Genomic DNA, 57,671 nt, shown 5'->3' with positions numbered 1-57,671 from the left:
GCGCTGTCGATGTATTGAAAACATTTGGTGTACAAGACCAAATTATTGGTTTACCTAAAGGTGAGAAAAATGCGGCATTACCTGAATTTCTTTCAGAATTTAAAGATGAGAAATACATCAATACGGGTAATTTAATGCAAATTAATTTTGATAAAGTAGCTAAAGCAAAACCAGAAGTGATTTATATTTCTGGAAGAACAGCAACAGTGAAAAATATAGATGAATTGAAAAAAGCTGCGCCAAACGCCAAAATTGTTTATGTTGGTGCTAGCGAGAAAAATTATATTAATGATATGAAATCAGTAACAACAAAATTAGGTAAAATTTATGGTAAAGAAGATAAAGCAAAATCTTTAAATGATGCACTGGATAAAAAAATAGCAGATACAAAAGCAAAAGTTGAAAAAATAGATAAGAAAACGATGTACTTGTTAGTTAATGAAGGTGAGTTATCAACTTTCGGTCCAGGTGGTAGATTTGGTGATTTAATTTATAATACACTAGGCTTTAAACCGACTGATACGCATGTTAAAGCTAGCCCACACGGTCAAAATATTAATAATGAGTATATTACAACTAAAAATCCTGACATTATTCTAGCGATGGATAGAGAACAAGTTGTGAGTGGTAAATCAAGCGCGAAACAAACGTTATCTAATGATGTAATTAAAGGTGTGAATGCCGTTAAACATGGTAATGTTTATGAACTCGATCCTAAACTATGGTACTTTAGCGCAGGATCAACGTCTACGACAATCAAACAAATTGATGAATTAAATCACATTATTGAAAAATTAAATAAATAAGAAACAAAAAATGGCTTAGTAACCATCTGTCAATCGTTACTAAGCCATTATTATTATAATTCAAAATATAAATGATAGTGAAATTTACAACGACTATTAAAATGTGCCTTACATTTCGGACATAGCTCTGTCATCATATAGTCTTGAATAGACATCTCATGTTTACATACACCACACATAATCGCTTTTACATTGAATTCTTGTTCTGACCATCGTTTAATGGGGTGTGACGCATGTTCCTCATGACATTGATAACACGGGTAATATGTATTACAACATTTAAATTTAATAGCGATTACATCTAAAAATGTATGATAGTGTATACATCGTGTTTCATTATCTACAAGAGAACCATAGACCTTTGGCATCATTCATCGTCTCCTATCAACGTACCATGTTGTTATTCTTCAGGATGTTCTCCGATAATACGAACCTCACGATGAAGTTCAACATCAAATTTTTCTTTTACTACTTTTTGAACATGATGAATTAAATCTTCATAATCTGTAGCTGTTCCATTGTCTACATTAACCATAAATCCGGCATGTTTTTTTGAAACTTCTACACCACCAATTCGGTGGCCTTGTAAGTTTGAATCTTGTATTAATTTGCCTGCGAAATGACCAGGTGGACGTTGGAATACACTTCCGCATGATGGGTACTCAAGCGGTTGTTTAGATTCACGACGTTCAGTTAAGTCATCCATCTTAGCTTGAATATCGTCTAGTTGACCTGGTTCAAGTGTAAATGCAGCTTCAAGTACGACTAAATGTTGTTTTTGAACAATACTATTTCTGTAATCTAATTCTAATTCTTTATTAGTCAATTGAATTAAATCACCTTGTTCATTAACGCAAAGCGCGTAATCGATGCAATCTTTGATTTCGCCACCATATGCACCAGCATTCATATAAACGGCGCCTCCAACCGAACCAGGAATACCACAAGCAAACTCTAATCCTGTTAACACGTGGTCTCTAGCAGCACGTGACACATCAATAATTGCCGCACCGCTTCCTGCAATAATAGCATCGTCAGATACATTGATGTGATTTAATGACAATAAGCTAATTACAATGCCACGAATGCCACCTTCACGAATAATAATATTTGATCCATTTCCAAGATAAGTAACAGGGATAGCCTTCTCTTTGGCATAGCGTACAATAGCTTGCACGTCTTCATTTTTCGTCGGTGATAAATAAAAATCAGCATTACCACCAGTCTCAGTGTATGTATAGCGTTTGAGTGGTTCATTAACTTTAATAATGTCTTCAGATATTAAGGACTTTAAATCTTGTAAGATGTCTTCTTGCTTTAACATAAGTACATCCTTTCTTCTCTTCTATAATCTACCTTTTATTATAGCAATTTTGTAGATGATTTGCGAAGACGACAACGTTTTATAACGTTTGATAGATGTCTTCGAAGTATTTCTGTTTTTGATTTTCATAGGGTCTTATATAATTAATATGTTGAATGATAGAATGTTTTTTTTCTGAAAAATGATGCGCAATATCTGGCAATGTTGCAAGTGCATTGTCAACATCAATGTACTGTTTGAATAACAGGGTATCCATTTGAATGATATGTAGGCGAATGGTTTGTTTCAAATCAATCATATTATTAAACTTTGCCATCATCACTTTCTTCTTATAAGGATGATGGAGACGATAAAAGCCTAAATAATTCAATCGTTTCTCGTCTAAAGCTGTGATATCATGTAAGTTATTTACACCCACTAAAACATCTAGAATAGGTTCAGTTGCATAATTAAAATGACGTGTACCTCCGATATGTTGTGTGAATTTTACAGGAGAATCTAGCAAGTTGAATAGTGATGCTTTCGTAGTTTGATATAATGTATCATACTCGCTTTGTGCGTCATCTTGAATAAAAGGTTGAACGGTTGCGTACATACGTATCTCCTTTAAATGGTAAGTTTTGTCAAATTCTGAAATACTATAACACAAATCATTTTCAATATAAATAGCTTTAGGTATAATACGTGGTGATAGGAGTGCATTTATGAAGAAATTAGCAATACTTTCTATAATGTTGATATGTGGCGTATTACTCTCATCGTGTGGTAATCAAAAGCGTGCAGATTTAAATGATTTCCAAACACAACTAAATAAGGTTGAAGATGAGAAGAAAGACGTCAAAACAGTAATGGATAAAATTCATTTGAAACAATTAGACCAATTAAGCAAGACGGACACCACTGATAAGAATAAAAGAGAATTTAAAGCGTTGCAGAAGGATATAAACAAGCACTTAATTCCTGAATTTAAGAAATATGAAAAATCGGCTAAACAATTACCTGCTGAACATCATGATGTTAAAGAATTAAAAGACAAGTATTTGCAAAATGTGAAACAAGAAAAACAATCCATCTATGACATTAAAGCCTTTGTAGACTTATGTAATAGATCAATCAAGGCGAATGAGGATATATTGGATTATACTAAACTATTTGAAAGCAATCGCTCACAGGTAGAAACACAAATTCAAAAAGCAACGAACCAAGAAGATGCAAATCAATTAACATCTAAAATTGAAAATAACAATCAGAAGTTGAAAGAAGCAGCACAAAAATATTTAGAGCGTGATGATATGACTTCTAATAAAGCAATAGATGATCATATTAAGCCATTGATTGAGAAGCAAATAACAGAATTGAATCAAACGAATATTACTGATCCAAAAGTTAACAGTGCGCGTAAAAATGCTATTGAAATGTATTATAATTTATTGAATTATTATGATACGCGAGAAACAACCATCGAGATAGAGAAAAAACTTTCTAAAATTGATGTAGAAAAGTTACCGAAAACGGGTAAAGAATTAAGTAAGGATAATAGTGGATTTTACGAAGAATTGAAAAAGTTAAAAAAGCAATAAGTAGACACAGTTATTAAAATTAAAATTTTTGGTTAACAATGGACAATGAAATGTGTATAATTGAACCCATTGAGTAGTTTATAATGATTATAAAATGCAATATGGACATAAATAATTTTAGAGGTGAATAGAATGGCTATAAAGCTGAGTTCGATTGACCAGTTTGAACAAGTACTTAAAGACAATAAATATGTATTTGTATTAAAACATAGTGATACTTGTCCAATCTCAGCAGATGCATACGATCAATTTAACAAGTTTTTATATGAAAGAGATATGGATGGCTATTACTTAGTCGTTCAAGAAGAAAGAAAACTTTCTGACTATATCGCTGAAAAGACCCATGTGAAACATGAATCTCCACAAGCATTCTATTTTATTGATGGAGAAGCAAAGTGGAACGCGAGTCATAGTGATATTAACGTATCTTCATTAGCGCAAGCTGAAGAATAATAGATTACGAATTAAGAAAGTAAAGATTAAATTCAAATAACAATCATCGTTTAAGGCTATATTTTAAAAGGACAGTAGCCGGCGACTCTGAGAAGATGGCCATATCAGGCTTCTCTTAGTGCGCAACATCCTTACAGGGGGACATGAATTCAAAGTGAATTCTGCGTCACCCCTGTTTTTTATTTATGTTATTATAACTGCTATTATTATGAAAAGTAGAGACAACCCATGTATAATGTGAAAGTGAAGTCGAATATATAACATCTAAATCAATATATAAATAAAGAAAATGGCATGAGGTGATTAACAGATGAAAGTATTAGTAGCAATGGATGAATTTAACGGTATCATTTCGAGTTATCAAGCAAATCGTTTCGTTGAAGAAGCGGTTGCCAGTCAAATTGAAGATGCTGATATTGTACAAGTGCCATTATTTAATGGTCGCCATGAACTTATGGATTCGGTATTCTTGTGGCAATCAGGTACAAAATATAGAGTGAATGTCCATGATGCAGATATGAATGAAGTTGAAACAATCTATGGTCAAACTGAACAAGGATTAACTATAATTGAAGGTAATTTGTTTGTTAAAGGTCAAAAGCCAATCGAACAACGCTCAAGTTATGGCTTAGGAGAGGTTATTCTAGATGCATTGAATAACGGCGCTGCGAACATTGTTATCTCACTAGGCGGTATCGATAGTTTCGACGGTGGTATCGGTATGATGCAAGCCTTAGGTGCGAAATTCTATAATGATGAAGGAGAACTTTTGGATGCGCGCGAAGGGGCTCAAATTATCAAATTTATTCGACGTATTGACTTTTATGAGATACCTCAAAATTTTAAAGATGCACATATTCAGGTGATGTCTGACTTTTCTAGTAAATTATATGGTAAACATAGTGAAATTATGAAGACGCATGAAGGTTATGGAATGACACGAGAAAAGGCCGCTGAAATCGATAATTTAATTTGGTACTTTAGTGAGTTGGTTAAAAATGAAATGAAAATTGCCATGGGTCCAATCGAAAGAGGGGGCGCTGGCGGTGGTATTGCAGCATTATTAAGTGGATTGTATGATGCTGAGATATTAACAAGTCATGAATTAGTCAATCAAATCACGCATTTAGATGATCTCGTATCTCAAGCTGATTTAATTATCTTTGGTGAAGGTGTAAAAGAGGAAGACCACTTACTTGAAACAACGACTTTAACAATTGCGGAGTTAGCACATAAACATCATAAACCAGCAATTGCTATTTGCGCGACGGACGACAAATTTAATGTCTTTGATCAATATCATGTTACAGCAATGTTTAATACATTTATTGAGATGCCAGAAAGCTACACAGACTTTAAAATGGGCATACAAATCAGACATTTCACTGTTCAGGCACTTAGATTATTAAAAACGACATTGAACCATGGATAAATGAATAAATGCTAACAAAAGGGAACCACAATGACCCATACGGTCATCATGGTTCCCTAATTTGTGATATCTATTTATGATGATGTGTGACTTCTTGTGCAATACCGATAATGACTTGTACTGCTTTTTCCATTACATCGATTGATGCATATTCAAAAGGTCCATGGAAATTACCGCAACCTGTAAAAATGTTAGGTGTTGGTAAACCTTTATAGGATAATTGTGATCCGTCAGTACCACCGCGAATAGGTGCTGTATTAGGTTCAATATTTAAATCTTTGAACACTTTTTTAGGTATATCAATAATATATGGGTGTGGTTTAATCTTTTCAGCCATATTATAATATTGATCCTCGATTGTCACCTCGACTGGGAAATCTTCGTAATGAATATTAATATCGTCGCGAATTTCTAATAATTTCTTTTTACGCAATTCAAAGGCATCTCTATCATGATCACGAATAATATATTGCAATGTCGCTTTTTCAACATTACCTTCAAATTTCATTAAATGATAGAAACCTTCATAACCTTCTGTACGTTCTGGAACCTCACTTGCAGGTAAAAGACTATGGAATTGGTGGCCTAATGATATTGCATTGACCATGATGTTTTTAGCTGACCCTGGATGTACATTGACGCCATGTGTCGTAATTTTTGCCTCTGCAGCGTTAAAACTCTCGAATTGTAACTCACCGAATTCACTGCCATCCATTGTATAAGCGAAGTCTGCATCAAAGCGTTCAACATCAAAGTGATGCGGACCACGCCCAATTTCTTCATCAGGTGTGAATGCTATGCGAATACGGCCATGTTGAATTTCAGGATGCTCGATTAAATAGTTAATTGCTTCCATAATTTCCACAACACCAGCTTTATCATCTGCGCCTAACAATGATGTGCCGTCAGTAATCATGAGTGTATGGCCCTTAAGTTTTTTTAATTCTGGAAAAGTTTCTTGGCTCAATACACGACCCGTATCGCCAAGTTTGATTGCACTACCGTCGTAGGCTTCTACAATCTGAGGATTCACATTGCTAGCATTAAAGTCAGGTGACGTATCAACATGTGCTAGGAATCCAACAGTAGGAACGTCGGAAGAAATGTTACTTTCTAGCGTCGCAAATAAATAGCCATTGTCATCAAGGTCTGTTTCTAGACCAAAGGCTTCAAGTTCTTGTTGTAATAAATGTAATAAATCCCATTGTTTGTCAGTTGAAGGTGTGGTTGACGATTCTGGGTTAGATTGTGTATCGATTTTGACGTAACGTGATAATCTGTCTATAATCTGTGCTTTCATAGCAAGACATCCCCTTAGATTCTATTATTCATATTGTATGATTTTCTATATGTTTTACCTTTAATTTTATCATAATACTGCTTGATGCGTGTGTAAATATAGTAGAGGATTTCAGCTACTAAAATTCCGAACGCGATAGAACCAGAAATAAGTGTTACCTCTAAAAAAGTGTTTACTGCCTGTGTATAATCATTTGACACTAAATAACGTGTTGCTTCATATGCGGTACCCCCAGGTACAAGCGGAATGATACCTGGCACTATAAAAATAATCACAGGACGTTTGTAACGACGACTCATAACATGACTTAATAATCCGAGTATTAAACTTCCAAGAAATGCGGCGCCAACTTTTCCTAAATCCATATCTACAGTGAATTGATATATGGTCCATGCAACAGCGCCTACAAATCCACATGCTGCGAGTAGTCGCTTCGGTGCATTGAAGATAATTGAGAAGAGCACTGTAGAAATGAAACTAATTGTGAAATGGAATAAATAAAATAACATTTATACACAGCCTTTCTTAAATAATTAATAAAACGATGGCTACACCAGCACCGATGGCAAATGAAGTTAATGCAGCTTCAACGCCTCTAGACATTCCGGCTAACAATTCACCAGCCATTAAATCTCGAATCGCATTACAGATTAATATTCCGGGTACAAGTGGCATTACACTAGAAATGGTAATGATATTCTGATTCGTTGCAATACCGAGCTTAGTAAAGGTGGCTGCAATTGTGATAACGACCGCTGAGGCAACGAATTCTGAAAAGAATTTAATTTGAATAAATCGTTGTACTAAGCTAAACGTTAAAAAAGCGGCCCCACCAGCTATAACAGCAATCCAGCAATCTGAAGCTACACCACCAAACATGAATAAGAAGAATCCACAGGCAATTGCAGCTGCAAAAAAGTTTAATAGAAATGAGTATTGTAACGATGCACGACGTAAATGAATCAATTCAGATTTTGCTTCATCAATGGTTAATTCATTTCTAGAAATTTTTCTAGATAAACTGTTTGTTAGTGCAATTTTCTCTAAATCCGTTGTACGTTCACGAATTCTAATTAGTCTTGTATTCGTGCGGTCATTAAGTGAAAAGATAATGGCTGTTGACGTTACAAAACTATATGTATCATTTAAACCGTAACTATGTGCAATACGGTTCATTGTATCTTCTACACGATACGTTTCTGCACCAGCTTCAAGAAGGATTCTACCAGCTATTAAAACTACATCAATCACCTTATTTTCATCGATAATAGTGATTGAATCTGACATAAACGGCACCTCCAGTACTTTAGATAATTAAATTTAATTTCATAGACAATTTGAAGTGTACAACTTGCACACGCAACTTGCAATAGTACGCTTCGTATTCCTACCACATCTAATCCCTGTTAACATGAAAAATAACGCAACATTAAGATAGATATCATAAAAAAGTCAACATAATGAGATAACCTATATGAATCCTACTTTGATTATCTAATATGTTGACTGCTTTTAGTTTTATAATTTAATGATTGGATTAAACATTACTTGATTACGACCTTCATTTTTAGCAACGTGGACCATGTCATCGGCATCTTTAAAGACTTTGCGTTGCGATTTATGATCATCTTGCGTTAAGTAACCTACACCAATAGAGACAGATAATTTAATAACTTCCTTGTTAGGTAAGTGGAATGAAGACTTTTCAACACCAGTTCGTATATTTTCAGCTAATTTAACGCTTTGATCCAATGAATAATCACGGATAACAACTGAAAATTCTTCACCACCATTACGGAAAATCTGGAATTGTTTAGGAACATAATTCTTTAATAGCTGTGACATTTGTTTGAGCACAGCATCTCCAGATTGATGTGAGTACGTATCATTAACATCTTTAAAACCATCGATATCAATTAATAATAAGGCAAGACTTTCTTTTTTCTCTTCGGCGATTTGTGATACATGATTTAAATGTCTATCAAATTCTTTCACATTTCCTAAACCAGTAAGATAGTCATACTTATCTTCATTTTCGTAGCGTGTAACTAATGAAAAGAAGTGCCACATATCAACAAATGTAATTGCTGAAGCAATGGTTAAAACGAATGAAATAGGAACTAAAAATGCGATTTCAGTAAGGTCATATAGTGGGCTGAAGATGGATAAAATAAGTAAAATAATGACACTAATCAAATTTAAAACAACTAAAGCCACAATATCATTTTGTTTCAAGAATGGGCCAACCATACTGACGATGATACCTATTACGATTAGTACTACGCCATAAAGAAGTGAGTTTCCAAATGCAAATACTTCAACTAGGGCAACAATGACTGCTGAAACTAAGGTATAACCCATATTCGTAAAACGACCTAGAAATAATAATGGGACAAACGTTAAATGAACTAAATATTCTTGATGGAATGGAATTGGGTAAGCTGCAAGTAGTAGGGCAACAATAGTCATCAACACCGTGACATAGCCTTTAGAAAAGACCATGATTTTATTTTCGGAATATTGTAGCCGATGGAATAAATATATTCCCGCTACCATAACTGCAATATTGTAAATGATAGATTCAATCATATTGGAATCGACTCCTTTAATTTAACCATTAGTTATTGTAAGTGAAAACTTACCATTTGTCATTAAGTTGTATCAGATATAACAAACAAATTAGATAGAATATATATACTTTCGTATTCAAATGAATAATGAAATGATATGATATAAGTTATAATATCTTTACAAAAAATTTACATTCAATTGAAAATTAAGGATAAACATAGAGAAATAGGGTAAAATAGTTGGAGTTTACTGAACATTATGATGATGTGTCAGTAATTTACAACTATAGTCCAATACAAAAATGAATTAAAAGTTGTTTAAATAGAATGAATAGATAACTAGCAAATATGACAAATTAAAAAGAGATTTATTGAAGGTGAACTGATGTATACTTTACTACTTATTGCTGTGACATTGGTAATCAGTTTAATATTAACACCTATTATTATAAAGGTCTCTATTAAATTCGATTTAGTAGATAGGCCAAATTTCAGAAAAGTACATACAAAGCCAGTCTCAGTATTGGGTGGTACTGTTATACTACTTTCTTTCTTAATAGGAATTTGGCTTGGCCATCCTATTGAAAGAGAAGTTAAGCCCTTAGTTTTAGGGGCTATTGTAATGTATTTAGTAGGATTAATTGATGATATTTATGATTTAAAGCCTATTTTAAAGTTAATTGGACAAATTGTCGCCGCTTCAATCGTTGCATTTTATGGTATTACGATTGATTTCATATCTTTTCCGATGGGGCCAACAATTCATTTTGGAATATTGAGTATCCCCATTACAATTATTTGGATTGTGGCGATTACGAATGCCATTAATTTAATTGATGGATTAGACGGATTAGCTTCAGGCGTATCCGCAATTGGTCTTTTTACGATTGCGTTTATTGCAATTTTACAAGCGAATGTATTCATTATCATGATTTGTAGTGTGTTAATAGGTTCATTATTAGGATTTTTATGCTTTAACTTTCACCCTGCTAAGATCTTTTTAGGTGATAGTGGTGCGCTATTGATTGGGTTTATTATTGGTTTTCTATCGTTGCTTGGCTTTAAAAACATTACATTCATTTCGCTATTTTTCCCAATTGTAATTTTAGCGGTACCATTTATCGATACATTGTTTGCAATGATTCGAAGAATGCGTAATGGCCAACACATTATGCAAGCGGATAAGTCTCATTTGCACCATAAACTTCTAGCATTGGGATACAGCCATAGACAAACGGTATTGTTAATCTATTCAATAGCGATATTATTTAGTTTATCAAGTATTATTTTATACTTGTCACAACCTCTAGGTGTACTCCTAATGTTCATATTAATCGTGATTACAATTGAATTGATTGTTGAATTTACGGGATTGATTGATGATAGTTATCGCCCGATACTCAATTTAATTACAAAGAAGAATGAATCACATCATGTCAATAATGACATTGATGAACATCATAAAAAATAAAACCTTGTTTGTGAGGCTACTTAAATGATTAGGTAGTGTTACACAAACAAGGTTTTTATTAATTTGTAGGTATATCAAAGGGTAACTTTTTAACGTCTGCTTCATGCAATTCAAAATTACCAGCTGTGTGCTTATTCAAAAATGCAATAAAATCATCATATTCCGTTTGTACGACATCAATTTGATAACTGACTTTATCGGTATACGTAGTATCTCTTAAAAAATACGTTGTAGAGGCTAATTCATATTCAAACTTTCCAGTTAAATCATAATTAATGGTCACGGTAGTGGGGATGGCATCGCGCAATTCTACGCGTCCAATATCATAAATTACATCCCTTACGGCACCACTATATGCACGAATAAGGCCACCGCCACCAAGTTTAATGCCTCCGAAGTATCGTGTAACGACAACACAAACATTATGGACGTCTAATTTTTTTAATATTTCTAGCATTGGTACACCAGCAGTCCCACTTGGTTCGCCATCATCATTTGCTTTCTGAATGTTCATTTGATCGCCAACTGTATAAGCTGAACAGTTATGCGTAGCTTCTTTATGTTGTTGTTTAACCTCATTTATAAAAGCTTTCGCTTCATCCTCCGATGAGACAGGTTTTATATGTGCAATGAATCTAGATTTATTAATGACATTTTCAATGATATGTTCCTGTTTGATTGTAATAATAGGATCGTTCAAAGTTGTTCACCTCCAATAAAAAGAACAGATGTTTAACTTTCATTATACACGCTAATTTTTAAATGAATAAATATCTGATTATGAATTTCTTTTTCAATAAAAATAATTTATAATAACTTTGAGTATAATTGAGGAGGACTACTATGAAAATCGCAGTAATGGCAGATTCAACAGGGTATCTACCACAAGACTTTATGGACAAGTATGAGATACCTATCGCACCATTAAGTGTCGCATTTGATGATGGAGAAACGTTTACTGAGAATGATAATGTACCGATTGAACATTTTTATAATAAAATGGCCTCATCTAAGACGTTCCCTACAACAAGCCAACCGGCTATTGGAGAATGGATTGAGAACTATGAGAAATTAAGAGATAAAGGTTACACAGATATTATTGTGATTACTTTATCAAGTGGTATAAGTGGTAGTTATCAATCGGCAACGCAAGCTGGAGAAATGGTAGAAGGTGTCAATGTTCATACGTTTGATACTAAATTAGCAGCGATGATTGAAGGAAGTTATACAATATACGCGAAAGAACTTATTGACAAAGGATTTACGCCAGAAGTAATTATCGAAGAATTAGAAGAAATCCGTGAGCAAACAGGTGCTTACTTTATTGTTGATGATCTTAAGAATCTACAAAAAAGTGGACGTATCACTGGTGCGCAAGCGTGGGTTGGAACATTATTGAAAATGAAACCTGTACTATGTTTTGAAAAGGATGGCAAAATTCATCCATTTGAAAAAGTACGTACAAAAAAACGTGCATTTAATACATTAGAAGATAATATCTTTGAAATTATTCAAGACATCGACGACGTGACTGTCTTTGTAATCAATGGTGACAAAATTGATGAAGGCAAAGACTTTTATAACCATTTAAAAGAGACGTATCCAAACATCAATGTGCAATATTCAGAATTTGGACCAGTTATTGCATCTCATCTAGGGTCAGGTGGATTAGGTTTAGGATACTTCCCAAGAAAAATCGAAATTAATTAATAACAATTCAAGTCTAAAAGTGTTGAGTAAATAAGGATTAAGACAATGAGCATTGATGTGCATTGGTGGTAGCAAGATTACGGCATACCGCCAGAAGCTTAAGATAGAATTCCTTTGTTGAAAGGTATTTCAGAAATGGAAATCAGTAAACAAAGCATGTGGGGGGTTCTATTTTAATTAAACGCGTCATGTCTTATATCCGAATTCTAAATGCTTTTAGGCTTTTTTATATGAAATAAGGAGTGATAGTCAATCAAATCATATGGAAAATTAGTAGGCCCTGACGTTACGTTGACTGATGAAACAGTCATCAAAGTCACGCCTGGTATAATCGCTACAAACAATGGGTATTGCTGTCTTCAATGTGGTAATACTAATATCCATGATATGTGCGAATATGAAACATCTTTTTCAGACAAGCGTATTATATACTGTAGGTATTGCATACAGTTAGGCCGTATGGACAATATTACAGAATTTAGAATTACGCAAAGTGAGCATACGATTTCTGATGGATATTATGAGTTACCCTTTCAACTATCAGAACAACAACAATATGCGTCAAATGCGATTGTACAAGCAATTAATCAGCACCAACCTTTATTATTGTATGCTGTTACTGGCGCTGGGAAGACTGAAATGATGTTTGAAGGCATTCGTGTGGCGCGTCAACGTGGTTATAACATTGCTATAGTATCTCCAAGAGTAGATGTTGTAGTGGAAATTAGTTTACGTATTAAAGCGGCATTTATTTCAGAAAAAATTGACGTCTTACATCAAAGTAGTCAACAGCACTATAATGGTCATTTCATTATTGCAACAGTCCATCAATTGTTTAGATTCAAATCCCATTTCGATGTTATCTTTATCGATGAAGTTGACGCATTTCCCTTATCTATGGATCCGCACTTAATGAATGCAATCCAACTGTCATCCAAACAAAAGCATAGCCACATTTTTATGACGGCAACCCCTCCTAAATCCCTAATCAAGCGTTTATCAACTGCGCAAATCATCACTTTACCAGCACGTTTTCATAAACACCTACTACCCGTGCCTAGGTTCTCATATTTCAAATTGAACGTTAAACATATACAGTTTAAATTAAAGAAAATGTTAATCAATCAAATCAATGCAAACCGCTATACATTAGTATTCTTTAATAATATTGAATTAATGACAGAAACATATAAACGCTATCGCTATTATTTTCCGGATTTAATATGTGTTTCAAGTAAAGATGCGTTACGATTTGATAAAGTTCAGGCACTTCGAAATGGTGAACATACCATTGTTTTTACTACAACAATTTTAGAAAGAGGATTCACTATGGCGACATTAGATGTCATTGTTATCAATGCACATACTTTTGAACAGGCTGCCCTCATACAAATTGCTGGACGTGTGGGACGTAAACAGGAAGCGCCCACTGGAAACGTGGTATTTATGCATGAAAGTGTGAGCATCGCTATGATACAAGCAAAAAGAGAAATTAAAAAAATGAATCGACTAGGTATCCAACGTGGGTGGGTGAATGCCTAAGTGTATACAGTGTGGTGTACATCTAGATGAACCACTAAGTGTATTCAACTTCTATCGTGTACCTCAACGCTTATGTCAGGCATGTCTACAAATGTGGGAGAGCGTACGATTAATTAAAGATGAGCAACGTTGTCCTAAGTGTTTAAATGACAATAACAATAAAGAAGGCAAATGTTTGGATTGTCAATTTTTAGCTAAGAATTTTACATTAATGGATCAACTTTATTGCGATTATCAATATACTGGCATAATGAAAGACATCATACACCAATACAAGCTTATGAGAGATTATTATTTAGCTGAGGTTTTAGCGTCACAACTTCAATTACCACAGACAACGTATGATCTAATTGTTCCTATACCATCACCATTAGCACGTGATAAACTAAGGACTTTTAATCCAGTTGCAACAGTGCTAGAAAAGATGGACGTCAACTATGTAGATATATTAGGGACTGAATTGCGTCCTAAACAATCAAAACTAGGTAAGGTAGAACGAGCAAAAGCGATGAATCCTTTCTTTATAAAAGAGGATATAGATTTAACGGGTAAAGAAATTTTACTCGTTGATGATATTTATACAACAGGATTAACAATTCATCACGCAGGGTGTAAATTATATGACAAAAATGTCAGAAAATTCAAAGTGTTTACGTTTTCAAGATAGGTTAAACGTGGTATTATAATAGTAAGAATTACCAACATAAGAGGTTAAAGGAGAGATAGCTATGATTAGATTTGAAATTCATGGAGATAACCTCACTATTACAGATGCCATCCGCAACTATATTGAGGACAAAATTGGTAAACTTGAACGTTATTTTAATGATGTGCCAAATGCAGTCGCACATGTTAAAGTGAAAACGTATCAAAATTCAACAACTAAAATTGAAGTAACAATTCCATTGAAGAATGTTACATTAAGAGCTGAAGAAAGACACGATGATTTATATGCAGGCATTGATTTAGTGACAAGCAAATTAGAGCGTCAAGTTCGTAAATATAAAACACGTGTTAATCGTAAGCATAAAACGCATGGAGAACCAGAAGCGTTTGTAGCAGAAGTTCAAGAGGCACCACCAGAAACGAATGGTGAGGCTAATGCAGAAGCTACAAATGATAGCGATATTGAAATCATCCGTTCTAAACAATTTAGCTTAAAACCAATGGATTCTGAAGAAGCTGTATTACAAATGGAATTATTAGGTCATGATTTCTACATCTTCACTGATCGTGATACAGATGGTACAAGCATTGTTTATAAACGTAAAGATGGTAAATATGGATTAATTGAAACAACTGAATAATTGGTTTTTACTCAGTTGATTAACTTTAAGTTACTATAAATTCAATAACATTATAAAATTTACAATCTAGGTTTGTAGTCATTGGTTGGTTAAAAATGTGACCATAAAATGAGCTATTTAGCTTTAGTCATTGTGATAAGGGTGGGACAGTGAATTCGATAAGGATTCTGTTCCACTCTTTTTGTAACTTATATTATAGTAATTCGTGGACGCTATTATCATGCTGTGCTAATGTAATGAAGTAATTGGATATTTGAAAAATTAGGCTTAGCGATTCAAAATAGAGGGAATAGAAAGTAAGTTATTTAAGTTGTACGCAATTAAGCATTGTGCTTATATGAGTATTTAAGTATAAATTTAAAAGTATAAATGATATGATAAATTGTTGTAAGCCAAACAGTTTTTAAGCTAAAGGAGCGGACGTAATGGGATTTTTATCAAAAATTGTTGACGGCAATAAAAAAGAAACTAAACGTCTAAGTAAAATAGCCGATGAAGTACTTTCACTAGAGGAAGATATGGCTATCTTAACTGATGAAGAAATTAAAAATAAAACAAAACAATTTCAACAAGAACTACAAGAAATTGAAGATGTAAAAAAACAAAATGACTATTTAGATAAAATTTTACCACAAGCCTATGCCTTAGTAAGAGAAGGGGCAAAACGTGTCTTCAATATGACGCCTTATAAAGTACAAGTAATGGGTGGTATCGCAATTCATAAAGGCGATATTGCCGAAATGAGAACAGGTGAAGGTAAAACATTAACGGCTACGATGCCTACCTATTTAAACGCACTTGCAGGTCGAGGTGTACACGTTATCACAGTTAATGAATACTTATCTAGTGTTCAAAGTGAGGAAATGGCAGAGCTATATGAATTTTTAGGTTTAACAGTTGGATTGAACTTAAACAGTAAGTCAACGGTTGAAAAGCGTGAGGCCTACGCACAAGATATTACGTATAGTACGAATAACGAGCTAGGATTTGACTATCTAAGAGATAATATGGTGAATTATGCCGAAGAGCGCGTAATGAGACCTTTACATTTTGCGATTATTGATGAGGTTGACTCGATCTTAATCGATGAAGCTAGAACACCTTTAATTATTTCTGGTGAAGCGGAAAAATCAACATCACTTTACACGCAAGCTAATGTGTTCGCTAAAATGCTTAAAGCAGAAGATGATTATAAATACGATGAAAAAACAAAAGCAGTTCATTTAACTGAACAAGGTGCAGACAAAGCAGAGCGCATGTTCAAAATAGAAAATTTATATGACGTGCAAAATGTGGAAGTTATTAGTCACATTAATACAGCTTTAAAAGCACACGTAACACTACAACGTGATGTAGATTACATGGTTGTCGATGGAGAAGTACTTATTGTTGACCAATTTACAGGACGTACGATGCCTGGTCGTCGATTCTCAGAAGGTCTTCACCAAGCTATTGAGGCCAAAGAAGGCGTTAAAATTCAAAATGAATCTAAAACAATGGCATCTATTACTTTCCAAAACTATTTCCGTATGTACAATAAGTTAGCGGGTATGACTGGTACTGCGAAAACAGAGGAAGAAGAATTCCGTAATATTTACAATATGACGGTTACTCAAATCCCTACGAATAAACCTGTTCAACGTGACGATAAATCAGATTTAATTTACATTAGCCAAAAAGGCAAATTTGATGCAGTTGTTGAAGATGTTGTTGAAAAACATAAACAGGGTCAACCCGTTCTTTTAGGTACTGTTGCAGTTGAAACAAGTGAATATATCTCTAATTTATTAAAAAAACGTGGCATTAGACATGATGTATTAAACGCCAAAAACCATGAACGTGAAGCTGAAATTGTTGCCAATGCAGGACAAAAAGGTGCTGTAACAATAGCGACAAACATGGCTGGTCGTGGTACCGATATTAAATTAGGTGAAGGTGTAGAAGAAATTGGCGGTTTAGCTGTTATTGGTACTGAACGTCATGAATCTAGACGTATTGATGACCAATTACGTGGTCGTTCTGGCCGTCAAGGTGATAGAGGGGATAGTCGTTTCTATCTATCACTTCAAGATGAATTGATGGTTCGTTTTGGTTCTGAAAGACTTCAAAAAATGATGAACCGATTAGGTATGGATGACTCAACACCTATTGAATCTAAAATGGTATCACGTGCTGTTGAATCAGCTCAAAAACGTGTTGAAGGTAATAACTTTGACGCACGTAAACGTATACTTGAATATGACGAAGTGTTACGTAAACAACGTGAAATTATTTATAACGAAAGAAACAATATTATCGATTCTGAAGATAGCTCACAATTAGTTAATGCTATGTTACGTTCAACATTACAGCGTGGTGTGAACTATCACATTAGTGAAGAAGATGACAATCCGGACTATGCACCATTTATTAACTATGTTAATGATGTCTTTTTACAAGAAGGCGATCTTAAAGAAGAAGAAATTAATGGCAAAGATCCTGAAGATATCTTCGAAGTGGTTTGGGCTAAAATCGAAAATGTTTATGAAAGTCAAAAAGCAAAAATCGGTGGTCAGATGGCAGAATTTGAGCGTATGATATTATTACGTTCAATCGATACGCATTGGACGGATCATATTGATACAATGGACCAATTACGTCAAGGTATCCATTTACGTTCATATGCACAACAAAATCCACTTCGTGATTACCAAAATGAAGGTCATGAACTATTTGACATGATGATGCAAAATATTGAAGAAGATACATCTAAATTCATTCTTAAATCAGTAATTCAAGTTGATGAAGATATAGAACGAGAAAAAACAACTGACTTTGGAAAAGCACAACATGTCTCTGCTGAGGATGGCAAAGAAAAAGCTAAGAAACAGCCAATTGTTAAAGGTGATAAAGTTGGCCGTAACGACCCATGTCCATGTGGTAGTGGTAAGAAATATAAAAATTGCCACGGTAAAGAAGAATAGCTTTAATTTTTAATAATAAGTGGGAGTTGTGGAACTGAATCTACGCTCCTACTTTTTACATATCCATTTAAAAAGTGCAAAGGACAAAGAATAGGAGAGATAAAAATGGAATTATCTGAAATTAAGCGAAATATAGATGAATATCGTCAGAACTTAACGCAAATTAGGGGGTCTCTTTGACTTAGAAAATAAAGAGACAAATATACAAGAATATGAAGAAATGATGACTGAACCTGATTTTTGGGATGATCAAAATAAAGCACAAGACATTATTGATAAAAATAATGCATTAAAATCAGTTGTAAATGGTTACCATGAATTAGATGAAGAAGTTGAAGATATGACTGCAACTTGGGAATTGTTGCAAGAAGAGTTAGATGACGATGTAAAAGATGATTTAGAACAGAATGTACACGACTTCAAAGAGAAAGTTGATCAATTTGAACTACAATTATTATTAGATGGGCCACATGATGCTAATAATGCAATTTTAGAATTACACCCAGGTGCTGGGGGTACTGAATCTCAAGACTGGGCTAGTATGTTACTGCGTATGTATCAGCGTTACGGTGAACAACAAGGGTTCAAAGTTGAAACCGTAGATTATTTACCGGGTGATGAAGCTGGTGTGAAAAGCGTAACGCTATTAATTAAAGGTCACAATGCATACGGTTACTTGAAAGCAGAAAAAGGTGTTCATAGATTAGTTAGAATTTCACCTTTTGATTCATCAGGACGCCGTCATACATCTTTTGCATCATGTGATGTCATTCCAGAATTCAATAATGATGAAATCGAAATTGAAATCAATCCTGATGATATTACTGTAGATACATTTAGAGCGTCTGGTGCTGGGGGTCAGCATATCAATAAAACTGAATCTGCCATCCGAATTACCCATCATCCCACAGGCATTGTAGTCAATAACCAAAACGAACGTTCACAAATAAAAAACCGTGAAGCAGCTATGAAAATGTTGAAAGCTAAATTATACCAATTAAAATTGGAAGAACAAGAACGTGAAATGGCTGAAATACGTGGTGAACAAAAAGAGATTGGATGGGGAAGTCAAATTCGTTCGTATGTATTCCATCCGTATTCTATGGTGAAAGACCATCGAACTAATGAAGAAACTGGTAAAGTTGATGCTGTTATGGATGGAGAAATTCAACCATTTATTGAAGCATACTTAAGACAAGCAATGAATCATAGCGATAATTAATAAAATTGAATGATAGATTAGGGAGCGGGACAAAAATATAATTTTTTCAAAATTTATATCGTTGTTCCGCTCTTAGCTTGCTTAACTTGTAGAATTTCTTGATGAAATACTCAGTACTGGGGTCCCGACCCCAACTTGCTTTGCTTGTAGAATTTCTTAGTGAAATTCTCTTTGTTGGGGCCCCGCCCGCAAGGATGACTAGAACTGAGAAAAGCTTGCTTTAAGCGCATTTTCAGTTCAGTAAGCTACTGCGAATCATCATATTATTTATGTCCCAGGCTCAAATTATTTATAAAACATAAATAGTAGCTAAATAAATGTAAAATGTAATATTAATTATTACTAGAGTACGTCTTTTTACATGTTCTTGAAGTCCTTTTTAACCTTTATATTACAAGCCGATAACATTGAACACACACGAAATGCGGTGTGCTAGAGTATAAATTAAGAATAATATAAAACGACAAAGGAATGACAGCATGATAAATAAGACGCTTACAGTAACATTTACTTCAATTGCGGCTTTAGCAGGCTTAAGTGGTTTAGCTAATGCGCAAGAAACGACACATACAACTTCAACACATACAACATCACACCAAGCAAATGCTTATGATGGCCAAGTGGCACAAGAAACAAACTTAGGGTTAACAGATAAAGATATCGTTAAAGTTAAAGCTGGCGATACGTTATATCAAATTGCTTTATCACATCATTTATCGTTAGAACAACTCTATAGCCTTAATCCAGGTGTAACGGCATTAATTTATCCAGGTGATTTAATAGCGGTAAGTGACAAAGGTGCAGCAAAATTAGAAAATAAAGAGATTAATTATGCACAAACGTATACAGAAACAACAGGCTATAATCAAGCAGATGTAGTAGCTCAATCAGTAAGTGCTAGCACAACAAATGTGTCTAGTTACAATGTTGTACCTACAAGTGCACCTGCGCCTACAACGAATGACACATACCAATCATCAGTAAATTCACCAGTATCATATCAACATATTACAACTGCCAATCAAGGTAACCGTTATAGTTACGGAAATTGTACATACTATGCATTTGATCGTCGCCAACAATTAGGGCGCGCAATTGGAAGTTATTGGGGTAACGCAAATAACTGGGCATACTCAGCGAAAAATGCTGGATTAACAGTAGATAATCGTCCTGAAGTAGGTGCAATTTTCCAAACAACTGCAGGTTATTATGGTCATGTAGGTGTTGTGGAACATGTGAATCAAGATGGTTCGGTATATGTTTCAGAAATGAACTGGAACGGACACTATAACCATGTCACTAATAGAACAATTACCAATACTTCAAGTTATAACTTTATTCACTAATAAATATGTTTAGATACTATTTTTAATATATTCAGTCGTCAGAGTTCAATGGCTATGTGATTTAGCATAGTCATTGAACTCTTTATTTTATAAGTAATGTCATTTCCTAGAAAATAATAGAACGATTAAATGAATGAACGAGGTATAGGAAACCAATTTAATCTTTAATTAAAATACTTATCACAATACATTTCTATGTAACTAGTATATATTGGATAATAAAAGAAAATGAAATAATTGTTATGTATTGAAGTACGCTTAGTGTAAGCGACTATTTTAATAATTGATTTGCGCTTTTTTACGCATAATCGTAATTTCAAAATAAAATAATAAGGTGGAATTAATGGTGAGAAAAGTCATTTTAATTACAGGAGCAACGAGTGGTATTGGTTATAAAACGGCTGAATATCTAGCAGCACAGGGTAATATCGTTTATGGCGCTGGTCGTAGAATAGAAAGCCTTGAAAATTTAAAACAAGTAACCCCTTTAAAATTAGATTTAACAAATGAAGCATCGATGAAAACGGCCATCGATACAATCATCGCAAACGAAGGAAGAATTGATGTTCTCGTAAATAATGCCGGTTATGGTTCATATGGTGCAATCGAAGACGTCACAATTGAAGAAGCGAAACAGCAATTTGAAGTAAATCTATTTGGTTTAGCACGTATTACACAGCTTGTTTTACCACATATGAGAGCGCAACAGTCAGGACATATCATTAACATTTCATCGATGGGTGGACGACTTACAACATATTTTGGCGCTTGGTATCATGCTACGAAATATGCATTAGAAGCTTTTAGCGATGCTTTACGAATGGAAGTCGAAGCATTCGGGATAGAAGTATCTATTATTGAACCAGGTGGGATTAAAACAGATTGGGGTATCATCGCCGCTGATAAATTAGCTGATTCTGCAAAAGGCGGTGCCTATGAAGCTACTGCGATGAAAGTGGCTGAAAGTATGAAGAAGCAATATCATTCTAATTTGCTTTCAAATCCAATGGTCGTTACAAAAGCGATTTCAAAAGCCATAGATAGTAATAAACCGAAACCACGTTATCTAATAGGCTTTGCAGCTAAACCCCTTGTGTTTTTACATGCTATATTGCTAACCAAAGTATTCGATAAAATGATGAAAGCCTCAAATTCAATTTAAAACACCACAATATAACCATTTGATAAATTGTATACATAAGGCACCTCGATCGTTCATTTAAGCGTGAACAATACTGAGGCGTCTTATTTTTATACTATTTTAACCTTCTACAATGTATAAAGAATTGACACTTCTCATAGAAATGTTGATTGATATAATAAATGTAAGTATAATCTTTATTTAATAAAGCATGGAGGTAAGGTAATATGGGTGTTCATCAATACTTTAAAAGACTTTCAGATTTAGAAAAATTAATTCGTTTACCAGGTAAATTTAAATACTTTGAACATAACGTTGCTGCGCACTCTTTCAAAGTCACTAAGATTGCCCAATATTTAGCAACTGTAGAAGAATATCATGGGAATACCATTGATTGGAAAAGTTTATATGAAAAAGCATTGAATCATGATTTTGCGGAAGTGTTTACTGGAGATATCAAAACACCAGTTAAGTATGCTAAAACAGAATTGAAAATGTTATTTTCACAAGTTGAACAAGATATGGTGGACACGTTTATTAATGAAGAAATACCTGAACCTTACAAAGATATTTATCGAAAACGACTTCAAGAGGGTAAAGATGATTCACTAGAAGGTCAAATTTTATCTGTGGCCGACAAGATTGATTTACTATATGAAACGTTCGGAGAAATTCAAAAACGTAATCCTGAAGACTTATTCTTTGAAATTTATGAAAATAGTTTAGAAACAATTATGCAATTTGATCATTTAAGTTCTGTTCAAGACTTTATTGAAAATGTAATACCAGAAATGTTGACAGAGAATTTCATTCCTCGTGCAGAATTGCGAGAAACTACAATGGCGATTTTAAATCGAAGAAATGGGTGAGTTGAATGATTTGGTACGCGCTAGCTGCATTTTTTCCATGTGTACTAGTTGTGTTGTTTAGTGTCATAACACGAAGCAAGTGGGTTGGTGTGATTGTTACACTTATTTTGATAGCAGCTTCTATTTATAAAGGTTTCTTTCATAATGAGTGGATTATTTTTATTGATGTCGTTTCTTTATTAGCTGGATACGTCATCATAGATAATCTTGAATTTCATAAGCATCAAGAATAAACATTATGAAACAGAACTTTTGAATGTAAAAGTCAGTTGATTTATAGTGTAAATACACAATATGTACATTGAAGCGTAAAGACAATAAATATATATAAGTGCGTGGCATCAATAGATGAGATATGAATAAATCACATACATGAGTGGAATACAAAATAGCGATACATTTTTTAAAATACAAACGTAAGCGAACAAACGTTTGTATTTTTCTTTGTATATTTGATAAAATAACCTTAAGTGAGCATATTATTTCAATAATAGGTAATTAATAAGTATATCAATTTATAAGTACGACGTGTGCGTGTCACTGTTAATCTCATTACAATATGATTGTAATATACTATGCAATTTATAAAGATCAAAACTTCGGTTTAGTACATAAATATAAGTAAATAAAACCTTTAAAAAAGTAATAGAAATGAATGTTTAATTCAAGGAGGCGCTTGTCAAAATGGTGGAACATTACCCGTTTAAATTGAATTCTGAGTTTGATCCGCAAGGGGACCAGCCACAAGCAATCGAGAAAATAGTGGAAGGTGTTAAAGAAGGTAAGCGTCATCAAACGCTGTTAGGTGCGACTGGTACAGGTAAAACATTCACGATGAGTAATGTAATTAAAGAAGTGGGTAAACCAACGCTCATCATTGCACATAATAAAACGCTAGCAGGACAACTTTATAGTGAGTTTAAAGAGTTCTTCCCGGAGAATAGGGTGGAGTATTTTGTTAGTTATTATGATTATTATCAACCAGAAGCTTATGTACCTTCAACCGATACATTTATTGAGAAAGATGCCTCAATTAATGATGAAATTGACCAACTACGACATTCTGCAACGAGTGCATTATTTGAACGTGATGATGTCATTATCATTGCCAGTGTAAGTTGTATTTATGGTTTAGGTAACCCAGAAGAATATAAAGATTTAGTAGTAAGTGTTCGAGTTGGTATGGAGATGGACCGAAGTGAACTTCTTCGTAAACTTGTGGATGTACAATATTCTAGAAATGATATTGATTTCCAACGTGGTACATTTAGAGTACGTGGTGATGTTGTCGAAATTTTCCCAGCTTCACGCGAAGAGATGTGTATTCGCGTTGAATTCTTTGGCGATGAGATTGATCGCATTCGAGAAGTCAATTATTTAACAGGGGAAGTCATTCGTGAACGCGAGCATTTCGCTATTTTCCCTGCTTCTCACTTCGTAACACGTGAAGAAAAAATGAAAATCGCAATAGAGCGTATCGAGAAAGAATTAGAAGAACGATTAAAAGAATTAAAAGATGAGAACAAGTTATTAGAAGCACAACGTTTAGAGCAACGCACAAATTATGACTTAGAAATGATGAGAGAAATGGGCTTCTGTTCGGGTATAGAGAATTATTCTGTTCACTTAACATTAAGACCTTTAGGTTCAACGCCTTATACATTGCTAGATTACTTTGGTGATAATTGGTTAGTCATGATAGACGAGTCTCACGTGACATTACCTCAAATTAGAGGCATGTTCAATGGTGACCGCGCACGTAAACAAGTGCTCGTTGATCATGGTTTCCGTTTGCCAAGTGCGATGGATAACCGACCATTAAAATTTGAAGAATTTGAACAAAAAACAAATCAATTAGTATATGTCTCAGCGACACCAGGACCATATGAAATTGAACATACTGATGAGATGGTTGAACAAATTATCCGTCCAACGGGTCTTTTAGATCCTAAGATTGATGTGAGACCAACTAAGAATCAAATTGATGATTTACTTAGTGAAATTCAAGAACGCATTGATAGGGACGAACGTGTCCTAGTCACTACATTAACTAAGAAAATGAGTGAGGACTTAACCACTTATATGAAAGAAGCGGGAATTAAAGTGAATTACCTGCACTCAGAAATTAAAACGTTAGAGCGTATTGAAATCATTCGTGACTTAAGAATGGGAACATATGATGTTGTTGTAGGTATTAACTTACTAAGGGAAGGTATCGATATACCTGAAGTTTCATTAGTAGTCATTTTAGATGCGGATAAAGAAGGTTTCCTACGTTCAAACCGTTCATTAATTCAAACCATTGGTCGTGCGGCGCGTAATGAGAAAGGTGAAGTTATCATGTATGCTGATAAAATCACCGACTCAATGCAATATGCACTTGATGAAACACAAAGACGTCGTAATATACAAATGGCACATAATGAAAAATATGGTATCACGCCAAAAACAATTAACAAAAAGATTCATGATGTTATTAGTGCTACCGTAGATAATGATGAAACAAATGACAAACAACAAACTGAACTACCTAAGAAAATGACTAAAAAAGAAAGACAAAAAACGATTGAGAATATAGAAAAAGAAATGAAAAAAGCAGCTAAAGATTTAGACTTCGAAAGAGCAACGGAATTAAGAGATATGTTATTTGAATTAAAAGCAGAAGGGTGACAGTTAAATGAAGGGACCAAGTATTGTAGTAAAAGGCGCACGCGCACATAATTTAAAAAATGTAGATATAGAACTTCCTAAAAATAAACTTATTGTTATGACAGGCTTATCAGGATCAGGTAAATCATCTTTAGCTTTTGACACGATTTATGCTGAAGGTCAAAGACGATACGTCGAATCATTAAGTGCATATGCGCGCCAATTTTTGGGTCAAATGGATAAACCAGATGTGGATACCATCGAAGGATTATCTCCAGCAATTTCAATTGATCAAAAAACAACAAGTAAAAACCCTCGCTCTACTGTAGCGACTGTAACTGAAATTTATGATTATATACGTTTACTTTACGCACGAATAGGCAAGCCATATTGTCCAAATCATAATATTGAAATTGAATCACAAACCGTTCAACAAATGGTTGACCGTATACTTGAGCTTGAGGAACGTACTAAAATTCAAATTTTAGCACCCATTGTATCTCATAGAAAGGGTAGCCATGAGAAACTTATCGCAGATATTGGTAAAAAGGGCTATGTACGTCTGAGAGTCGATGGCGAAATTGTTGATGTTAATGAAGTGCCAGAATTAGATAAAAATAAAAATCATACTATCGAGGTAGTTGTAGATAGATTAGTCGTAAAATCAGGCATTGAAACACGTTTAGCAGATTCAATAGAAACAGGTTTAGAATTAGCGGAAGGTAATATTACTGTCGATGTGATCGATGGCGAAGATCTTAAATTCTCTGAAAATCACGCTTGTCCAATTTGCGGATTCTCTATCGGTGAATTAGAACCTAGAATGTTTAGTTTTAATAGTCCGTTTGGCGCATGTCCAACTTGTGACGGTCTAGGCCAAAAACTGACTGTCGATCTTGATTTAGTGGTACCAGACCCTAACAAAACTTTGAATGAAGGTGCTATTGAACCTTGGGAACCAACAAGTTCTGATTTTTATCCAACATTATTAAAACGCGTATGCGACGTTTATAAAATAAATATGGATAAACCTTATAAAAAATTAACTGACAGACAGAAAAATATATTAATGCATGGTTCAGGAGATAAAGAAATTGATTTTTCTTTCCACAGTCGAAATGGAGGTACACGTCATCGAAGAATGAAGTTCGAAGGTGTTGTTGCCAACATTGACCGTCGCTATCATGAATCACCATCGGAATATACACGTGAAATGATGAGTAAATATATGACAGAATTGCCATGTGAAACATGTCATGGTAAACGCCTAAGCAAAGAAGCACTATCTGTTTACGTTGGTGGATATAACATTGGTGAAGTAGTGGAATATTCTATTAAAAATGCATTAAATTATTACGAAAATATTGAACTATCCGAACAAGATAGTGCAATTGCAAATCAAATATTAAAAGAAATTATTTCAAGATTATCATTTTTAAATAATGTTGGATTAGAGTATTTAACACTTAATCGTGCATCAGGTACACTTTCTGGTGGTGAAGCACAACGAATTCGATTAGCCACACAAATAGGTTCACGCTTAACAGGTGTGCTATATGTGCTTGATGAGCCGTCTATTGGTCTACATCAACGTGATAATGACCGATTAATAAGTACACTGAAAGAAATGCGTGATTTAGGTAACACACTTATAGTTGTTGAACACGATGATGACACGATGCGTGCTGCGGACTACCTTGTAGATGTCGGTCCTGGTGCGGGGAATCACGGTGGAGAAATTGTTTCTAGTGGTACACCAAGCAAAGTGATGAAAGACAAAAAATCTTTAACAGGTCAATATTTAAGCGGTAAGAAACGTATTGATGTCCCTGAACATCGTCGAGAAGTGACAGATCGCAAAATCAGTATTAAAGGTGCAAGAAGTAACAATTTAAAAGGTGTGGACGTTGATATTCCGTTATCTGTAATGACCGTTGTGACTGGTGTATCAGGTTCCGGTAAAAGTTCATTAGTAAACGAAGTATTATATAAATCTTTAGCTCAAAAAATAAATAAATCTAAAGTTAAGCCAGGTGCATATGATAGCATTGAAGGCATTGACCAGTTAGATAAAATAATAGATATTGACCAATCACCAATTGGTAGAACACCACGTTCTAACCCAGCTACTTATACTGGCGTATTTGATGATATTCGCGATGTATTCGCTCAAACTAACGAAGCTAAAATTCGTGGTTATCAAAAAGGACGCTTCAGTTTTAATGTTAAAGGTGGACGTTGTGAAGCTTGTAAAGGCGATGGCATTATCAAAATTGAGATGCACTTTTTACCTGATGTGTATGTCCCTTGTGAAGTGTGTGATGGTAAACGTTACAACCGTGAAACATTAGAAGTAACATATAAAGGTAAAAATATTGCCGAAGTACTTGAAATGACGGTGGAAGAAGCTGCATATTTCTTTGAAAATATCCCGAAAATACACCGTAAATTACAAACACTTGTAGATGTTGGCTTAGGTTATATCACGCTCGGCCAACAAGCTACAACTTTATCAGGTGGGGAAGCACAACGTGTTAAATTAGCATCAGAATTGCACAAACGTTCAACTGGACGTTCTATCTACATTCTAGATGAGCCGACGACGGGTCTACACGTTGATGATATTAGCCGATTGCTAAAAGTATTGAATCGACTAGTTGAAAATGGCGATACAGTTGTCATCATAGAACATAATTTAGATGTCATCAAAACAGCAGATCACATTATCGATTTAGGACCTGAAGGTGGCGATGGTGGGGGTACACTTGTTGCCACAGGTACGCCTGAAGAGATTGCTAATGTATCATCGTCATACACAGGTAAATATTTAAAAACAGTACTCGAACGCGATAAAGTTGAATAACTAAACCTAGCGTCAGGAAACTATAAAGACGAAGAATGATTAGTAATGCACAAGGTGGCTTAGTTATTAAATTTTAACTACAAAATCTACAAGATGAGTAGGCTTGGGAATGGGGCATTAAATCATAAAACTTACAAATTAAGTTTTCCTGACACTCGAGACCCATATAGAGTCCGGGACAAAAATAATATAATGAAGNNACTGAACTGAGAAGGCGCTTAATTCAAGTTTTTCTCAGTTCTAGTCACCCTTGCGGGGGTGGGACGACGAATTTATTAAGAATTCTCTCCCACTCCCTTTTGAGTGTGTTGTAAAATGTGAACGAAACAAATATCTTAGGAATTCTTCTTTTTTATATTAATCTTGTCTTTATTTTTGATATGATAATAGATGAATGAATTCAAGTGAAAATTTTGAGGTGAACTCATGTTAACGACAGAGAAATTAGTCAAATTACTTAAATTAGAATTATTTACAGGTGAAAAAGGATTACATAAACCGATTAAAAATACAGATATATCAAGACCGGGTTTGGAAATGGCTGGCTATTTTTCACATTATGCTGCAGATCGTATCCAACTATTAGGAACAACGGAATTATCGTTTTATAATTTATTACCTGATGAGGAACGTCACGGACGAATGAGAAAATTATGTCGTCCCGAAACACCTGCAATCATAGTGACTAGAGGATTAGAACCGCCACAAGAGTTGATAGAAGCAGCTCAAGAAATGGATACACCACTGATCGTATCTAAAGATGCAACGACAAGTTTGATGAGTCGATTAACAACGTTCTTAGAACACGAATTAGCTAAGACGACATCATTACATGGTGTATTGGTCGATGTTTACGGTGTTGGTGTATTAATCACCGGAGATTCTGGTATAGGTAAAAGTGAGACGGCACTTGAATTAGTGAAACGAGGACACCGACTTGTAGCAGACGATAATGTCGAAATTCGTGAAATAACAAAAGATGAATTAATAGGCACACCACCCAAATTGATTGAACACTTACTCGAAATTAGAGGCCTTGGTATCATCAATGTTATGACATTGTTTGGTGCAGGCTCTATACTTACACAGAAACAAATTCGTTTGAACATCAACCTTGAAAATTGGGATAAAGATAAATTGTATGACCGAGTTGGATTAAATGAAGAAACATTACAAATTCTTGATACAGAAATCACTAAAAAAACGATTCCTGTACGTCCAGGACGAAACGTGGCAGTTATTATAGAAGTTGCAGCAATGAACTATCGCCTGAATATAATGGGCATTAATACTGCAGAAGAGTTTAACCAACGATTAAATGAAGAAATCCTAAAAAAAGGTCATCAAAGCAAGGAGAGCTAGATCATGCTTTTAAATTTGAATTATATTGACCCTACTGCATTTAATTTAGGACCACTCTCAATAAAATGGTACGGTATCATTATTGCTGTAGGTATTCTCATTGGATATTTTATAGCTCAAGAAAGTTTGAAATATGTTGGACTACATAAAGATACGCTTGTTGATGTCATCTTTTATAGTGCCATTTTTGGATTCATCACTGCTCGAATTTATTTTGTGATTTTTCAATGGCCATATTACATGCAAAACCCTATTGAAATTCCAATGATATGGCATGGTGGTATAGCAATACATGGTGGTCTTCTAGGCGGATTTATTACCGGTATAATTGTATGCAAAGTAAAAAATCTTAATCCGTTCCAAATAGGTGACATTGTGGCACCAAGTATTATATTAGCTCAAGGTATTGGGCGTTGGGGAAACTTTATGAATCATGAAGCTCATGGTGGCCCAGTTCAAAGAACATTTCTTGAAAACTTACATATTCCAGAGTTCATTATCCGTAATATGTATATAGAAGGTGTGTACTACCATCCCACATTTTTATACGAATCAATATGGGATGTATTAGGCTTTATCATCTTAATTACATTTAGAAAGCATTTACGTGTGGGTGAAACATTCACATTATATTTAATTTGGTATTCCATTGGACGTTTCTTCGTAGAGGGTCTAAGAACTGATAGTTTGATGTTAACAAGTAACATTAGAGTAGCCCAACTTGTTTCAGTCATTTTGATTGTGATTGGATTAGCGCTAATGATTTATCGTCGTATTAAACATCAACCACCATTATATAAAGAGGCAGGCCCATTATCATGGCCTAGTCCTAAGGGTAAAGTAAAATAATGAGACGATTAACGAAAGATGGTCATCATAAGATTAATCCATTATGGCGAATTTATCGTTTTGTACGTTTCCCGAGAGTTCTTAGGAATACTATGATTATTGAAATTTGTCGCTTTATACCGAATTTAAGTTGGAAAAGATGGCTATACATCCATTTATTGAACATGTCCATTGGCCATAATACAGCTATAGCCTATAAGGTCATGCCAGACTTGTTTTATCCCCAACTCATAACCATTGGCAATAATACAGTAATTGGTTATAATACAACAATATTAACGCATGAGGTATTAGTAGATGAATATCGCTATGGTCCAGTTAGAATAGGTGATCAAACTTTAATTGGTGCGAATTCGACAATATTACCAGGTGTAAATATAGGTAATCATGTGGTTGTGAAAGCCGGCACAATTGTGTCGAAAGATATACCAGATGATGCCGTTGCATATGGCAATCCTATGCACATTCATTATAAATAAAGAGAGGTGACAAAGAATGGCGCAAAACAATGATAAAATTATTTCAATGAAATTTGATGAACCATTTTATCGTAAAATGGCGAATCAAAAATATAAAACACAAGATTTCAATAAAGCAGCAGAATACTATAAAAAAGTGCTTGATTTGTCACCGCAAGATTTTGATATAAAGTTAAAGTATGCCCATTGCTTAAATAAACTTCATTTAGGTAGACGAGCAGAGCATTTGTTTTATGACAGTATTATTGAAGGGCAAAATGTAGCAGATAGCTATTATGAGCTTAGTCAATTAAACATCGACCTTAATGAGCCAAACAAGGCCTTCTTGTTTGGTATTAATTATGTGATTTTAACAGATGATAAAGATTTCAGAGAAGAATTAGAAAAGACCTTCGAAGTGTCATATATGAGTGAAGAAAAAATTCAACTCGAAGCACAGCTTTTTGCTACACAACTATTATTCCAATATTTATTTTCTCAAGGACGATTGCAAGATGCACGTACGTATATATTGAATCAAGATGATGTTATTCAAGAGCATAGAGTGATTCGCAACTTACTAGCCATGTGCTATTTATATTTAAGTGAATATGATATTGCTAAAGACATGTTTGAAGCATTGCTATCTGAAGATAATTCAGATGTACACGCGTTATGTCACTATACATTGCTACTTTACAATACCAATGAAAAAGACAAATATCATAAATATCTTAAAATATTAAGTAAAGTTATGCCTATGAACGATGATGAAAGTTTTAAATTAGGTATCGTACTAAGTTATTTAAAACAATATGAAGCGTCTCAACAAATATTATTACCTCTATATAAGAAGGGGAAATTCGCTTCAATTCAAATGTTTAACGCATTGAGTTTTAATTATTATTACCTTGGAAATAAAGAACAGAGTCAATTCTTTTGGGATAAATTACTTCAAATATCTAAAGTAGATGTTGGTTATGCACCTTGGGTACTAGAAGAGAGTAAACAAGCTTTTGATCAAAAGATACTACCATTGTTATTAGATGATGATAGTCATTATAGACTTTATGGTGTCTTTTTATTAAATCAATTAAATGGTAAAGAAATATTAATGACGCAAGAGATTTGGTCTATTTTAGAAAAAATGAATGACTATGAGAAACTTTACCTTACGTATTTAGTTCAAGGTTTACATTTAAACAAATTAGATTTCATTCATAAAGGTTTAGTGCGTTTGTATGAAATGGATGAAATACACAAGGATACGGAATTATTTATAAGTTGGATTGATAAAGGCGAAGGATTAATTGCGAATGAAGTTGATTTAAGCGAAGTTGATAGATATGTAGCTGCACATGCATATTTATATCATCGTTATTATCATAGTCATGTAACTAAAAAGAAAATCATGACATTGTTTAATGTATCGCGTTACAAGTTAGATAGTGCGATTAATCAATTATTGAGCATATAAATTTAAAGATTTCAAATAATAATATATAATGCGCATGATATTAAAAACGTAGGAGGCATAGAAATGACAGAAGTAAATTATGATGTTGCAATTATCGGCGCAGGACCTGCTGGTATGACTGCAGCAGTTTATGCATCACGTGCAAATTTAAGCACAGTAATGATTGAACGAGGCATGCCTGGTGGCCAAATGGCTAACACAGAAGAAGTAGAGAACTTCCCAGGATTTGAAATGATTACAGGTCCGGATTTATCTACCAAAATGTTTGAACACGCTAAAAAATTTGGTGCCGAATATCAATATGGAGATATCAAATCTATTGAAGATAAAGGTGACTATAAAGAAATTAACCTAGGTAATAAAGAAATAACAGCACGTGCTGTGATTATTTCAACAGGTGCCGAATACAAAAAAATTGGTGTCCCTGGAGAACAAGAACTAGGTGGACGTGGTGTAAGTTATTGTGCAGTGTGTGATGGCGCCTTCTTTAAAAATAAAAACTTATTTGTAATAGGTGGCGGTGATTCTGCAGTTGAAGAAGGAGCATTCCTAACTAAATTCGCGGACAAAGTTACCATTGTACACAGAAGAGATGAATTAAGAGCGCAGAAAATCTTACAAGATCGTGCGTTCAAAAACGACAAAATTGATTTTATTTGGAGCCACACATTAAAATCTATTAACGAAAAAGATGGTAAAGTAGGCTCTGTAACACTTGTTTCAACTAAAGATGCCTCAGAACAAACGTTAGATGCAGATGGTGTATTCATTTATATTGGTATGAAACCATTAACAGCACCATTTGTTAATTTAGGAATTACAAACGACATGGGCTATATTGTAACGGAAGACAATATGAGTACAACAGTACCAGGTATTTTTGCTGCTGGAGATGTAAGAGATAAAGGCTTACGACAAATTGTAACAGCAACTGGTGATGGTAGTATAGCAGCTCAGAGCGCTATTGATTACATTGAAGAATTAAAAGATAAAGAAGAAGCATAATTAAGTAAGGCTAGAACGTGTCATCACATTTGATTGTGATTTAAACATGGGTTCTAGCCTTTTTTAATGGGTGCGCAAACTACTAACTACTTATATCGCATTAATCGTTACGATAAGTCGTTCATATGATATTATGAAGGTAAATTAACTATAGTCGTGAACGTATATTTACGTTAAAAAGATAAACTAGGCGGTGTCAAAATGACGAACCATAATGAAAATGAAATGAGTAAAAGTGAACTATTAGTAGTAACAGGTCTATCAGGTGCTGGTAAATCCGTAGTTATCCAATGTTTAGAAGATATTGGTTACTTCTGTGTTGATAACTTACCTCCGATATTACTTCCCAAATTTGTTGAATTAATGGAACAAGGAAATCCTTCTTTGCAAAAAGTAGCAATCGCGATTGATTTAAGAGGGAAAGAATTATTCAAGTCGTTAGTGGAAGAAATTGATGCAATTAAAAGTAGAAATGATGTTATTGTAGATGTCATGTTTTTAGAAGCGGAAACGGAAAAGTTAATCTCGAGATATAAAGAATCTAGACGTGCACATCCTTTGAATGAAAATGGTCAAATGTCATTAATAGATTCAATTTTAGAAGAAAAGCAATTGCTTAGTAATATTCGCTCAATTGCTAATTACATCGTAGATACAACACAAATGAAGACGAAAGAGCTTAAAACAAAGGTTAAAGAAAAATTCCAAGATGACAATTTTAAATCATTTAGTATTAATGTTTCAAGTTTCGGATTTAAACATGGCATACAAAAAGATGCAGATTTAGTGTTCGATGTTCGTTTCCTTCCAAATCCTTATTATGTTGAAGACTTAAGACCGATGACGGGAGAAGACGAACCCGTTTATCATTATGTTATGAAATGGAAAGAAACTGAAATATTTTTCGAAAAATTAATGGATTTATTGAAATTTATGATACCTGGTTACAAAAAAGAGGGTAAATCTCAATTAGTGATTGCAATAGGTTGTACAGGAGGTCAACACCGATCTGTTGCGTTAGCTAAACGTATTAGTGAAGAATTAACAGACATATTTGATTATAATGTTTATGTTCATCATAGAGATGCACATATCGAAAGTGGCGTGAAAAAATGAAACAATTAAAGATTGTACTTATAGGCGGTGGAACAGGTCTATCAGTATTAGCAAGGGGATTAAGAGAGTACCCCATCGATATTACAGCCATCGTTACTGTAGCGGATGACGGTGGTAGTACTGGTAAAATCCGTAGTGAAATGGATATACCGGCACCAGGCGATATTAGAAATGTTATTGCAGCATTAAGTGATGCAGAACCAGTCATAGAAGAGTTATTTCAATATCGTTTCAAAGAAAATCAAATTGAAGGACATTCACTTGGCAATTTATTATTAGCTGCTTTAACCAATATTAAGAATGACTTTGGTCATGCGGTAAAAGAATTAAGTAAAATATTAAATATTAAAGGCAAAGTGATTCCATCTACGAACACGAATGTGATGTTAAATGCAGTGTTAGAAGATGGAGAAATTGTACGCGGTGAATCTCAAATACCAAAGAAAAACAAACGTATTGAGCGTGTCTTTTTAGAGCCTGAAAATGTTGAGCCTATGGAAGAAGCGATTGACGCACTAGAAGATGCAGATTTAATCGTACTCGGACCTGGTTCGTTATATACTAGTGTGATTTCAAACTTATGTGTTAAAGGTATGTCGGATGCTATCTTACGCTCAAATGCGCCTAAATTATATATATCTAATGTTATGACTCAACCTGGAGAAACATCGGATTACGATGTTATGGATCATATTCAAGCGATACATAATCATGCTGGCAGTGACTTTATCGATTATGTCATTTGTAGTAATGATAAATACGATGATAATGTTTTAAAACGTTATAAAGAGCGTAATGCCAAACCAGTTGTTATGGATGAACATAAAATAACGGATCATAATATTAAGATCATTACGTCATCGAATTTAGTTGAAATCTTAGATGACCATTTAGTGCGTCATAATACGAAAGTGTTAGCGAAATTAATCTATGATTTAGCCCTTGAATTGACAAGTACGATTCAATTTAGACCGGAAAAATAACACTTCTAATCGGCAGTATAACTATGGTATGATAAAGAGCATATGTGTAATCATGTATGCGTAGAATAACGTGTAACAATATAGGATGTTAATTACATGTATATATAAATTTGATTAGAGGGGGAAATGTGATGAGTTTTGCGTCAGATATGAAAAATGAATTAACACGCATTGAAGTTGATGAAAGCAATGCTAAAGCAGAGCTTAGCGCATTAATTCGTATGAACGGTGCACTTAGCCTATCTAATCAACAATTCGTAATTAATGTTCAAACAGAAAATGCTACGACTGCTAGAAGAATTTATTCATTAATTAAACGCATTTTTAATGTAGAAGTTGAAATTCTTGTGCGTAAAAAAATGAAATTAAAGAAAAATAATATTTATATTTGTCGTACAAAAGTACGTGCGAAAGAAATTCTGGACGAACTAGGTATTTTAAAAAATGGTATTTTCGTTCATGATATTGATGCTAGCATGATTAAAGATGATGAAATGCGTAGAAGTTACTTGAGAGGCGCATTTTTAGCTGGAGGATCTGTAAATAATCCTGAAACATCATCCTATCATTTAGAAATATTCTCCCAATATGAGAATCATTCTGAAGGTTTAACTAAGTTAATGAATAGCTATGGCTTAAATGCTAAACACTTAGAACGCAAAAAGGGTAGCATCGCTTATTTAAAAGAAGCCGAAAAAATATCTGATTTTCTTAGTTTAATAGGTGGATATCAAGCATTATTGAAGTTTGAAGATGTGCGAATTGTTAGGGATATGAGAAATTCAGTGAATCGTTTAGTGAATTGTGAAACTGCAAATCTTAATAAGACGGTAAGTGCCGCTATGAAACAAGTAGAAAGCATTCAATTAATTGATCAAGAAATTGGACTAGATAATTTACCAGATCGCTTAAGAGAAATTGCAAAACTTCGAGTCGAGCATCAAGAAATCTCCTTAAAAGAACTAGGAGAAATGGTTTCAACTGGTGCTATATCGAAATCTGGAGTAAATCACCGCTTAAGAAAGCTAAATGAACTTGCAGATAAAATTCGAAGTGGCGAAAAAATTGAATTATAAGTACGAACTCGTCACATAGTGGCGAGTTTTTTTGTAAGGGATTAGGTTCTTAACATGTTGATGGCATTTAGTATTCTATAATAGTTTAATAACTGGCAAACTAAAAAGAGCCTGTGACAGCAATAATATAGTGATACTATTTTGCGAATTCGCAGTAGCGGACTAAACTGAGAAGGCGATTAAATCAAGCTTTTCTCAGTTCTAGTCATCCTTGCAATCGCTGGTCCCAGCAAAGATCATTTTACTAAGAAATGCTACAAGCTAAGAAAGCTGGGAGCGGACGACGAATTTCAAAAGCATTCTGTCCCACTCCCATAATGTAAAAAATATATGCAATTTAAAACTATTAGCCCCCTCGAGAGGAGTCGAACCTCTATTTTAAGAACCGGAATCTTACGTGCTATCCGTTACACTACGAGGAGATATAAAGTAACAAAGACAAAATTCTGTACTATTTATCAATTTAAAAGTACAATCTGAATGTATGTTTATAGTGTACAAAATATAATAAAATAAGGTCAAATTTTCTTCGTGTTATATGAGTTTAAATTTTGACCATTTTTGACTTTTCATGTAGAATACTAAATAACAGTTAATCATAAGGAGGAAATATAAATGAATTTAATTCCTACAGTAATTGAAACAACAAATCGCGGTGAACGTGCATACGATATTTATTCTCGTCTATTAAAAGACCGTATTATTATGTTAGGTTCTGCAATTGATGATAACGTAGCAAATTCAATTGTATCACAATTATTATTCTTACAAGCGCAAGATTCTGAGAAAGATATCTACTTATATATTAACTCACCAGGTGGTAGTGTCACTGCTGGTTTTGCTATTTATGATACAATCCAACACATTAAACCAGATGTACAAACTATTTGTATCGGTATGGCTGCATCAATGGGTTCATTCTTATTAGCTGCTGGTGCAAAAGGTAAACGTTTCGCATTACCAAATGCGGAAGTTATGATTCACCAACCATTAGGTGGTGCACAAGGACAAGCAACTGAAATCGAAATCGCTGCTAACCACATTTTAAAAACACGTGAAAAATTAAACAAAATTTTAGCTGAACGTACAGGTCAAAGTATTGAAAAAATACAAAAAGATACGGACCGTGATAACTTCTTAACAGCTGATGAAGCTAAAGCATATGGCTTGATCGATAATGTTATGCAACCTGAAGATTAATCATTAATGTTAAATTATCATAAAAAATGAGTCCGGGACAAAAATTATATAATGAAGCTATTTTNNACTGAACTGAGAAGGCGCTTAATTCAAGCTTTTCTCAGTTCTAGTCACCCTTGCGGGGGTGGGACAACGAATTTAAAAAGAATTCTGTCCCACTCCCATTTTTTTTATGATTTTTTCGAAGTGCTTTTTAGGAGAAGTCGAATCGAAATCACAAGTAAAATAACACCAATGATTATGAAGAAAATTGACATTAATATAATTACAAAATGATGTTCGAAAGCAAAAATGCCATTTAGTATCAGAAATAGACTAGCGATGATTAATAAAATATACGTTAATTTCTCGTCGTTCATGATTCAAAACTCCAATAATTATGCATCGATTAAATCTTCGAAAGCAATTTTTAAGTTAGGGTAATTAAATGTAAAGCCAAGTGCATCCAATTTATTTGGTAATACCTTTTGCGTATCTAAGACAACTGTAGACATTTCACCAAGTGCGATTCGCATCAAGAACGATGGAACCCATGTTTCATGAGGGCGGTGCATGACACGTGCAAGTGTATATCCGAATAGATTTTGACGTTCAGCTATAGGCGCAGCCATATTGAAAGGACCTTGGGCTTTAGGATGGTCAATGGTAAATAGAATTGCACGTACTAAATCATTAATATGAATCCAAGAATACCATTGGAATCCAGAACCTAATTTGCCCCCTACAAAAAATTTATAAGGCAGTTTCATCGTTTGTAATGCGCCACCATCATCAGATAAAATCATGCTGAATCTTCCTAATACGACACGTGTACCAAATGATTCAAAGCGTTTGGCAAAACGTTCCCACTGATAAACGACATCAGATAAAAAGTCGAAGGGAAGCGTCTGATATTTTTCAGTATACGTTTGATATAAACTTGGTGGATAATAGCCCATCGCACTTGCATTGAAGAGTACTTCAGGTTTATGGGCGCGATTGCTGAATAAATCAACGAGTGCTTGTGTTGATTGGATACGACTAGTCATGATTGATTGCTTGTATGATGGTGTCCAACGTTTGTTTAAAGTTGCACCAGCTAAATTGATAACTACATCTATATCTGGAACTTGAGATGTCCAACCGTCTTTTGACCAATTGATATATGAAATTTTAGGATCATCACTTTGCTTATCGCTACGAGTTAATATTGTAATGTGTACATCGCGATGCTTTAATGCGTTTACTAATTGACTGCCTACCATTCCAGTGCCGCCAGTTATTAAGAATTGCTTCATATTTACACCTCTATTAATTTATTGTATTTGAAAAGACGTTCAACGATCGTTGTTCAAAAAATGTACAACGATTAGTCAATAATATGTCATTTACTATGCTGTAAACAGGATTTAATTTTACAAAGGTTAAGTTATAATAAATTTGTACCTTCGATATAGTAGATTTCAATAGCTTTGAGTAAATTGAGTATACCCCATAGACTACGCAAAATAAACGAAGGTCAATTTTGACTCCCTTTAGTAGAAGCCCATGCGAGCATCGTATGGGCTTTTTGTATATCTATTATAGTACTAATTAATGTAGATTAAGAATAATATGATTAAAGGAATGAAAATGACTGATAATAGCAAAAGGTCAAGCCGAGACGTGTTGCTATCATCATAATTATCATTATTTAACATCATTGACTTTAATCCACGTTTAGGTGCTTTGTCTTCTTCAAAGATATCATCAGAAACAATTTTCTTCATTTATCTCACACTCTCGAATTATAATTAAATTATATTTGCATAATTGATGTTTGTAATTACTTATGATGTTATCATATATAAGTAATTATGTATCAATTTAATTTATGTCTTAATCCTTTTTATATCATTTTCGTGTGAATTACTGTAAAATAATTTGCTGCATATAGGGACTAAACAAATTGAATATATTAAAGTGAGGTAACTTATGTCTAAGAACAATAGAAATAGAGATGACTTTGGTGAACCGGAAAAGAAAAAGATGAGTGGCATTTCGAAACTGATTAGCACGATTATAGTCTTATTATTATTAAGTGGCTTGGCTTTTGCGATTTACGCATTTGTTGATCATTCTAACCGATCAAGTGAACGCTTAAATAATCAATCAACTGAAGAGAAAAAAGACAAGAAAGATAAAAAAGATAAAGAAGAAAATGACAAAAAATCGAGTGAAGAACGTTCGAATGTGACGCAGGAAACTGTTACGCAACAAGCACCTCAAACTCAACAACGTCAGACTCAGCAAGCAACGCCTTCAACACAAGAAAGAACTAAACAACCATCAACTGAAGAGAAACAACGTACAAAACAAGATACTAAAGAAGAAAAAACTCAAGAGAAAACAACTAAAGAAGAGGCTACTACTGAAGAAAGCCGTACAAAAGAACAGGCAACACAAGAAAATAATAGCAATCGCAACAACAATAGAAATACGAATGAGTCAAATACGAATAAACCAAATCGTACTCAATCAAGCACACAAACTAGAACACAACAATCACCGCAAACACAACAACGTTCAACAACGCAACCATCTACGCAGCAATCAACTTCAAGACAAACGACACAACGAAATGCTACGTCTACACAAAGCCAATCAAACCAACAATCATCTAATAATAATTAGCAACATCATGGGTCTTGATTAAGACTTGTGATATTAGTATGATTTAAACCCATTAACTGGCAATGAATTAACGTTAAGCATCGATGGTTAAAGGGAATGCAAGTGATGATAGCAGTCTTATGAGATTTCTCATGAGGCTGCTTTTCTTAGTTTAGTCATCAATAGTATGATGACAAAGCGCTAGAATGAATTTGTACCAATACGACATCATTACCGAGCTCCTTATCCACTCGCCATATCTTTAAAACACCCAATTCAATAAAAAAGTAAAAATAATAGAAAGTAGAATAGAAATAACGATTGAAGAAAGGCAACCAAATGGACAACCACAACCATACCGATACCTAACGGAATAATGCGCTCGATCATTAGGGTGCGAATGATTAAAATAGTCATCATCTTTATATCTACGATCATTTGGATCGATAACCTCAACATGATTATCCTCTTCGCGAGCCATTTTTTCTCCTCCTTTAAATGAAGTGCTTCTATTGTAAATGAGAACAACTTACATAGGAAAGTCTTTTGTAAAAGAATAATTATTAAACTTTGAGGGTAATACTATAAAATAAGAGATAAATAATACTTTTCACTATGTGTGCAGTGGGTTTGTTCTACTTAATTTGGGAAATTTTACAGATAATTTTAAATATTAGAGTTTTTCTCTTGCATTTTCATCAACACAATAGTACTATTGCAAGTGTAAAGAGGTTAGATTTTGTCCCAGGCGGGACATAAATAGTCAAACCGTTTTTATACTATTGGTTATCTTTTAGACATAAAGGAGGAAGGTAGTAGTGAAAGACTTGATTAAAATTCAACAGAAGTTGATACCTGATCTCGTGGATAAAATGTATCGACGCTTTTCTATCTTAACTACTATCTCAAATAATCAACCAGTAGGTAGAAGAAGTTTAAGTGAACATATGGATATTACTGAGCGTGTCTTAAGGTCTGAAACAGATATGTTGAAGAAGCAAGATTTAATCCAAGTTAAATCAACTGGAATGGAAATCACTGAAGAAGGTAGATCTGTTTTAAATCAGCTTAACGAATATTTCAATATTTATACTGATGATAATCAATTAGCTGAACAAATTAAGGCCACTTTCGGTATTAAAGAAGTTCATGTTATACCTGGTGATGCAGATGCTCACGAGAACGTAAAATCAGAAATGGGAAGACAAGCTGGTCAATTACTTGAAAGCATCCTATATGAAGATGCGATTGTTTCAGTAACAGGTGGTTCGACAATGGCAAATGTTAGCCGTGCGATGCATCTTTTACCATTTAATGTATTTTTTGTTCCAGCGCGTGGTGGCCTTGGCGAAAATGTTATCTACCAAGCTAACACGATTTCAGCGAGCATGGCGCAACAAACAGGTGGGTATTATACAACGCTTTACGTACCAGATAATGTAAGTGAATCAACGTATAATACACTTCTAATGGAACCCTCTGTGGTTCATACATTAGATAAAATCAAACAAGCAAATATAACAATCCACGGTATTGGTGATGCGCTGAAGATGGCGCGTCGTAGACAATCGTCAGATGAAGTGATTGAAAGCCTTCAACATCACCAAGCCGTTGCAGAAGCTTTCGGTTACTATTTTGATGCTCAAGGCAACGTAGTCTATAAAGTAAAGACGATAGGACTACAACTTGAAGATTTAGAAACCAAAGATTTTATATTCGCTGTTGCCGGAGGTCAATCTAAAGGAGAAGCAATTAAAGCTTACTTAAGTATTGCTCCTAAGAATACAGTATTAATTACTGATGAAGCAGCAGCAAAAGTAATATTAAATAAGTAATAAAAAGTTAATAGCTTTTTAAATATCATTTTAAAGGAGGCCATTATAATGGCAGTAAAAGTAGCAATTAATGGTTTTGGTAGAATTGGTCGTTTAGCATTTAGAAGAATTCAAGACGTAGAAGGTATTGAAGTAGTTGCAGTAAACGACTTAACAGACGACGAAATGTTAGCTCATTTATTAAAATATGACACTATGCAAGGTCGTTTCACAGGAGAAGTTGAAGTTATTGATGGTGGTTTCCGCGTAAATGGTAAAGAAGTTAAATCATACGAAGAACCAGATGCAAGCAAATTACCTTGGGGCGATTTAGATATCGACGTAGTATTAGAATGTACTGGTTTCTATACAGATAAAGAAAAAGCAGAAGCACACATCAATGCAGGTGCTAAAAAAGTATTAATCTCTGCACCAGCTAAAGGTGATGTTAAAACAATCGTATTCAACACTAACCACAATGACTTAGATGGTTCAGAAACAGTTGTTTCAGGTGCATCATGTACTACTAACTCATTAGCACCAGTTGCTAAAGTGTTAAGTGACGAATTTGGTTTAGTTGAAGGTTTAATGACAACTATTCACGCATACACTGGTGACCAAATGACTCAAGACGGTCCACATAAAAAAGGCGACAAACGTCGTGCGCGTGCAGCAGCTCAAAACATCGTACCAAACTCAACAGGTGCTGCAAAAGCTATCGGTAAAGTTATTCCTGAAATCGATGGTAAATTAGACGGTGGTGCTCAACGTGTACCAGTTGCTACAGGTTCATTAACTGAAGTAACAGTTGTATTAGAAAAAGACGTTACTGTTGAAGACGTTAACAAAGCAATGAAAAACGCTTCAAACGAATCATTCGGTTACACTGAAGACGAAATCGTTTCTTCAGACGTAGTTGGTATGACTTACGGTTCATTATTCGATGCTACTCAAACTCGTGTAATGTCTGTTGGTGACCGTCAATTAGTTAAAGTTGCAGCTTGGTACGACAATGAAATGTCTTACACTGCTCAATTAGTTCGTACTTTAGAATATTTAGCAGAATTATCTAAATAATTTAGAAGCATAGTTAAATAAACTTGTGCTCAGTATAGATGTACGATTTAAAGTACACTTGTACAAATTATTGAAATAAGTTAGCTTATGAGTAAGCGGGGAGCACTAACGCTTCTCCGCTTATTTTTATATTAGTAATTCCTATTTAGAGGAGGAAATTATAATGGCAAAAAAAATTGTTTCTGATTTAGAATTAAAAGGGAAAGTTGTTCTTGAACGTGCTGATTTCAATGTACCTTTAAAAGACGGTAAAATCACAAATGATAACCGTATTGTTCAGGCTTTACCAACAATTAAATATATCATCGAACAAGGTGGTAAATTAGTTCTATTTTCTCACTTAGGAAAAGTTAAACAAGAAAGTGATAAAGAAGGTTTAACTTTAAAACCTGTTGCTGATGCTTTATCAGAAAAGTTAGGTAAAGAAGTCACTTTCGTACCTGAAACTCGTGGTGAAAAATTAGAAACTGCTATCAAAAACTTAAAAGAAGGCGATGTATTATTAGTTGAAAATACACGCTTTGAAGATTTAGACGGTAAAAAAGAATCTAAAAACGATCCTGAATTAGGTAAATATTGGGCTTCATTAGGTGATGTATTTGTCAATGATGCTTTCGGTACAGCACACCGTGAACACGCATCTAATGTCGGTATTTCTACACATTTAGAAACTGCAGCTGGTTACTTAATGGAAAAAGAAATTAAATTTATCGGTGGTGTTGTCAACGACCCACACAAACCAGTAGTTGCTATCTTAGGTGGCGCTAAAGTATCTGACAAAATCGGCGTCATCAAAAACTTAGTAAATATTGCTGATAAAATTCTTATCGGTGGCGGAATGGCGTATACTTTCTTAAAAGCGCAAGGTAAAGAAATCGGTTTATCATTATTAGAAGAAGATAAAATCGACTTTGCTAAAGCATTACTTGAAAGTAACGGCGATCAAATCGTTTTACCAGTAGATGCAAAAGTGGCAAAAGAATTCTCTAATGATGCTGAAATCACTGAAGTATCAATAGACAACATCCCTTCAGATCAAGAAGCAATGGACGTTGGACCTAAAACTGTTGAGCTATTCTCTAAAGAATTAGAGGGTGCACACACAGTCGTTTGGAACGGACCTATGGGTGTATTTGAATTCAGTAATTTTGCTCAAGGTACAATCGGTGTATGTAAAGCCATTGCTAACTTAAAAGACGCTACTACTATTATCGGTGGTGGTGACTCAGCAGCAGCTGCAATTTCTTTAGGTTTCGAAGATGACTTCACACATATTTCTACTGGTGGCGGTGCATCATTAGAATATTTAGAAGGTATTGAATTACCAGGCATTAAAGCGATTAATAACAAATAATCGACTTATGAAAATGTCTACGTTTTTCTAAACATTTTCTAGGGAAAATGCATAAAGCATGAGACGTTACGTCTTTAAAAGATATTTAACGCTAAAATTACAATTTAAATATATAGGAGTGTAATCAATGAGAAAACCAATCATAGCTGGTAACTGGAAAATGAACAAAACAGTTAAAGAAGCTAAAGACTTCGTTAATAACTTACCAACATTACCTGATGAAAAAGAAGTTGAATCAGTAATTTGTGCACCAACAATCCAATTAGATGCACTAATTTCATTAGTAAATGATGGCAAAGCAAAAGGATTAAAAATTGGTGCTCAAAACACTTATTTTGAAGATAATGGTGCATTCACAGGAGAAACATCTCCAGTAGCATTAGCTGACTTAGGTGTTAAATACGTAGTTATCGGACATTCAGAGCGTCGTGAATTATTCCATGAAACAGATGAAGATGTGAATAAAAAAGCACATGCTGTATTTAATCATGGTATGACACCAATCATTTGTGTTGGTGAAACAGATGAAGAACGCGAAAATGGTAAAGCTAATGAAATCGTTAGTAACCAAGTTGAAAAAGCACTAGAAGGTTTATCAGAAGAACAACTTAAACAAGTTGTTATCGCATACGAACCAATTTGGGCAATCGGTACTGGTAAATCAGCTACTTCTGCTGATGCAAACGAAATGTGTGCACACGTTCGTAAAACAGTAGCTAAAGTAGCAAGCCAAGACGTTGCTGATGCAACACGTATTCAATACGGTGGTAGTGTTAAACCTAACAACGTTAAAGAATATATGGCTCAATCTGACATTGATGGTGCATTAGTAGGTGGCGCATCATTAAAAGTTGAAGATTTCGTACAATTGTTAGAAGGTGCAAAATAATTATGGCTAAACAACCAACAGCTCTAATCATTTTAGATGGTTTCGCTAATCGTGAGAGTGAACATGGTAATGCTGTGAAACAAGCGAACAAACCTAATTTTGATCGTTATTACAGTAAATATCCTACTACTCAAATTGAAGCGAGTGGTTTAGACGTAGGCCTTCCTGAAGGTCAAATGGGTAACTCAGAAGTTGGTCATATGAACATTGGTGCAGGACGTATCGTTTATCAAAGTTTGACACGTATCAATAAATCAATCGCTGATGGTGATTTCTTTGAAAATGATGTATTAAATAATGCTGCACAACATGTTAAAGACCACAATTCTGCATTACATGTCTTTGGATTATTATCTGATGGTGGTGTACACAGTCACTACCAACATCTATTTGCATTATTAGAATTAGCTAAACAAAAAGGTTTAGATAAAGTTTATGTACATGCATTCTTAGATGGTCGTGACGTAGATCAAAAATCAGCACTTAAATACATTGAAGACACTGAAGCTAAATTTAAAGCATTAGGTGTAGGTCAATTCGCATCTATTTCTGGTCGTTATTATGCAATGGACCGTGACAAACGTTGGGACCGTGAACAAAAAGCATATAATGCGATTCGTAACTTTGAAGGTCCTTCTTATGCATCAGCTAAAGAAGGTGTTGAAGCTAACTACGCTAATGACTTAACGGATGAGTTTGTTGAACCATTTATTGTTGAAGGTCAAAATGATGGCGTGAACGATGGAGATGCGGTTATCTTCTTCAACTTCCGCCCTGACAGAGCAGCACAATTATCAGAAGTATTTACTAACAAAGCCTTTGATGGTTTCAAAGTAGAACAAGTTAATGACTTATACTATGCAACATTTACTAAATACAATGACAATGTAGATGCTGAAATTGTCTTCGAAAAAGTTGATTTAACGAATACAATTGGTGAAGTTGCTCAAAATAACAACTTGAAACAATTACGTATTGCTGAAACAGAAAAATATCCACACGTAACATACTTTATGAGTGGTGGACGTAATGAAGAATTTGAAGGTGAACGTCGTCGTTTGATTGATTCACCAAAAGTTGCAACTTACGACCTAAAACCTGAAATGAGTGCATATGAAGTTAAAGATGCATTATTAGAAGAGTTAGACAAAGGTGATTTAGATTTAATCATTTTAAACTTTGCTAACCCTGATATGGTTGGACATAGTGGTATGTTAGAACCAACGATTAAAGCAATCGAAGCAGTGGATGAATGTTTAGGTGAAGTTGTCGACAAAATTTTAGATATGAATGGTTATGCAATTATTACTGCTGACCATGGTAACTCTGATCAAGTGTTAACTGACGATGATCAACCAATGACAACACATACGACAAACCCAGTTCCTGTTATTGTAACTAAAGAAGGCGTTACATTACGTGAAACTGGTCGTCTAGGTGATTTAGCACCAACATTATTAGACTTATTGAATGTTGATCAACCATCAGATATGACTGGTGAATCACTAATTAAGCACTAAATAAAGTTGCGTTTTTAAAGTATAAGGATATTGTAATCCCTAATATAATCACTAAAACTTAGGGATTCAGTCCTTAACTGATATAAATATTTTATTTAAAGATTAAATCAAGCTATAATAGCTTTAGAATCTAAATTAAAGGAGATTTTTAACATGCCAATTATTACAGATGTTTATGCTCGCGAAGTCTTAGACTCACGTGGTAACCCAACAGTTGAAGTTGAAGTATTAACTGAAAGCGGTGCTTTCGGTCGTGCATTAGTACCTTCAGGTGCTTCTACTGGTGAACACGAAGCAGTTGAATTACGTGATGGAGACAAATCACGTTATAGTGGTAAAGGTGTTACTAAAGCAGTTGAAAATGTTAACGAAATTATCGCACCAGAAATCGTTGAAGGTGAATTTTCAGTATTAGATCAAGTATCTATCGATAAAATGATGATTCAATTAGACGGTACACCTAACAAAGGTAAATTAGGCGCTAACGCTATTTTAGGCGTGTCTATCGCAGTTGCGCGTGCAGCAGCAGACTTATTAGGTCAACCTTTATACAAATATTTAGGTGGCTTCAATGGTAAACAATTACCAGTGCCAATGATGAACATCGTAAACGGTGGTTCTCACTCAGATGCACCAATCGCATTCCAAGAATTCATGATTTTACCAACAGGTGCTGAATCATTTAAAGAAGCATTACGTTGGGGTGCTGAAATCTTCCATAACTTAAAATCAATCTTAAGTGAACGTGGTTTAGAAACTGCAGTAGGTGACGAAGGTGGTTTCGCTCCTAAATTTGAAGGTACTGAAGATGCTGTAGAAACAATCATCAAAGCAATCGAAAAAGCAGGTTACAAACCAGGCGAAGATGTATTCTTAGGATTTGACTGTGCATCATCTGAATTCTACGAAAACGGTGTATATGACTACACTAAATTCGAAGGTGAACATGGTGCGAAACGTAGTGCAGCTGAACAAGTTGACTACTTAGAAGAATTAATTGGTAAATACCCAATCATCACTATCGAAGATGGTATGGATGAAAATGACTGGGACGGTTGGAAACAATTAACTGACCGTATCGGTGACAAAGTTCAATTAGTAGGTGACGATTTATTCGTAACAAACACTGAAATCCTTTCTAGAGGTATTGAACAAGGTATTGGTAACTCAATCTTAATCAAAGTTAACCAAATCGGTACTTTAACTGAAACTTTCGAAGCAATCGAAATGGCTCAAAAAGCTGGATACACTGCAGTAGTTTCTCACCGTTCAGGTGAAACAGAAGATACTACAATCTCTGATATCGCTGTAGCTACAAACGCTGGCCAAATTAAAACTGGTTCATTATCAAGAACTGACCGTATTGCTAAATACAATCAATTATTACGTATTGAAGATGAATTATTTGAAACTGCTAAATTCGATGGCATCAAATCTTTCTACAATTTAGATAAATAAGTTTAATACAGAGATTTATTTAATATAATAGAGTTCACGCAAATGTATATTGCCTGTCACAGAGTTGAGACTGTGACAGGCTTTTTTAATCATGTGGCAAACAAAACGAACGCATGTTAAATCGAAGTTGTATATAACAGGTTGTAATTCTTTAAATAAAAAGGTGTTTGCTGAGAATGGAACAGATTTAATTTACGTATTCAAACTGATATAATAGATTTGTATATAAAAGAAGGAGAAGTAAAGATGGAGAATCAGCTTAATCAACCTAGTCAGAGGGAACGAAATGCAGGTAAGTTAATTGGCTACAGTTCTTTAATATTATGTATTTTATTGATCATCCATAACTTTATTGCATTAGATACATTAACGGCTAAGACGTTGTTATCACAGGCAGGTCAGAAAGTCAGTGATAGTGCAGTCGCTAACATCTTAAATAGTTTCAGATACACAGGAATGATGTATATCTTAGCTTATTTAGCGGGTGTCATTGCATTATGGAATCGACATAAGTACTTATGGTGGTTTATGTTTGCAGTTTATGTATCCAATGTATTATTTACATTAGTAAACTTAGCCATGGTTATAAATGCGATTATAGCAGCGAAATCAGTACTATTTATTATTCCAATTATAATTGTTATGATTTGCTCAACCGTATTAGCGTTATATATGCTAATCATTTCAATTGTACGTAAGAGCACGTTTAATCGATAGTCATTGATTATAAAGACGAGTATGTGATATAATTCGGAACGTATATAATGAATGGAGGACAATTTTCATGCATACACTTTTCATAGTACTATTAATTATTGATTGTATTGCATTAATCACTGTTGTATTACTCCAAGAAGGTAAAAGTAATGGACTTTCAGGTGCTATTAGTGGTGGCGCAGAACAGTTATTTGGTAAACAAAAACAACGTGGCGTCGATTTATTCTTGCATAGATTAACAATTATTTTAGCAGTCATTTTCTTTTTAATAATGATTGGTATCAGTTACTTTGGTTTATAAGGTCCGACGATGTTAATGTCGGGCTTTTTTATTTATAATGAATAGAGACGGATGACGTCTTAGATATTCAATTCGTGGACATAACGTCCAAGTTTAAATAATGCATATTTCCGAAGAAATAAGGGAATATTTAATAAGTATAAATATATATGTAAATAAGAGAAATGATGTTTGAAAAGTAAAACAGTATATATTAGTAATTTAGAGATAACGATGGAAGAGGGATTATGAATGCAAATTAAATTACCACAACCGTTCTTCTTTGAGGAAGGCAAACGCGCAGTCTTACTCCTACATGGATTTACAGGTAATTCATCAGACGTAAGACAATTAGGCAGATTTCTACAGAAAAAGGGCTACACGTCATATGCGCCACAATACGAAGGGCACGCTGCACCACCAGAAGAAATTTTAAAATCAAGTCCGCATGTATGGTTTAAAGACGTGCTAGATGGCTATGATTATTTAGTGGAACATGGCTACGAAGATATCGCCGTAGCTGGATTGTCATTAGGTGGCGTGTACGCCTTAAAATTAAGCTTGAACCGTCCAGTGAAGGGTATTATTACAATGTGTGCACCTGCTGAAGGGAAAACGCAAGGTACAATATATGAAGGTTTCTTAGAATATGCGCGTAACTTTAAAAAATATGAAGGTAAAGACCAAGATACGATTGATAAAGAGATGGAAGACTTCCAGCCAACTGAAACGTTAAAAGAGTTAAGTGAGACACTAAATAACGTTAGAAATGAAGTTGATGATGTACTTGATCCAATATTAGTAGTACAAGCTGAAAATGATGAAATGATTAATCCTCAATCAGCAAATTATATATACGATAATGTCGATTCAGAAGACAAACATATTAAATGGTATGCAAATTCAGGTCATGTCATAACAATCGATAAAGAAAAAGAACAAGTATTCGAAGACGTCTATGACTTCTTAGAAACTTTAGATTGGTCTGAATAATCATTTTAAAAATTAAAAGAAAGTAGAAAGGAGGGGCATGATGAATTTAAAGCAATCCATTGAAGACATTGTAAAACAACCTGATTATGAACCCATGTCTGTGTCTGATTTTCAAGATGCTTTAGGTCTTAATAGTGCCGACTCATTTAGAGATTTAATAAAGGTGCTAGTAGAACTAGAACAAGCAGGATTAGTTGAAAGAACTAAAACGGATAGATATCAACGTAAACAATCACATAAAAATACGAACTCTAAATTAATTAAGGGGACATTAAGCCAAAATAAAAAGGGCTTTGCATTCTTACGTCCTGAAGATGAAGAGATGGATGATATTTTTATCCCACCAACTAAGATTAATCGTGCATTAGATGGCGACACAGTGATTGTCGAGATACAGAAGTCTAAAGGTGAATATAAAGGTAAAATAGAGGGCGAAGTTAAATCAATTGAGAAACATTCTGTAACCCAAGTAGTCGGTACGTATAGTGAAGCGAAACATTTCGGATTCGTTATTCCAGATGATAAACGCATAATGCAAGATATTTTCATTCCGAAAGGCCAAAGTCTTGGTGCTGTGGATGGTCATAAAGTGCTCGTTCAGATTACGAAATATGCGGATGGTACGGATAATCCAGAAGGTCATGTATCAGCTATTTTAGGCCATAAGAATGATCCAGGTGTAGATATTTTATCAATCATTTATCAACACGGAATCGAAATTGAATTTCCTGATAATGTCTTGAAAGAGGCTGAGGCAGTACCTGAAGAGATTAAGTCTGAAGAAATCAAAGGACGTACTGACTTGCGTGACGAGCTAACGATTACAATTGACGGTGCTGATGCAAAAGATTTAGACGATGCAATTAGCGTTAAAAAATTAAAAAACGGTCATACTGAATTAACTGTAAGTATTGCAGATGTTAGCTACTACGTTAAAGAAGACTCAGCGTTAGATAAAGAAGCTTACGATAGAGCAACAAGTGTTTATCTAGTAGACCGTGTTATTCCGATGATTCCACACCGCTTAAGTAATGGTATTTGTTCATTGAATCCTGAAGTCGACCGTTTAACATTAAGTTGTCGCATGGAAATCAATGAACGCGGTGAAGTAGTAAATCATGACATATTTGATAGTGTCATTCATTCTAATTACAGAATGACATATGATGCAGTAAACCAAATTATTACTGAAAAGGACCCAAACGTTCGCAAACAATATCAAGAAATTACACCGATGCTTGATTTAGCACAAGATTTATCAAATCGTCTCATTCAAATGCGTAAACGTCGTGGTGAAATTGACTTCGATATTAGTGAAGCCAAAGTATTAGTGAATAACGAAGGTCTACCGACTGATGTAGTTTTACGTGAACGTGGTGAAGGTGAACGCTTAATCGAATCATTTATGTTAGCAGCTAACGAAACAGTGGCTGAACATTTCAATAAATTAGAAGTACCATTCATTTACCGTGTCCATGAACAACCTAAATCAGATCGTTTAAGACAGTTCTTCGACTTTATTACTAACTTCGGTATTATGATTAAAGGTACGGGTGAAGATATCCATCCTTCAACATTGCAATCGATTCAAGAGGAGGTTGAAGGCCGTTCAGAACAAATGGTTATCTCAACAATGATGTTACGTTCAATGCAACAAGCCCATTATGATGATACGAACTTAGGACATTTTGGTTTATCAGCAGAATACTATACCCATTTCACATCACCGATTAGACGTTACCCTGACTTAACGGTTCACCGTCTAATTCGAAAATATCTCATCGATCATTCTATGAATAATAAAGAATTGCATAAATGGGAAGATAAATTGCCGGAATTAGCAGAGCATACGTCACAACGTGAACGTCGAGCTATCGAAGCGGAACGAGATACAGATGAATTGAAAAAAGCGGAATATATGATTCAGCATATCGGCGATGAATTTGAAGGTATTGTAAGTTCAGTAGCAAACTTTGGTATGTTTATTGAATTGCCTAACACCATTGAAGGTATGGTTCATATTTCAAATATGACAGATGATTATTACCACTTTGATGAACGCCAAATGGCACTTATTGGTGAACGCCAAGCAAAAGTATTCCGCATAGGTGATCAAGTTACAGTAAAAGTCACACATGTTGATGTAGATGAGCGCATGATAGACTTCCAAATCGTTGGTATGCCATTACCGAAAAATGAACGAAGTCAACGTCCATCAAGAGGAAAAACCATTCAGGCTAAAACACGTGGCAAATCTCTAGATAAATCAAAAGATGATAATCATAAAGGCAAAAAGAAAAAACGTAAGCAACGAAAAGGTAAGAATCAACGTAATCGTGATAAAAAAGGTAAAACGAATCACAAACCATTTTACAAAGATAAAAGTGTGAAGAAAAAATCACGACGCAAGAAAAAATAATCAGCAAAGAGGTGACAGAGATTAATGGCTAAGAAGAAAACAAAATCACCCGGTACATTAGCTGAAAACCGAAAAGCTAGACATGATTATAATATTGAAGATACCATTGAAGCGGGTATTGCATTAAAAGGGACAGAGATTAAATCCATTCGTCGTGGTAGTGCCAATTTGAAAGATAGCTATGCGCAAGTTAAACGTGGCGAAATGTTCATTAATAATATGCATATTGCCCCTTATGAAGAAGGCAACCGTTTTAATCATGACCCTTTACGTTCTAGAAAGTTATTACTCCATAAAAAGGAAATTATTAAACTTGGAGAACGTACAAGAGAAATTGGATATTCTCTTATTCCATTGAAACTGTATTTAAAGCATGGTCAGTGTAAAGTTTTATTAGGTGTAGCCCGTGGTAAAAAGATACACGATAAGCGTCAAGCTTTAAAAGATAAAGCAATGAAACGTGATGTAGATCGTGCGATTAAGGACCGTTATTAAGCGTGTTTGTTGCTTAATTGGTCTCTATTTGGTATGATAACTGATGTTGTGAATGAACTGATATGTTAGTTAGTGATTGGGGTGACATTCTAACCGAATGCATCATCTCAATCTCGCAAGAATGATTAGAACTGAGAAATGCTTTAGATTAGTAGCCTCTCAGTTCAATCAGTTACTGCGTTTGTACATGATGCCATAAAGGGGTGTTATATACTAAACGTATCTAATATTATTTCGGGGGCGTTTTTGGATTCGACAGGGGTCCCTCGAGCACATTAAGCGTGTCGGAGGGTTGTCTCCGACATCAACACATTTCAGTAAATATAACTGACAAATCAAACAATAATTTCGCAGTAGCTGCGTAATAGCACTCTGCATCGCCTAACAGCATCTCCTACGTGCTGTTAACGCGATTCAACCCTAGTAGGATATGCTAAACACTGCCGTTTGAAGTCTGTTTAGATGAAATCCAATCAAACTAGCATAATACTGGTTGTCTGTTGCTTACTATTATGCGAAATTTATCAATAGACTACACACGTAGAAAGGTGTGTATCAGGACCTCTGGACGCGGGTTCGAATCCCGCCGTCTCCATTATGTAGCCTGCAACCCTTGTGGTTGTAGGTTTTTTATTATAGAGCCGAGTAAAAAAGCGAATGATTCTCTTCTGGGCAGGTACTTCGGTACTTGCCTATTTTTTATGTTAATTATAAAATGCTCAAACTAAAATACCTATTAATCAGGAATGTGCTTATTTTAATGTTAAAACAGTTTTTTGTACATTGATATAAAGTTATAACCGCACACGTTGCAGACAGTGAATATAAATTAACGTATTACATTCATATCATCGAGTGGGATACATATAAGTATTGACTATAATTTTAAAAAATCTATAATTGAAAATGAATATCAATTGAAAATGAATATTAATTAAAAATTAAAGGATGATATTATGAAAAGATTATTTGGAATTTTATTATGTAGTTTGTTTATTTTGACTGCGTGTTCAGCATCTGTCGATAAAACAAGTAACTCGACTAAGACTAAAGACTATAAAATTGAAAATGGTAAAACACTGAAAGTACCAGAGAAACCTAAAAGAGTTGCTGTTTTAACCGGATTTTATGTCGGTGATTTTATAAAGTTAGGAATCAAACCAATTGCTGTTTCAGATATAACTAAAGATTCTTCAATTTTAAAACCTTATTTAAAAGGGGTTGATTATATTGGAGAAAATGATGTTGAAAAAGTTGCTAAAGCAAAACCAGATTTAATAGTTGTAGATGCTATGGATAAAAATATTAAAAAATATCAAAAAATAGCGCCAACAGTCCCATATACATACAATAAATACAATCATAAAGAAATATTAAAAGAAATAGGCAAGTTGACTAATAATGAGGATAAAGCCAAAAAATGGATTGAAGAGTGGGAAGATAAAACTAGAAAAGATAAAAAAGAAATTCAAAGTAAAGTAGGTCAAGCAACAGCATCTGTGTTTGAACCGGATGAAAAGCAAATATACATATATAACTCTACATGGGGTCGTGGTTTGGATATTGTTCATGATGCATTCGGTATGCCAATGACAAAGCAATATAAAGATAAATTACAAGAAGATAAAAAAGGTTATGCTTCCATTTCAAAAGAAAATATTAGTAAATATGCTGGTGATTATATATTTTTAAGTAAACCTTCATACGCAAAATTTGATTTTGAAAAAACACATACATGGCAGAATATTGAAGCTGTAAAAAAAGGACATGTAATTTCATATAAAGCAGAAGATTATTGGTTTACAGATCCTATTACATTAGAACATTTGAGAAGTAAATTAAAAAAAGAAATTTTAAATAAATCTCACTAGAAATAAGTTATAAAAATTTCTTATGTATTAATAACAATATTTTTAAGAGTGATTAAATGAAACAACTGGATTAATATTTTGCACTAACTTTGATAAGTAATATAAGCATTGTTATGACAACAGTTATATAGGTTTTTACATTAATAAATAAAAGCTTTAATGAACTCCCACCGTCTCCACTATGTAGGGAGTGGGAAAGAATTCTTTTAAATTCGTCGTCCACTCCCAGCTTGCATTGCTTGTAGAATTTCTTTATGAAATTCTCTTTGCTGGGGCCCCGACTCCCAACTTGCATTGCTTGTAGAATTTCTTAGTGAAATTCTCTTTGTTGGGGCCCCCGCCCGCAAGGATGCCTAGAACTGAGAAAAGCTCGATTTAAGCGCCTTCTCAGTTCAGTCAGCTACTGCAGATTTCCAAAATACATCATTATTTTATATATGTCCCAGTCTCTTTTGGTTTTGTATTTAAACGTTTCTAGGTTAGAATATATAAATGATGTTGTATTTATTATATAAAATTATTATAATATAATTAAGTCAACGACCATGCGTGGACTTTAAAAAACAAAATCATGTACAGTAGTAGCCGTCTGCTATGAGACTAGGCATTATAATTGAATATCATAGTGTTGATATAGAGATATGATTAATGAGTGATTAGTCATATCTCTTTTTACATATGCAAACATACAAATCAAACCATCACATTAATGTGTAATGAACTAAAGTTAACCCTTATAAGTAGAAGAGGTGGTTATTTGAGATATGTGAATAACGAGAAACATAGACATGCTTTAATCAGTCAATTAACTGAGAACCAAAGAGAAATACTGTTTAAGTATTATAAATACAGAAAAAAGAATATATTAATTAATGATATGTATCGCTATTCAGAAGAGTGGGAACTTATCGACTTTAAAGTAAATGAAAATTACAGAACGAGTTGTAATGATACGCCATTATATTGTGAATGCGGAAAAGAATTAAAGTATCAATATATACTTCGATCAAAGTCAAAAGATACTATTATAAAACTTGGGATTGAACATTTTAAAGAACATAGTGGCATTCCGAATCGTATTGCTTATCAGGTTAGAAAGAATATGTTCTTGTTAGATGATTGGTTGGATGATGTACTCTTAAATCATGATAAATTGATGAATGATTCAGAGTATCATCGTAAAGTGATAAACATGTATAAAGAGTGGAATACGATCTCTGAGTCAGACGTGGAAGAATTTAATGCGAATTCATCAAAGCCTATTACGAGTAAGAATATTGAATTAATTAATGATTTTAAAAAGTATAGTATGGCTTTGCCCACTAACATCGAACAGAAAGTCTTTGCTTTGATTGATTATTTTCATAGAAAGAAATATCTTGCGTATATAGAAGAACTAGAACGAGAAAGACGTATTCAAAGAGAAAAAGAACAGGAAGCATTGAGAAAAGAGCGAGAGTTAAAACGACAGCAATTATTAAAAGAGGCTGAAGCACGTAATAGTCAAAAAAGAAAAATTATGGCAAAAGAAAAGGCAGATAAGATGTTAATTGCTGAATGTAGAGTAAAAATAACAAAGTTATTAGAAGTGCAAAATGTGATTGATATCACTACAATTTATAATGAATGTAAAATAGAGATAGACGAATTATTAAAATCGCATGTTAATACAAAGATTGTAAATGATATCGTAAATTCTATTAATAGATACACGATGTATACTGTGAAGTTCCAAAACAATAAGCTATTTAAAGCGTGGACTAAGCGTTTTTGATAAGCAACATAGTCATATCCAAAATATATTGAATGAGCGCAACTAAATTATATTATATTTATTAGTCTTGAAATATTTAATAAAAATGTTATAATATAAATGTCAACGACAATGCGTGGACGTTATAAACCGAAATACATTGCATAGCTAAGAATAAGTTTTAAATAACTTAGGAAAGAGAGCAAGTAGGACTTGTTCTCTTTTTAGTCAACGGTCGTGCGTGGACTTTAAAACAAGTACATTGATTATCGGATTTGAAATGCAAATTTCAATAAATGTAGACGAAGAGTCCGGGACATAATGTT

The 57,671-nt window shown here is 34.2% G+C and carries 52 protein-coding genes and 1 other RNA gene (1 of these 53 running past the window's edge); 41 read left to right on the top strand and 12 right to left on the bottom strand.

Going from position 1 to position 57,671, the window contains the following annotated elements:
* Window positions 1-806: the 3' portion of a ferrated catecholamine ABC transporter substrate-binding lipoprotein SstD gene (locus JVV30_RS07255; RefSeq protein WP_204193909.1), read on the top strand. It extends 235 nt beyond the left edge of the window; the window shows 806 of its 1,041 coding nt (coding positions 236-1,041); its start codon lies off the left edge, out of view; it ends in the stop codon at window positions 804-806.
* 53 nt (window positions 807-859) lie between these two features.
* Here the strand turns inward: JVV30_RS07255 and JVV30_RS07250 are convergent, their stop codons facing one another.
* From JVV30_RS07250 to JVV30_RS07240, 3 genes are all read right to left on the bottom strand, one after another.
* Window positions 860-1,174 carry a CHY zinc finger protein gene (locus JVV30_RS07250; RefSeq protein ID WP_070854861.1) on the bottom strand — a complete coding sequence of 105 codons (315 nt, stop codon included), beginning with the start codon at window positions 1,172-1,174 and terminating at the stop codon, window positions 860-862.
* Window positions 1,175-1,206: 32 nt separating this feature from the next.
* The gene (gene murB, locus JVV30_RS07245) at window positions 1,207-2,130 is read right to left on the bottom strand and encodes a UDP-N-acetylmuramate dehydrogenase (protein WP_070854855.1); all 924 of its coding nucleotides are present in this window, start codon (window positions 2,128-2,130) and stop codon (window positions 1,207-1,209) included.
* A gap of 79 nt (window positions 2,131-2,209) precedes the next feature.
* Window positions 2,210-2,725 carry a GrpB family protein gene (locus JVV30_RS07240; protein ID WP_070854854.1) on the bottom strand — a complete coding sequence of 172 codons (516 nt, stop codon included), beginning with the start codon at window positions 2,723-2,725 and terminating at the stop codon, window positions 2,210-2,212.
* Window positions 2,726-2,834: 109 nt separating this feature from the next.
* Here JVV30_RS07240 and JVV30_RS07235 point away from each other — a divergent pair, with 109 nt between their 5' ends.
* The 3 genes from JVV30_RS07235 to JVV30_RS07225 all read left to right on the top strand — a co-directional run bounded on the left by JVV30_RS07235 (window position 2,835) and on the right by JVV30_RS07225 (window position 5,595).
* A complete protein-coding gene (locus JVV30_RS07235) occupies window positions 2,835-3,710 on the top strand; it encodes an EMYY motif lipoprotein (protein ID WP_070854853.1) in 876 nt (291 codons plus the stop codon).
* Window positions 3,711-3,842: 132 nt separating this feature from the next.
* Complete coding sequence (gene ytxJ / locus JVV30_RS07230; RefSeq protein ID WP_053029936.1) at window positions 3,843-4,163, top strand: bacillithiol system redox-active protein YtxJ; 321 nt, start codon at window positions 3,843-3,845, stop codon at window positions 4,161-4,163.
* Between the two features lie 310 nt (window positions 4,164-4,473).
* The gene (locus JVV30_RS07225; protein WP_070854852.1) at window positions 4,474-5,595 is read left to right on the top strand and encodes a glycerate kinase; all 1,122 of its coding nucleotides are present in this window, start codon (window positions 4,474-4,476) and stop codon (window positions 5,593-5,595) included.
* A 70-nt stretch (window positions 5,596-5,665) separates the two neighbouring features.
* On the opposite strand, the gene pepT is transcribed toward JVV30_RS07225, so the two are convergent.
* The 4 genes from pepT to gdpS form a co-directional block, all read right to left on the bottom strand.
* On the bottom strand, window positions 5,666-6,895 hold the full coding sequence (gene pepT, locus JVV30_RS07220; RefSeq protein WP_053029934.1) for a peptidase T: 1,230 nt from the start codon (window positions 6,893-6,895) through the stop codon (window positions 5,666-5,668).
* A gap of 14 nt (window positions 6,896-6,909) precedes the next feature.
* Window positions 6,910-7,404 (bottom strand): threonine/serine exporter family protein, encoded by a 495-nt coding sequence (locus JVV30_RS07215; RefSeq protein ID WP_053029933.1) that lies wholly within the window; start codon window positions 7,402-7,404, stop codon window positions 6,910-6,912.
* A gap of 16 nt (window positions 7,405-7,420) precedes the next feature.
* Entirely contained in the window at window positions 7,421-8,182 is a 762-nt protein-coding gene (locus JVV30_RS07210) for a threonine/serine exporter family protein (RefSeq protein WP_053029932.1), read from the bottom strand.
* A gap of 231 nt (window positions 8,183-8,413) precedes the next feature.
* Complete coding sequence (gene gdpS / locus JVV30_RS07205; protein ID WP_053029931.1) at window positions 8,414-9,484, bottom strand: GGDEF domain-containing protein GdpS; 1,071 nt, start codon at window positions 9,482-9,484, stop codon at window positions 8,414-8,416.
* Between the two features lie 366 nt (window positions 9,485-9,850).
* Here gdpS and JVV30_RS07200 point away from each other — a divergent pair, with 366 nt between their 5' ends.
* Complete coding sequence (locus JVV30_RS07200) at window positions 9,851-10,936, top strand: glycosyltransferase family 4 protein (protein WP_204193907.1); 1,086 nt, start codon at window positions 9,851-9,853, stop codon at window positions 10,934-10,936.
* A gap of 58 nt (window positions 10,937-10,994) precedes the next feature.
* Here JVV30_RS07200 and JVV30_RS07195 read toward each other — a convergent pair whose 3' ends face one another.
* Window positions 10,995-11,636, bottom strand: coding sequence for a YigZ family protein (locus JVV30_RS07195; protein WP_070854849.1), 642 nt, complete (start codon window positions 11,634-11,636; stop codon window positions 10,995-10,997).
* A gap of 143 nt (window positions 11,637-11,779) precedes the next feature.
* On the opposite strand from JVV30_RS07195, the gene fakB1 reads away from it, so the two are divergent.
* From fakB1 to clpP, 21 genes are all read left to right on the top strand, one after another.
* Window positions 11,780-12,646: a fatty acid kinase binding subunit FakB1 gene (gene fakB1 / locus JVV30_RS07190; RefSeq protein ID WP_070854848.1), complete on the top strand. Its 867-nt coding sequence runs from the start codon at window positions 11,780-11,782 to the stop codon at window positions 12,644-12,646.
* A gap of 459 nt (window positions 12,647-13,105) precedes the next feature.
* The gene (locus JVV30_RS07185; protein ID WP_343283855.1) at window positions 13,106-14,188 is read left to right on the top strand and encodes a DEAD/DEAH box helicase family protein; all 1,083 of its coding nucleotides are present in this window, start codon (window positions 13,106-13,108) and stop codon (window positions 14,186-14,188) included.
* A complete protein-coding gene (locus JVV30_RS07180; RefSeq protein WP_053029926.1) occupies window positions 14,181-14,855 on the top strand; it encodes a ComF family protein in 675 nt (224 codons plus the stop codon). The genes JVV30_RS07185 and JVV30_RS07180 overlap by 8 nt, the downstream gene beginning before the upstream one ends.
* 61 nt (window positions 14,856-14,916) lie before the next feature.
* Window positions 14,917-15,495 (top strand): ribosome hibernation-promoting factor, HPF/YfiA family, encoded by a 579-nt coding sequence (hpf, locus tag JVV30_RS07175; RefSeq protein ID WP_070854846.1) that lies wholly within the window; start codon window positions 14,917-14,919, stop codon window positions 15,493-15,495.
* Between the two features lie 425 nt (window positions 15,496-15,920).
* A complete protein-coding gene (gene secA, locus JVV30_RS07170) occupies window positions 15,921-18,458 on the top strand; it encodes a preprotein translocase subunit SecA (RefSeq protein WP_053029924.1) in 2,538 nt (845 codons plus the stop codon).
* Window positions 18,459-18,563: 105 nt separating this feature from the next.
* A protein-coding gene (gene prfB, locus JVV30_RS07165) for a peptide chain release factor 2 (RefSeq protein ID WP_176747945.1) occupies window positions 18,564-19,680 on the top strand; the annotation gives its coding sequence in 2 pieces (ribosomal slippage) (window positions 18,564-18,635 and window positions 18,637-19,680; 1,116 coding nt in all).
* Window positions 19,681-20,162: 482 nt separating this feature from the next.
* Window positions 20,163-21,026 (top strand): CHAP domain-containing protein, encoded by an 864-nt coding sequence (locus tag JVV30_RS07160; RefSeq protein WP_204193953.1) that lies wholly within the window; start codon window positions 20,163-20,165, stop codon window positions 21,024-21,026.
* Between the two features lie 343 nt (window positions 21,027-21,369).
* Window positions 21,370-22,188, top strand: a complete 819-nt coding sequence (locus JVV30_RS07155; RefSeq protein ID WP_070854844.1) for an oxidoreductase — start codon at window positions 21,370-21,372, stop codon at window positions 22,186-22,188.
* Window positions 22,189-22,394: 206 nt separating this feature from the next.
* On the top strand, window positions 22,395-23,036 hold the full coding sequence (locus tag JVV30_RS07150; protein WP_053029922.1) for a YfbR-like 5'-deoxynucleotidase: 642 nt from the start codon (window positions 22,395-22,397) through the stop codon (window positions 23,034-23,036).
* Window positions 23,037-23,041: 5 nt separating this feature from the next.
* Window positions 23,042-23,269: a CsbA family protein gene (locus JVV30_RS07145; RefSeq protein WP_053029921.1), complete on the top strand. Its 228-nt coding sequence runs from the start codon at window positions 23,042-23,044 to the stop codon at window positions 23,267-23,269.
* A 451-nt stretch (window positions 23,270-23,720) separates the two neighbouring features.
* Entirely contained in the window at window positions 23,721-25,706 is a 1,986-nt protein-coding gene (uvrB, locus tag JVV30_RS07140; protein WP_070854842.1) for an excinuclease ABC subunit UvrB, read from the top strand.
* A gap of 7 nt (window positions 25,707-25,713) precedes the next feature.
* Window positions 25,714-28,548, top strand: coding sequence for an excinuclease ABC subunit UvrA (gene uvrA, locus JVV30_RS07135; RefSeq protein ID WP_204193905.1), 2,835 nt, complete (start codon window positions 25,714-25,716; stop codon window positions 28,546-28,548).
* A 426-nt stretch (window positions 28,549-28,974) separates the two neighbouring features.
* Window positions 28,975-29,910: an HPr(Ser) kinase/phosphatase gene (gene hprK, locus JVV30_RS07130; RefSeq protein WP_053029918.1), complete on the top strand. Its 936-nt coding sequence runs from the start codon at window positions 28,975-28,977 to the stop codon at window positions 29,908-29,910.
* A gap of 3 nt (window positions 29,911-29,913) precedes the next feature.
* On the top strand, window positions 29,914-30,759 hold the full coding sequence (gene lgt / locus JVV30_RS07125; protein ID WP_053029917.1) for a prolipoprotein diacylglyceryl transferase: 846 nt from the start codon (window positions 29,914-29,916) through the stop codon (window positions 30,757-30,759).
* On the top strand, window positions 30,759-31,238 hold the full coding sequence (locus JVV30_RS07120) for an acyltransferase (protein WP_070854840.1): 480 nt from the start codon (window positions 30,759-30,761) through the stop codon (window positions 31,236-31,238). The genes lgt and JVV30_RS07120 overlap by 1 nt, the downstream gene beginning before the upstream one ends.
* A 16-nt stretch (window positions 31,239-31,254) precedes the next feature.
* Window positions 31,255-32,694: a tetratricopeptide repeat protein gene (locus JVV30_RS07115; RefSeq protein ID WP_070854839.1), complete on the top strand. Its 1,440-nt coding sequence runs from the start codon at window positions 31,255-31,257 to the stop codon at window positions 32,692-32,694.
* Between the two features lie 63 nt (window positions 32,695-32,757).
* Window positions 32,758-33,699: a thioredoxin-disulfide reductase gene (gene trxB, locus JVV30_RS07110; protein WP_053029914.1), complete on the top strand. Its 942-nt coding sequence runs from the start codon at window positions 32,758-32,760 to the stop codon at window positions 33,697-33,699.
* Between the two features lie 201 nt (window positions 33,700-33,900).
* A complete protein-coding gene (gene rapZ / locus JVV30_RS07105; protein WP_070854838.1) occupies window positions 33,901-34,815 on the top strand; it encodes an RNase adapter RapZ in 915 nt (304 codons plus the stop codon).
* Window positions 34,812-35,798 carry a gluconeogenesis factor YvcK family protein gene (locus tag JVV30_RS07100; protein ID WP_053029912.1) on the top strand — a complete coding sequence of 329 codons (987 nt, stop codon included), beginning with the start codon at window positions 34,812-34,814 and terminating at the stop codon, window positions 35,796-35,798. Before rapZ ends, JVV30_RS07100 begins: the two co-directional genes overlap by 4 nt.
* Before the next feature lie 131 nt (window positions 35,799-35,929).
* Window positions 35,930-36,874 carry a DNA-binding protein WhiA gene (gene whiA, locus JVV30_RS07095; protein WP_053029911.1) on the top strand — a complete coding sequence of 315 codons (945 nt, stop codon included), beginning with the start codon at window positions 35,930-35,932 and terminating at the stop codon, window positions 36,872-36,874.
* Window positions 36,875-37,489: 615 nt separating this feature from the next.
* Entirely contained in the window at window positions 37,490-38,074 is a 585-nt protein-coding gene (gene clpP / locus JVV30_RS07090) for an ATP-dependent Clp endopeptidase proteolytic subunit ClpP (RefSeq protein ID WP_053029910.1), read from the top strand.
* Between the two features lie 170 nt (window positions 38,075-38,244).
* Here clpP and JVV30_RS13275 read toward each other — a convergent pair whose 3' ends face one another.
* The 3 genes from JVV30_RS13275 to JVV30_RS07080 form a co-directional block, all read right to left on the bottom strand.
* Complete coding sequence (locus JVV30_RS13275; RefSeq protein WP_080365532.1) at window positions 38,245-38,433, bottom strand: hypothetical protein; 189 nt, start codon at window positions 38,431-38,433, stop codon at window positions 38,245-38,247.
* A gap of 18 nt (window positions 38,434-38,451) precedes the next feature.
* Entirely contained in the window at window positions 38,452-39,351 is a 900-nt protein-coding gene (locus JVV30_RS07085; protein ID WP_053029909.1) for a TIGR01777 family oxidoreductase, read from the bottom strand.
* A 291-nt stretch (window positions 39,352-39,642) separates the two neighbouring features.
* A complete protein-coding gene (locus JVV30_RS07080; RefSeq protein WP_053029908.1) occupies window positions 39,643-39,822 on the bottom strand; it encodes a hypothetical protein in 180 nt (59 codons plus the stop codon).
* Window positions 39,823-40,027: 205 nt separating this feature from the next.
* Here JVV30_RS07080 and JVV30_RS07075 point away from each other — a divergent pair, with 205 nt between their 5' ends.
* Window positions 40,028-40,726, top strand: a complete 699-nt coding sequence (locus JVV30_RS07075; protein WP_053029907.1) for a DUF4887 domain-containing protein — start codon at window positions 40,028-40,030, stop codon at window positions 40,724-40,726.
* A gap of 241 nt (window positions 40,727-40,967) precedes the next feature.
* On the opposite strand, the gene JVV30_RS07070 is transcribed toward JVV30_RS07075, so the two are convergent.
* The gene (locus tag JVV30_RS07070; RefSeq protein WP_070854835.1) at window positions 40,968-41,186 is read right to left on the bottom strand and encodes a hypothetical protein; all 219 of its coding nucleotides are present in this window, start codon (window positions 41,184-41,186) and stop codon (window positions 40,968-40,970) included.
* A 337-nt stretch (window positions 41,187-41,523) separates the two neighbouring features.
* On the opposite strand from JVV30_RS07070, the gene JVV30_RS07065 reads away from it, so the two are divergent.
* The 14 genes from JVV30_RS07065 to JVV30_RS07000 all read left to right on the top strand — a co-directional run bounded on the left by JVV30_RS07065 (window position 41,524) and on the right by JVV30_RS07000 (window position 57,366).
* Window positions 41,524-42,540 carry a sugar-binding transcriptional regulator gene (locus JVV30_RS07065; RefSeq protein ID WP_070854834.1) on the top strand — a complete coding sequence of 339 codons (1,017 nt, stop codon included), beginning with the start codon at window positions 41,524-41,526 and terminating at the stop codon, window positions 42,538-42,540.
* A 48-nt stretch (window positions 42,541-42,588) separates the two neighbouring features.
* Window positions 42,589-43,596, top strand: coding sequence for a type I glyceraldehyde-3-phosphate dehydrogenase (gene gap / locus JVV30_RS07060; protein ID WP_011276377.1), 1,008 nt, complete (start codon window positions 42,589-42,591; stop codon window positions 43,594-43,596).
* 163 nt (window positions 43,597-43,759) lie between these two features.
* Window positions 43,760-44,950: a phosphoglycerate kinase gene (locus JVV30_RS07055; protein ID WP_053029904.1), complete on the top strand. Its 1,191-nt coding sequence runs from the start codon at window positions 43,760-43,762 to the stop codon at window positions 44,948-44,950.
* 127 nt (window positions 44,951-45,077) lie between these two features.
* A complete protein-coding gene (gene tpiA, locus JVV30_RS07050) occupies window positions 45,078-45,839 on the top strand; it encodes a triose-phosphate isomerase (RefSeq protein ID WP_070854833.1) in 762 nt (253 codons plus the stop codon).
* A 2-nt stretch (window positions 45,840-45,841) separates the two neighbouring features.
* Window positions 45,842-47,359, top strand: a complete 1,518-nt coding sequence (gene gpmI / locus JVV30_RS07045) for a 2,3-bisphosphoglycerate-independent phosphoglycerate mutase (protein ID WP_053029902.1) — start codon at window positions 45,842-45,844, stop codon at window positions 47,357-47,359.
* Between the two features lie 153 nt (window positions 47,360-47,512).
* Window positions 47,513-48,817: a surface-displayed alpha-enolase gene (eno, locus tag JVV30_RS07040; protein ID WP_011276373.1), complete on the top strand. Its 1,305-nt coding sequence runs from the start codon at window positions 47,513-47,515 to the stop codon at window positions 48,815-48,817.
* Window positions 48,818-49,063: 246 nt separating this feature from the next.
* Window positions 49,064-49,534: a hypothetical protein gene (locus tag JVV30_RS07035; protein WP_053029901.1), complete on the top strand. Its 471-nt coding sequence runs from the start codon at window positions 49,064-49,066 to the stop codon at window positions 49,532-49,534.
* 67 nt (window positions 49,535-49,601) lie between these two features.
* A complete protein-coding gene (gene secG / locus JVV30_RS07030; RefSeq protein ID WP_011276371.1) occupies window positions 49,602-49,835 on the top strand; it encodes a preprotein translocase subunit SecG in 234 nt (77 codons plus the stop codon).
* A 231-nt stretch (window positions 49,836-50,066) separates the two neighbouring features.
* A complete protein-coding gene (locus tag JVV30_RS07025) occupies window positions 50,067-50,807 on the top strand; it encodes an alpha/beta hydrolase (protein ID WP_053029900.1) in 741 nt (246 codons plus the stop codon).
* A 40-nt stretch (window positions 50,808-50,847) separates the two neighbouring features.
* A complete protein-coding gene (gene rnr, locus JVV30_RS07020) occupies window positions 50,848-53,226 on the top strand; it encodes a ribonuclease R (protein ID WP_204193903.1) in 2,379 nt (792 codons plus the stop codon).
* A gap of 24 nt (window positions 53,227-53,250) precedes the next feature.
* Complete coding sequence (smpB, locus tag JVV30_RS07015) at window positions 53,251-53,721, top strand: SsrA-binding protein SmpB (RefSeq protein ID WP_011276368.1); 471 nt, start codon at window positions 53,251-53,253, stop codon at window positions 53,719-53,721.
* Between the two features lie 236 nt (window positions 53,722-53,957).
* Window positions 53,958-54,319, top strand: a transfer-messenger RNA (tmRNA) gene (ssrA, locus tag JVV30_RS07010).
* A 358-nt stretch (window positions 54,320-54,677) separates the two neighbouring features.
* Window positions 54,678-55,592 (top strand): iron-hydroxamate ABC transporter substrate-binding protein, encoded by a 915-nt coding sequence (locus tag JVV30_RS07005; protein WP_070855158.1) that lies wholly within the window; start codon window positions 54,678-54,680, stop codon window positions 55,590-55,592.
* A 766-nt stretch (window positions 55,593-56,358) separates the two neighbouring features.
* Entirely contained in the window at window positions 56,359-57,366 is a 1,008-nt protein-coding gene (locus tag JVV30_RS07000) for a hypothetical protein (protein ID WP_204193901.1), read from the top strand.
* Window positions 57,367-57,671 lie beyond the last annotated feature (305 nt).

The sequence above is a fragment of the Staphylococcus sp. GDY8P47P genome (genome assembly GCF_016892225.1).
GTDB lineage: Bacteria > Bacillota > Bacilli > Staphylococcales > Staphylococcaceae > Staphylococcus > Staphylococcus borealis.
The sequence above is the reverse complement of the archived record's forward strand: the minus strand, read 5'-3'. Positions and strand labels throughout refer to the sequence as shown.

Bases quoted from the DNA above. Each gene is read 5' to 3' on its own strand.
- uvrB (WP_070854842.1), top strand. From the start codon at position 23,721: ATGGTGGAACATTACCCGTTTAAATTGAATTCTGAGTTTGATCCGCAA.
- hprK (WP_053029918.1), top strand. From the start codon at position 28,975: ATGTTAACGACAGAGAAATTAGTCAAATTACTTAAATTAGAATTATTT.
- JVV30_RS07210 (WP_053029932.1), bottom strand. From the start codon at position 8,182: ATGTCAGATTCAATCACTATTATCGATGAAAATAAGGTGATTGATGTA.
- JVV30_RS07025 (WP_053029900.1), top strand. From the start codon at position 50,067: ATGCAAATTAAATTACCACAACCGTTCTTCTTTGAGGAAGGCAAACGC.
- JVV30_RS07115 (WP_070854839.1), top strand. From the start codon at position 31,255: ATGGCGCAAAACAATGATAAAATTATTTCAATGAAATTTGATGAACCA.
- JVV30_RS07145 (WP_053029921.1), top strand. From the start codon at position 23,042: ATGATTTGGTACGCGCTAGCTGCATTTTTTCCATGTGTACTAGTTGTG.
- whiA (WP_053029911.1), top strand. From the start codon at position 35,930: ATGAGTTTTGCGTCAGATATGAAAAATGAATTAACACGCATTGAAGTT.
- JVV30_RS13275 (WP_080365532.1), bottom strand. From the start codon at position 38,433: ATGAACGACGAGAAATTAACGTATATTTTATTAATCATCGCTAGTCTA.
- JVV30_RS07075 (WP_053029907.1), top strand. From the start codon at position 40,028: ATGTCTAAGAACAATAGAAATAGAGATGACTTTGGTGAACCGGAAAAG.
- lgt (WP_053029917.1), top strand. From the start codon at position 29,914: ATGCTTTTAAATTTGAATTATATTGACCCTACTGCATTTAATTTAGGA.
- JVV30_RS07250 (WP_070854861.1), bottom strand. From the start codon at position 1,174: ATGCCAAAGGTCTATGGTTCTCTTGTAGATAATGAAACACGATGTATA.
- JVV30_RS07225 (WP_070854852.1), top strand. From the start codon at position 4,474: ATGAAAGTATTAGTAGCAATGGATGAATTTAACGGTATCATTTCGAGT.
- secG (WP_011276371.1), top strand. From the start codon at position 49,602: ATGCATACACTTTTCATAGTACTATTAATTATTGATTGTATTGCATTA.
- JVV30_RS07150 (WP_053029922.1), top strand. From the start codon at position 22,395: ATGGGTGTTCATCAATACTTTAAAAGACTTTCAGATTTAGAAAAATTA.
- gdpS (WP_053029931.1), bottom strand. From the start codon at position 9,484: ATGATTGAATCTATCATTTACAATATTGCAGTTATGGTAGCGGGAATA.
- clpP (WP_053029910.1), top strand. From the start codon at position 37,490: ATGAATTTAATTCCTACAGTAATTGAAACAACAAATCGCGGTGAACGT.
- rapZ (WP_070854838.1), top strand. From the start codon at position 33,901: ATGACGAACCATAATGAAAATGAAATGAGTAAAAGTGAACTATTAGTA.
- JVV30_RS07120 (WP_070854840.1), top strand. From the start codon at position 30,759: ATGAGACGATTAACGAAAGATGGTCATCATAAGATTAATCCATTATGG.
- JVV30_RS07085 (WP_053029909.1), bottom strand. From the start codon at position 39,351: ATGAAGCAATTCTTAATAACTGGCGGCACTGGAATGGTAGGCAGTCAA.
- ytxJ (WP_053029936.1), top strand. From the start codon at position 3,843: ATGGCTATAAAGCTGAGTTCGATTGACCAGTTTGAACAAGTACTTAAA.
- hpf (WP_070854846.1), top strand. From the start codon at position 14,917: ATGATTAGATTTGAAATTCATGGAGATAACCTCACTATTACAGATGCC.
- JVV30_RS07200 (WP_204193907.1), top strand. From the start codon at position 9,851: ATGTATACTTTACTACTTATTGCTGTGACATTGGTAATCAGTTTAATA.
- uvrA (WP_204193905.1), top strand. From the start codon at position 25,714: ATGAAGGGACCAAGTATTGTAGTAAAAGGCGCACGCGCACATAATTTA.
- JVV30_RS07080 (WP_053029908.1), bottom strand. From the start codon at position 39,822: ATGAAGAAAATTGTTTCTGATGATATCTTTGAAGAAGACAAAGCACCT.
- eno (WP_011276373.1), top strand. From the start codon at position 47,513: ATGCCAATTATTACAGATGTTTATGCTCGCGAAGTCTTAGACTCACGT.
- smpB (WP_011276368.1), top strand. From the start codon at position 53,251: ATGGCTAAGAAGAAAACAAAATCACCCGGTACATTAGCTGAAAACCGA.
- JVV30_RS07070 (WP_070854835.1), bottom strand. From the start codon at position 41,186: ATGGCTCGCGAAGAGGATAATCATGTTGAGGTTATCGATCCAAATGAT.
- JVV30_RS07215 (WP_053029933.1), bottom strand. From the start codon at position 7,404: ATGTTATTTTATTTATTCCATTTCACAATTAGTTTCATTTCTACAGTG.
- JVV30_RS07185 (WP_343283855.1), top strand. From the start codon at position 13,106: ATGGACAATATTACAGAATTTAGAATTACGCAAAGTGAGCATACGATT.
- rnr (WP_204193903.1), top strand. From the start codon at position 50,848: ATGAATTTAAAGCAATCCATTGAAGACATTGTAAAACAACCTGATTAT.
- JVV30_RS07180 (WP_053029926.1), top strand. From the start codon at position 14,181: ATGCCTAAGTGTATACAGTGTGGTGTACATCTAGATGAACCACTAAGT.
- gpmI (WP_053029902.1), top strand. From the start codon at position 45,842: ATGGCTAAACAACCAACAGCTCTAATCATTTTAGATGGTTTCGCTAAT.
- JVV30_RS07240 (WP_070854854.1), bottom strand. From the start codon at position 2,725: ATGTACGCAACCGTTCAACCTTTTATTCAAGATGACGCACAAAGCGAG.
- trxB (WP_053029914.1), top strand. From the start codon at position 32,758: ATGACAGAAGTAAATTATGATGTTGCAATTATCGGCGCAGGACCTGCT.
- JVV30_RS07235 (WP_070854853.1), top strand. From the start codon at position 2,835: ATGAAGAAATTAGCAATACTTTCTATAATGTTGATATGTGGCGTATTA.
- JVV30_RS07035 (WP_053029901.1), top strand. From the start codon at position 49,064: ATGGAGAATCAGCTTAATCAACCTAGTCAGAGGGAACGAAATGCAGGT.
- JVV30_RS07005 (WP_070855158.1), top strand. From the start codon at position 54,678: ATGAAAAGATTATTTGGAATTTTATTATGTAGTTTGTTTATTTTGACT.
- murB (WP_070854855.1), bottom strand. From the start codon at position 2,130: ATGTTAAAGCAAGAAGACATCTTACAAGATTTAAAGTCCTTAATATCT.
- JVV30_RS07100 (WP_053029912.1), top strand. From the start codon at position 34,812: ATGAAACAATTAAAGATTGTACTTATAGGCGGTGGAACAGGTCTATCA.
- secA (WP_053029924.1), top strand. From the start codon at position 15,921: ATGGGATTTTTATCAAAAATTGTTGACGGCAATAAAAAAGAAACTAAA.
- pepT (WP_053029934.1), bottom strand. From the start codon at position 6,895: ATGAAAGCACAGATTATAGACAGATTATCACGTTACGTCAAAATCGAT.
- JVV30_RS07055 (WP_053029904.1), top strand. From the start codon at position 43,760: ATGGCAAAAAAAATTGTTTCTGATTTAGAATTAAAAGGGAAAGTTGTT.
- tpiA (WP_070854833.1), top strand. From the start codon at position 45,078: ATGAGAAAACCAATCATAGCTGGTAACTGGAAAATGAACAAAACAGTT.
- JVV30_RS07155 (WP_070854844.1), top strand. From the start codon at position 21,370: ATGGTGAGAAAAGTCATTTTAATTACAGGAGCAACGAGTGGTATTGGT.
- fakB1 (WP_070854848.1), top strand. From the start codon at position 11,780: ATGAAAATCGCAGTAATGGCAGATTCAACAGGGTATCTACCACAAGAC.
- gap (WP_011276377.1), top strand. From the start codon at position 42,589: ATGGCAGTAAAAGTAGCAATTAATGGTTTTGGTAGAATTGGTCGTTTA.